Source organism: Cupriavidus sp. U2 (assembly GCF_009663685.2).
GTDB lineage: Bacteria > Pseudomonadota > Gammaproteobacteria > Burkholderiales > Burkholderiaceae > Cupriavidus > Cupriavidus necator_C.
Window position 1 is genome coordinate 1 of sequence record NZ_RCOG02000028.1, and the last position, 57,671, is coordinate 57,671.

Annotated in this window: 43 protein-coding genes and 6 pseudogenes (1 of these 49 running past the window's edge); 30 read left to right on the top strand and 19 right to left on the bottom strand. The window is 58.8% G+C overall.

Annotated elements, in window-relative coordinates; all coding sequences use genetic code 11:
* The first annotated feature begins 64 nt into the window (after positions 1-64).
* The 8 genes and pseudogenes from D9X30_RS22560 to D9X30_RS22595 all read left to right on the top strand — a co-directional run bounded on the left by D9X30_RS22560 (position 65) and on the right by D9X30_RS22595 (position 8,312).
* Positions 65-1,152, top strand: a protein-coding gene (locus D9X30_RS22560; RefSeq protein ID WP_153950439.1) for an IS3 family transposase whose coding sequence is annotated in 2 segments (ribosomal slippage) — positions 65-317 and positions 317-1,152 — 1,089 coding nt in all. Because the reading frame shifts where the segments join, the coding sequence is not laid out codon by codon here.
* A gap of 39 nt (positions 1,153-1,191) precedes the next feature.
* Positions 1,192-1,461, top strand: a pseudogene (locus D9X30_RS22565) (transposase); the annotation flags it as partial.
* 50 nt (positions 1,462-1,511) lie between these two features.
* Positions 1,512-1,946: a zinc-binding dehydrogenase gene (locus D9X30_RS22570; RefSeq protein ID WP_194946587.1), complete on the top strand. Its 435-nt coding sequence runs from the start codon at positions 1,512-1,514 to the stop codon at positions 1,944-1,946.
* Between the two features lie 609 nt (positions 1,947-2,555).
* Positions 2,556-2,810, top strand: a complete 255-nt coding sequence (locus tag D9X30_RS22575) for a hypothetical protein (protein ID WP_153949609.1) — start codon at positions 2,556-2,558, stop codon at positions 2,808-2,810.
* Positions 2,811-3,642: 832 nt separating this feature from the next.
* Positions 3,643-4,455, top strand: a complete 813-nt coding sequence (locus D9X30_RS22580; RefSeq protein ID WP_153949608.1) for an SDR family oxidoreductase — start codon at positions 3,643-3,645, stop codon at positions 4,453-4,455.
* Positions 4,456-4,465: 10 nt separating this feature from the next.
* Positions 4,466-5,254, top strand: a complete 789-nt coding sequence (locus tag D9X30_RS22585) for an enoyl-CoA hydratase/isomerase family protein (protein WP_153949607.1) — start codon at positions 4,466-4,468, stop codon at positions 5,252-5,254.
* Positions 5,255-5,357: 103 nt separating this feature from the next.
* Positions 5,358-7,091, top strand: a pseudogene (locus D9X30_RS22590) (AMP-binding protein).
* Between the two features lie 39 nt (positions 7,092-7,130).
* Complete coding sequence (locus D9X30_RS22595; protein ID WP_153949606.1) at positions 7,131-8,312, top strand: isovaleryl-CoA dehydrogenase; 1,182 nt, start codon at positions 7,131-7,133, stop codon at positions 8,310-8,312.
* A 965-nt stretch (positions 8,313-9,277) separates the two neighbouring features.
* Here the strand turns inward: D9X30_RS22595 and D9X30_RS22600 are convergent.
* From D9X30_RS22600 to D9X30_RS22620, 5 genes and pseudogenes are all read right to left on the bottom strand, one after another.
* Positions 9,278-10,219: pseudogene (locus D9X30_RS22600) on the bottom strand (porin); the annotation flags it as partial.
* 347 nt (positions 10,220-10,566) lie between these two features.
* Positions 10,567-11,361, bottom strand: coding sequence for an enoyl-CoA hydratase/isomerase family protein (locus D9X30_RS22605; protein WP_153949605.1), 795 nt, complete (start codon positions 11,359-11,361; stop codon positions 10,567-10,569).
* A 6-nt stretch (positions 11,362-11,367) separates the two neighbouring features.
* A complete protein-coding gene (locus D9X30_RS22610) occupies positions 11,368-12,330 on the bottom strand; it encodes a Bug family tripartite tricarboxylate transporter substrate binding protein (protein WP_153949604.1) in 963 nt (320 codons plus the stop codon).
* A 35-nt stretch (positions 12,331-12,365) separates the two neighbouring features.
* On the bottom strand, positions 12,366-12,869 hold the full coding sequence (locus D9X30_RS22615; protein ID WP_153949603.1) for an FAS1-like dehydratase domain-containing protein: 504 nt from the start codon (positions 12,867-12,869) through the stop codon (positions 12,366-12,368).
* Positions 12,870-12,911: 42 nt separating this feature from the next.
* Positions 12,912-14,132 (bottom strand): CaiB/BaiF CoA transferase family protein, encoded by a 1,221-nt coding sequence (locus D9X30_RS22620; RefSeq protein WP_153949602.1) that lies wholly within the window; start codon positions 14,130-14,132, stop codon positions 12,912-12,914.
* A gap of 326 nt (positions 14,133-14,458) precedes the next feature.
* Between D9X30_RS22620 and D9X30_RS22625 the strand changes: the two genes are divergently transcribed.
* The 6 genes from D9X30_RS22625 to D9X30_RS22650 all read left to right on the top strand — a co-directional run bounded on the left by D9X30_RS22625 (position 14,459) and on the right by D9X30_RS22650 (position 21,638).
* The gene (locus D9X30_RS22625) at positions 14,459-15,835 is read left to right on the top strand and encodes an acyclic terpene utilization AtuA family protein (protein WP_153949601.1); all 1,377 of its coding nucleotides are present in this window, start codon (positions 14,459-14,461) and stop codon (positions 15,833-15,835) included.
* 27 nt (positions 15,836-15,862) lie between these two features.
* On the top strand, positions 15,863-16,174 hold the full coding sequence (locus D9X30_RS22630) for an AtuA-related protein (RefSeq protein WP_153949600.1): 312 nt from the start codon (positions 15,863-15,865) through the stop codon (positions 16,172-16,174).
* A 4-nt stretch (positions 16,175-16,178) separates the two neighbouring features.
* Complete coding sequence (locus D9X30_RS22635; protein ID WP_153949599.1) at positions 16,179-17,783, top strand: carboxyl transferase domain-containing protein; 1,605 nt, start codon at positions 16,179-16,181, stop codon at positions 17,781-17,783.
* A gap of 1 nt (position 17,784) precedes the next feature.
* The gene (locus D9X30_RS22640; RefSeq protein WP_153949598.1) at positions 17,785-19,803 is read left to right on the top strand and encodes an acetyl/propionyl/methylcrotonyl-CoA carboxylase subunit alpha; all 2,019 of its coding nucleotides are present in this window, start codon (positions 17,785-17,787) and stop codon (positions 19,801-19,803) included.
* Positions 19,804-20,014: 211 nt separating this feature from the next.
* Positions 20,015-20,830, top strand: a complete 816-nt coding sequence (locus tag D9X30_RS22645; RefSeq protein ID WP_153949597.1) for an IclR family transcriptional regulator — start codon at positions 20,015-20,017, stop codon at positions 20,828-20,830.
* Between the two features lie 4 nt (positions 20,831-20,834).
* A complete protein-coding gene (locus D9X30_RS22650) occupies positions 20,835-21,638 on the top strand; it encodes an IclR family transcriptional regulator (protein WP_153949622.1) in 804 nt (267 codons plus the stop codon).
* 295 nt (positions 21,639-21,933) lie between these two features.
* Here D9X30_RS22650 and D9X30_RS22655 read toward each other — a convergent pair.
* From D9X30_RS22655 to D9X30_RS22675, 5 genes and pseudogenes are all read right to left on the bottom strand, one after another.
* Positions 21,934-22,080, bottom strand: a pseudogene (locus D9X30_RS22655) (transposase domain-containing protein); the annotation flags it as partial.
* Between the two features lie 159 nt (positions 22,081-22,239).
* Positions 22,240-22,443 carry a hypothetical protein gene (locus D9X30_RS22660; protein WP_153949621.1) on the bottom strand — a complete coding sequence of 68 codons (204 nt, stop codon included), beginning with the start codon at positions 22,441-22,443 and terminating at the stop codon, positions 22,240-22,242.
* 137 nt (positions 22,444-22,580) lie between these two features.
* Complete coding sequence (gene ocd / locus D9X30_RS22665) at positions 22,581-23,645, bottom strand: ornithine cyclodeaminase (protein ID WP_153949596.1); 1,065 nt, start codon at positions 23,643-23,645, stop codon at positions 22,581-22,583.
* 67 nt (positions 23,646-23,712) lie between these two features.
* Positions 23,713-25,116 carry an amino acid permease gene (locus D9X30_RS22670; protein ID WP_153949595.1) on the bottom strand — a complete coding sequence of 468 codons (1,404 nt, stop codon included), beginning with the start codon at positions 25,114-25,116 and terminating at the stop codon, positions 23,713-23,715.
* An 85-nt stretch (positions 25,117-25,201) separates the two neighbouring features.
* On the bottom strand, positions 25,202-26,242 hold the full coding sequence (locus D9X30_RS22675; RefSeq protein WP_153949594.1) for a histone deacetylase family protein: 1,041 nt from the start codon (positions 26,240-26,242) through the stop codon (positions 25,202-25,204).
* A 129-nt stretch (positions 26,243-26,371) separates the two neighbouring features.
* Between D9X30_RS22675 and D9X30_RS22680 the strand changes: the two genes are divergently transcribed.
* A complete protein-coding gene (locus D9X30_RS22680; protein ID WP_153949593.1) occupies positions 26,372-26,851 on the top strand; it encodes an Lrp/AsnC family transcriptional regulator in 480 nt (159 codons plus the stop codon).
* Between the two features lie 60 nt (positions 26,852-26,911).
* Here the strand turns inward: D9X30_RS22680 and D9X30_RS22685 are convergent, their stop codons facing one another.
* Positions 26,912-27,097 (bottom strand): gamma-glutamylcyclotransferase, encoded by a 186-nt coding sequence (locus D9X30_RS22685; RefSeq protein WP_153949592.1) that lies wholly within the window; start codon positions 27,095-27,097, stop codon positions 26,912-26,914.
* A 368-nt stretch (positions 27,098-27,465) separates the two neighbouring features.
* Positions 27,466-28,620 (bottom strand): acyl-CoA dehydrogenase family protein, encoded by a 1,155-nt coding sequence (locus D9X30_RS22690; RefSeq protein WP_153949591.1) that lies wholly within the window; start codon positions 28,618-28,620, stop codon positions 27,466-27,468.
* 377 nt (positions 28,621-28,997) lie between these two features.
* On the opposite strand from D9X30_RS22690, the pseudogene D9X30_RS22695 reads away from it, so the two are divergent.
* The 6 genes and pseudogenes from D9X30_RS22695 to D9X30_RS22720 all read left to right on the top strand — a co-directional run.
* Positions 28,998-29,432: pseudogene (locus D9X30_RS22695) on the top strand (alpha/beta fold hydrolase); the annotation flags it as partial.
* Between the two features lie 10 nt (positions 29,433-29,442).
* A complete protein-coding gene (locus D9X30_RS22700) occupies positions 29,443-30,333 on the top strand; it encodes an NAD(P)-dependent oxidoreductase (protein WP_249641057.1) in 891 nt (296 codons plus the stop codon).
* Positions 30,334-30,359: 26 nt separating this feature from the next.
* Positions 30,360-30,670: pseudogene (locus D9X30_RS22705) on the top strand (N-acyl homoserine lactonase family protein); the annotation flags it as partial.
* Positions 30,671-30,753: 83 nt separating this feature from the next.
* On the top strand, positions 30,754-31,689 hold the full coding sequence (locus D9X30_RS22710) for a tripartite tricarboxylate transporter substrate binding protein (RefSeq protein WP_153949619.1): 936 nt from the start codon (positions 30,754-30,756) through the stop codon (positions 31,687-31,689).
* A gap of 1 nt (position 31,690) precedes the next feature.
* Entirely contained in the window at positions 31,691-33,121 is a 1,431-nt protein-coding gene (locus D9X30_RS22715; protein WP_153949590.1) for an NAD-dependent succinate-semialdehyde dehydrogenase, read from the top strand.
* Entirely contained in the window at positions 33,118-34,008 is an 891-nt protein-coding gene (locus tag D9X30_RS22720) for an NAD(P)-dependent oxidoreductase (protein ID WP_283780871.1), read from the top strand. The genes D9X30_RS22715 and D9X30_RS22720 overlap by 4 nt, the downstream gene beginning before the upstream one ends.
* Before the next feature lie 31 nt (positions 34,009-34,039).
* On the opposite strand, the gene D9X30_RS22725 is transcribed toward D9X30_RS22720, so the two are convergent.
* The 3 genes from D9X30_RS22725 to D9X30_RS22735 all read right to left on the bottom strand — a co-directional run bounded on the left by D9X30_RS22725 (position 34,040) and on the right by D9X30_RS22735 (position 37,351).
* Positions 34,040-34,951 carry a LysR substrate-binding domain-containing protein gene (locus D9X30_RS22725; RefSeq protein ID WP_153949589.1) on the bottom strand — a complete coding sequence of 304 codons (912 nt, stop codon included), beginning with the start codon at positions 34,949-34,951 and terminating at the stop codon, positions 34,040-34,042.
* Positions 34,952-35,285: 334 nt separating this feature from the next.
* Positions 35,286-36,254: a Bug family tripartite tricarboxylate transporter substrate binding protein gene (locus D9X30_RS22730; RefSeq protein WP_153949588.1), complete on the bottom strand. Its 969-nt coding sequence runs from the start codon at positions 36,252-36,254 to the stop codon at positions 35,286-35,288.
* A gap of 185 nt (positions 36,255-36,439) precedes the next feature.
* Complete coding sequence (locus D9X30_RS22735; RefSeq protein ID WP_153949587.1) at positions 36,440-37,351, bottom strand: LysR family transcriptional regulator; 912 nt, start codon at positions 37,349-37,351, stop codon at positions 36,440-36,442.
* 171 nt (positions 37,352-37,522) lie between these two features.
* On the opposite strand from D9X30_RS22735, the gene D9X30_RS22740 reads away from it, so the two are divergent.
* The 6 genes from D9X30_RS22740 to pcaF all read left to right on the top strand — a co-directional run bounded on the left by D9X30_RS22740 (position 37,523) and on the right by pcaF (position 46,640).
* Entirely contained in the window at positions 37,523-38,878 is a 1,356-nt protein-coding gene (locus D9X30_RS22740) for an MmgE/PrpD family protein (RefSeq protein ID WP_153949586.1), read from the top strand.
* 36 nt (positions 38,879-38,914) lie between these two features.
* Positions 38,915-41,050, top strand: a complete 2,136-nt coding sequence (locus D9X30_RS22745) for an acetate--CoA ligase family protein (protein ID WP_153949585.1) — start codon at positions 38,915-38,917, stop codon at positions 41,048-41,050.
* A gap of 571 nt (positions 41,051-41,621) precedes the next feature.
* Positions 41,622-42,371 (top strand): electron transfer flavoprotein subunit beta/FixA family protein, encoded by a 750-nt coding sequence (locus D9X30_RS22750; protein ID WP_249641059.1) that lies wholly within the window; start codon positions 41,622-41,624, stop codon positions 42,369-42,371.
* 19 nt (positions 42,372-42,390) lie between these two features.
* On the top strand, positions 42,391-43,335 hold the full coding sequence (locus D9X30_RS22755) for an electron transfer flavoprotein subunit alpha/FixB family protein (protein WP_153949584.1): 945 nt from the start codon (positions 42,391-42,393) through the stop codon (positions 43,333-43,335).
* Between the two features lie 2 nt (positions 43,336-43,337).
* Entirely contained in the window at positions 43,338-45,377 is a 2,040-nt protein-coding gene (locus D9X30_RS22760) for a 3-hydroxyacyl-CoA dehydrogenase NAD-binding domain-containing protein (protein ID WP_153949583.1), read from the top strand.
* A gap of 60 nt (positions 45,378-45,437) precedes the next feature.
* A complete protein-coding gene (pcaF, locus tag D9X30_RS22765) occupies positions 45,438-46,640 on the top strand; it encodes a 3-oxoadipyl-CoA thiolase (protein WP_153949582.1) in 1,203 nt (400 codons plus the stop codon).
* A gap of 431 nt (positions 46,641-47,071) precedes the next feature.
* On the opposite strand, the gene D9X30_RS22770 is transcribed toward pcaF, so the two are convergent.
* The 4 genes from D9X30_RS22770 to D9X30_RS22785 form a co-directional block, all read right to left on the bottom strand.
* Positions 47,072-48,307: an EAL domain-containing response regulator gene (locus D9X30_RS22770; protein WP_153949581.1), complete on the bottom strand. Its 1,236-nt coding sequence runs from the start codon at positions 48,305-48,307 to the stop codon at positions 47,072-47,074.
* Positions 48,304-52,299, bottom strand: coding sequence for a PAS domain S-box protein (locus D9X30_RS22775; RefSeq protein WP_194946585.1), 3,996 nt, complete (start codon positions 52,297-52,299; stop codon positions 48,304-48,306). The genes D9X30_RS22770 and D9X30_RS22775 overlap by 4 nt, the downstream gene beginning before the upstream one ends.
* 731 nt (positions 52,300-53,030) lie before the next feature.
* Positions 53,031-53,609, bottom strand: coding sequence for a hypothetical protein (locus D9X30_RS22780; RefSeq protein WP_124682084.1), 579 nt, complete (start codon positions 53,607-53,609; stop codon positions 53,031-53,033).
* Positions 53,610-54,163: 554 nt separating this feature from the next.
* Complete coding sequence (locus tag D9X30_RS22785; RefSeq protein ID WP_124682085.1) at positions 54,164-55,336, bottom strand: tyrosine-type recombinase/integrase; 1,173 nt, start codon at positions 55,334-55,336, stop codon at positions 54,164-54,166.
* Between the two features lie 145 nt (positions 55,337-55,481).
* Here D9X30_RS22785 and D9X30_RS22790 point away from each other — a divergent pair, with 145 nt between their 5' ends.
* The 3 genes from D9X30_RS22790 to D9X30_RS22800 form a co-directional block, all read left to right on the top strand.
* Positions 55,482-56,429 carry a DNA-binding protein gene (locus D9X30_RS22790; RefSeq protein WP_124682086.1) on the top strand — a complete coding sequence of 316 codons (948 nt, stop codon included), beginning with the start codon at positions 55,482-55,484 and terminating at the stop codon, positions 56,427-56,429.
* A 137-nt stretch (positions 56,430-56,566) separates the two neighbouring features.
* Positions 56,567-57,001: a hypothetical protein gene (locus D9X30_RS22795; protein WP_124682087.1), complete on the top strand. Its 435-nt coding sequence runs from the start codon at positions 56,567-56,569 to the stop codon at positions 56,999-57,001.
* A 51-nt stretch (positions 57,002-57,052) separates the two neighbouring features.
* Positions 57,053-57,671 carry the 5' end (the start) of a Tn3 family transposase gene (locus D9X30_RS22800; protein ID WP_124682088.1) on the top strand. Its footprint extends 2,363 nt past the window's final position, so 619 of the gene's 2,982 nt are visible here — the first part of the coding sequence; it begins with the start codon at positions 57,053-57,055; its stop codon lies off the right edge, out of view.

Genomic DNA, 57,671 nt, shown 5'->3' on the forward strand with positions numbered 1-57,671 from the left:
GGTAATCCCCCCGCAAAAGCGATGGGGTCAGAAGTAGAATTTTCTCGTTGAGGAGTTCTACCGCATGAAGAAGTCGAGATTTACGGATAGCCAGATCATTGAAGCCATCAAGCGCGTAGAGGCTGGTCTTGCCGTTCCTGAGCTGTGTCGAGAGCTGGGCATCAGCTCGGCGACGTTCTACAAGTGGCGATCGAAGTACGGCGGCATGGACGTATCGCTGATGGCGCGCATGAAGGAGCTGGAGGCCGAGAACGCCCGGCTGCGCAAGATGTACGTCGAAGAGAAGCTCAAGGCCGAGATCGTGGCGGAGGCGCTAGAAAAAAAGTGGTGAGGCCATCTCGCCGCCGCGAGATGGCCCGACATGCCGTGCAAGATCGCGGCGTATCGATCCGGATGGCTTGCGAGGCGTTCAGCATTAGCCAGACCTGCTATCGGTACGTCGCCAAGACCGACGCCGAGAACGAGGAGATCGCAAACTGGCTGCTTCGCCTGACGGACAACCACCGCACCTGGGGCTTTGGGCTGTGCTTTCTGTACCTGCGGAATGTCCGCGGCTTCCAGTGGAACCACAAGCGTGTGTACCGGATCTATCGCGAGCTCGAACTGAACCTGCGTATCAAACCGCGCAAACGGCTGGTTCGGCAGACGCCCGAGCCGTTGACGGTACCGACCCAGGTCAACCAGGTGTGGTCGATGGACTTCATGCATGACCAACTTGCCGATGGACGTAGCATCCGAGTGCTGAACGTGATCGACGACTTTAACCGCGAGGCGCTGGGCATCGAAGTCGACTTCTCGCTGCCTTCGGAGCGTGTGATTCGCACGCTCAAGCAGATCATTGGCTGGCGAGGAAAGCCCTTGGCCATTCGGTGCGATAACGGTCCCGAATACCTGAGCGCGGCAATTGTCGATTGGGCCGGGGCATGGGGCATAAAGCTCGAATACATCCAGCCGGGCAAGCCCCAACAGAATGCCTACGTCGAACGGTTCAACAGGACCGTGCGCTACGAATGGCTGTCCCAATATCATTGGGACGATCTGGACCATGTACAACGCGTCGCCACGCAGTGGATGTGGTCCTACAATCACGAGCGCCCAAATATGGCTCTGGGCGGATTTACCCCAAAACAGCGGCTCGCCATGGCCGCGTAGCCTTCCTACTTCTGGCAATTGCTATAAATGGGGGGATTACCCGAATACCTGAGCGCGGCAATTGTCGATTGGGCCGGGGCATGGGGCATAAAGCTCGAATACATCCAGCCGGGCAAGCCCCAACAGAATGCCTACGTCGAACGGTTCAACAGGACCGTGCGCTACGAATGGCTGTCCCAATATCATTGGGACGATCTGGACCATGTACAACGCGTCGCCACGCAGTGGATGTGGTCCTACAATCACGAGCGCCCAAATATGGCTCTGGGCGGATTTACCCCAAAACAGCGGCTCGCCATGGCCGCGTAGCCTTCCTACTTCTGGCAATTGCTATAAATGGGGGGATTACCGAGAAGCTCGTGGCGGCGAAGGCCGCAGGTGCGACGGGCGTCGTCGACGCGCGCTCGCCCGACCTTGCCGCTGCAATATCGAAAGTTGCAGACCTACCCGTCTTTGGGGTCGTCGACTTCGTAGGCTCGTCGGAGACTGCGAACGCGTCGATGTCGGTGCTGTCCCGCGGGGGTATCTATGTACCGGTCGGCCTATATGGCGGCGAGATTACGCTGCAGCTTCCGCTATTCATTCTTCGCGCTATCACCATCCTGGGGAGTTATACCGGGAGCCAGAGTGAGTTGAAGGAGTTGATCGAACTGGCGAAATCCGGCGCGCTGCAGCCGATTCCGATCGAGCATGTACCACACGCCGACCCCAACACCGCCTTGGATCGCGTGCGAGCGGGCGCAGTTACGGGGCGTCTTGTGCTGGATGCTGGCATGGCGGTGCCTGCACACTGATTCCCCGCATCGGCACACGTCGGCGGCCGGCCAAGCATGCCGCAATTGTCATCCCCAAGGTCGGCATTGGGCGCCGGCCTGCCCCTTTGCGACGGGGCGGGATGACGGCCATTTGCGCCGGAAGGCCTTCGGATGCCGACAAACGACGCATACCGGCGTTGACTGATTGGCCGGCCGCTAGGTTACAACTGGCCTCGAAGATGGGGCGGCTCGGAATTCCTGACTTGCGTCGGGTGGAGGGCGACAGACGCCACCGACGAATGATCGGGCTCGGTTTTGTTGAGCCGAGTAAGAGCGGGTGCGAAATTGGCGGCAATCACGCGGCCTGTTGATACTTCTACTGTCATAACGGTGACAGATTCAATACGGTCTACGCCAGGCTCTCCGAGAAAATTCTTCACGCCAGTGGATAGGTCTAAGCGTGCGCAGCAGCATGGAGCGGAGTAGGGATCACGGAGAAAGGCGTCGTCGACCAGGCGATCACCGGTGATCAACGCTCCGGCCTCCATCCTTGATTGCGCGTCAGAAGACTGAAGGACCAGTAGGTGAGGGACGTGGTTTGGTTGGTCGTAGTTGTGCTGTCAGCGATGCTCGTTGTGGGATATCGCAATGAACCGCCAGCCACTTTCGGCATTTGGCCTAGAACGGCTCGGAAACGACGCTTATGAAAATGAGCGGCTTTTCATGCATCCCCTGAAGGCGGGATATACCGGTGGGTACAATCGGCCTGCGGTAACGCGGATGCCATCATTCTCCAGCGATTGCGACAGTGACAGCAAGGCCTCGTTGTCGCACGACGAGGGGGATTGGTGTACTTCTGTCGATGAGATGCCAACTGACCTGCGGATTGCCGGAGCAGCATAATTTGAACGCGCATTGCACTACTGCCTGATCATGCATGAGGTGTGGTAGCGGCGCGCGCGTTCCTCCTGTCCGACCATCAAGAGCGCATGGACAATCGCCGGGTCTCGTCAGGCAACTCATCTAAATCGTCTCGTGTGCAGTGACACCGGCTCCCTCCACGCCCACAGATAGCCTAACGCGCCGATATGGGCTAGGTAGGCCGCTCGAAGGGCAATCCCCTGCAGCATCGATCCCCAGCACGCCAATCCGTAGGCATCACCCACAACAACCCATGCGTCTCGCTGCTCTGCCAGTACGAGCATTTCAGCGTGGTGCCATGTCGCCATTCACGCTTAACACGTTGTTGGTCACAAGTGTTGCGATCGATCTGGGTAGCACTTGAAGTTCGCGCGGAATTTAGTGCTTGTGCGGGGCCTCGAGTCTAGACCAAGTTGGGGCCGCACCGCATGCCTCGACTATGCACCGTGCGTTAGCTGCGTGTAACCGCTGTTTGAACCGCGTATGACGTGAGCCCTTTGAGTGCGCCGGTGCACCAACCAGCTTTTTCTTCTCCAGTCATAAATTCCATTTTAATTCCGCTAATTCCGTTTTAAATTGCATCGAACGAATGCGCTTAATAAGCCTCTTTGCATATGAATGTGGCTATACTAGCGCGCAATCAGCTCTTGACTTACCAGTCAACTGTCAGTAACGTTCATTGCATAAGTCGATGTTCCATTTTAGTTTGATACGTGAAATCTTGGGGCATCTCTTGTGGTGGCGGCAAGTTGCCGCTGTTTATCGGCCAGTTCCGTTGCAGAACTGGCGGCTTCACATTTGGGTTTAGGAACGTATGCTTGCAAAAGGAACTTTCTCAAATAAAGTCTTCTTCATCACAGGCGCTGGGACCGGGATCGGACGTGGCTTCGCTTTGCGCGCCGCCGAACTTGGAGCGACAGTTGTCGCCGCCGGTCGCCGAGGAACGTTGCTGGATGATGTAGTGGCCTCCATCCACGCTGCAGGCGGTAGGGCAATCCCCTGCGTGGTTGACATCAGGGACCCAAACAGCGTCCAGCAGTCAATTGATGGGGTCGTCGAACAGTTGGGCACTATCGACGTGCTTATAAACAATGCGGCTGGGAACTTCGTTGCGCGTGCCGAGGACATCTCTCCAAATGGATGGAACGCAGTAATTGGAACCGTTCTCAACGGCTCGGCCTACTGCGCACTAGCTGCAGGCAAACACATGCTGGGCCAACGGAGTGGGAAGATCCTGAGCATCTCCGCCGCGTATGCCTGGTATGGTGGCCCGGGCACGGCTCACTCAGCGGCAGCCAAGGCAGGTGTTATCGCGTTGTCGCAATCGCTAGCTGTCGAATGGGGCGACCGCAACGTTCAGGTTAATTGCTTGTGCCCTGGCTTCGTCGACACTGAGCAATCGCGCGCTGCCCTCTGGCCGACGCCTGAGGGACGCGAGCGCATCCTGTCCACCATCCCCGCTGGAAGGTTCGAGACGCTGGAGGAAACAGTGGAATGCGGGCTTTTCCTTTGCTCCCCGGCTGCAAACTACATCACTGGGGAAGTCCTGGTAGCCGACGGTGGTCAATGGCTCAACAAGGGGGTTTTTGTGCTTCCTGCTCCCAACACCCGCTATCAAAAGGTTTAGGAGACAAGAAATGCAAGCACGTGAATTCAAAGTCGAAATCGACAATGGTATCGCTACGGTTACCTTCAATTGGCCGAACGCGGCCAACGCAATGGGGACCACATATTCCTCTGACTTTTCCAAGATTCTGGACCGCATTGAACAGGATGAGAACATTAGATGCGTCGTACTGACTGGCGCGGGGAAAGTCTTCAATGGTGGCGGCGATTTAAAAGAGCTCATGAGTCCAGATCCAACTGAAATGGAGTCGGAATTCAAGCTATTGAGAGATTACAATAAGATTACAAAGCGTCTTTACTACTTTGACATTCCTGTTATTGCTGCGCTAAACGGTCCCGCCATTGGTGGAGGCGTCGGGATCGCATTAGCCTGCGATTTCGCCATCGCGAGCGAAACCGCGCGCTATGATCTCGCATTTCACAAACTGGGATTGTCGGCTGCTGATGTCGGCGTTCCTTGGCTGTTGACACGAGCAATTGGTGCACCGCTGGCGAACTACCACATCCTAACAACCGGATCTATCGACTCGATCCTCGGCAAAAAACTTGGATTATTCGCAGAAGTCGTTCCGCAAGACGATCTTCTAAATGCAGCAATGGTCGCGGCCCGCCGAATCGCCAGTGCACCGGGACCCACCGTGCGCATTTCAAAACTTTCTCTAAGGCGAGGAGTGGACATGGATTTTGCAGCCAATCTGGAGGTTGAAGCTTATATGCAAAGCTATGCATTTCGCTCTGAAGGGCACAAAAAGATCATTGGTGAGTACCGTAGGAAAATTAGCAAATCATCTGGAAACTGAAGTGCCTGGGTAAAAAGTAAAACAGAAATGAGCATCCCCAGCCCGCCCGTGCCTAGGGGATGCCAACAGAAAGTCATTACTGAAGGCGAGTTAGGAGACACGTATGCTCTTGCAGTCCGGTACCACGGCTGTGGGCGGCTTTGGTCGTCCACTGAATGGGATGTCTTACGTAGAAGGAGCCACCGACGTACCGCTATCACAAAAAACAATTCCACAACTTCTAAAGGATACCGTATCGTCATACGGACATCATGAGGCAGTAATATTTCCAGAGCTAAATATTAGATGGACTTGGCAACAATTCTCGGATCAAATTGATTTACTTGCAGTCGGTTTGAAATCACTTGGGCTAACTAAAGGCGATAGAGTTGGAATTTGGTCGCCAAATCGCCCGGAATGGCTGCTCACTCAATTCGCCACTGCTCGGCTGGGAGTAATTCTCGTTAGCATAAACCCAGCATATCGAACGTCTGAACTGGAGTATGCGCTTAATCTGGTCGGGTGCAAGGCTTTGGTCGTTGCCGAGCGATTCAAAAAAAACAGATTATTTGTCAATTATTCTAGATCTGGCGCCTGAATTGCATACTCATACTCATGCTCAGGAGCAGCTACATGCCGCGCGATTACCGAGCCTGCGTTGGGTAATTAGACTGGGTGAAGAAAATCATCAGGAATGATGAATTTTAGCGATGTAATTGCTAATAGTTCAGCATCAATTGCGCCGGATCTCGACGAAGTATCTGAGAATTTAAGTTGCAATGATCAAATAAATATACAATTTACGAGCGGTACAACAGGATCTCCGAAAGGAGCAACGTTAAGTCACCGCAATGTCGTCAACAATGCTAGATATGTTGGCGCCGCAATGCGTCTGTCACCATCGGACAAAGTCTGCATTCCTGTTCCGCTATATCACTGCTTCGGAATGGTTCTATCCGTTCTGGCATGCGCATCTGTTGGGGCGTGCATGGTCTTTCCTGGTGAGGGATTTGAAGCCGCTACAACGTTGGTTGCCGCGTCGACTGAGCGTTGTACCGTGCTCCACGGCGTACCAACTATGTTCATCGCACAGTTGGAGCATCCAGACTTTCGCAGCTTTGACCTTTCTAGGCTACGTACTGGGATCATGGGCGGCGCCCCATGTCCAGTGGAAATAATGAAAAGGGTCATGGAAGAAATGCATATGCAAGAAATCACATGTGCTTTCGGAATGACGGAGACAAGTCCTGTTTCATTTCAATCTGCGGTTGATGATCCTTTCGAAAGACGCGTTTCCACGGTTGGAAGAATTCAAGCCCAGCTTCAGTGCAAGATTGTTGACCATTCTGGGGAGATCGTTCCAATAGGAGCTACGGGTGAACTATGGATTCGCGGATATTCCGTAATGAATGGATATTGGAATGATGAAGAGCGGACAAAAGAATCCATCGTCGACGGATGGATGCGGACAGGAGATCTTGCAATAATAGATAGTGAAGGTTATTGCAGTATTGTCGGAAGAATAAAAGACATGCTTATCCGTGGGGGTGAAAATATCTACCCTCGTGAAATAGAAGAATTTCTTTTCACGAACCCAAAAATACAGTCGGTTCAAGTATTTGGGGTGCCTGATAAAAAGTATGGCGAGGAGATATGTGCGTGGATCATTCTAAAGCCAGGATTCGGTGCCTCTGAGGAAGATATTAGGTCTTTTTGCAGGGATAAAATTTCGCATTATAAAATTCCAAAATATATAAGATTTGTATCTGAAATGCCTATGACAGTTACTGGAAAAATTCAGAAACATGTAATGCGAGAAATTATGTGTGGAATTTTAGGAAATAGGACGAATACCTAATTTTATATTTTTGAAGAAACTCCATTTTATTGAACGACCATGACATTCCTTCAAAGTCTTGATTTTTCGTTGGGCGAAGACATCGATATGCTCCGCGAAAGTGTGCGTAGTTGGGCCGAGGCAGAGCTTGCTCCACGAGCTGCTGAGATTGATCGCACCGACCAGTTCCCCATGGACGCCTGGAGAAAGATGGGTGAATTGGGTGTACTTGGAATCACCGTATCCGAAGAATATGGTGGTGCGAACATGGGATATTTGGCCCACATGATTGCCGTTGAGGAGATTAGTCGAGCGTCCGCATCTGTTGGTGCGTCATATGGTGCGCATTCGAATCTCTGCATAAATCAAATCTATCGAAACGGAACTTCCGACCAAAAGGGTAAATATCTTCCAAAGCTAGTTTCCGGAGAATGGATTGGTGCCTTGGCAATGAGTGAACCCGGCGCAGGATCTGATGTCGTCAGTATGAGGCTTAGCGCAGTACGCAAGGGCGATGCATTTGTGCTCAATGGGACAAAGATGTGGATCACGAATGGCCCAGACTGCGATGTCCTAGTTGTCTATGCGAAGACGAACCCTGCCCTGGGTGCGCGCGGCATGACAGCTTTCATTGTCGAGAAAGGCATGAAGGGCTTCTCAGTCGCGCAAAAGCTCGACAAATTGGGGATGCGCGGATCTCATACCGGCGAGCTGGTCTTTGAAGATGTGGAGGTGCCGATCGAGAATATTCTCGGTGGCGAGAATTGCGGGGCGAAGGTTTTGATGAGCGGGTTGGACTACGAGCGCGCGGTGTTGGGTGCAGCGCCAGTCGGCATCATGCAAGCGTGCATGGATGTGGTCATTCCTTATGTGCATGATCGAAAGCAGTTCGGCAAGAGCATCGGTGAATTTCAACTGATTCAGTCGAAGATTGCCGATATGTACACGACGCTACAGGCTTCACGAAGCTACCTTTACTCTTTGGGGAAAAATCTTGATCGCCTCGGGTCTGAGCATGTGCGACGCGTTCGAAAGGACTGTGCTGCAATTATTCTGTTTACAGCAGAAAAGGCAACCTGGATGGCGGGAGAATCCGTACAGATTTTTGGTGGCAATGGATACATTAACGATTACCCTGTAGGTCGTTTCTGGCGGGACGCAAAGCTACACGAAATTGGAGCAGGAACTTCGGAAATTCGCCGAGTGCTCATCGGCCGAGAATTGTATGATGAGACGGCATAGCAGTTATCTAGCTACTGTGATGCTATAAGGAACTGTGAATTTTATGTTCTCGAAAAGGATGAGGGTCGAAATTAAAGAGTCTCATCCTTTGTTTTGGTGATATTCCTGGCTTTCGGGTCGGGCCCGCCAGAAGAAGCGCCGCAGTTTGTAAAGCTATATGCCTGATCCTTAATCAGGCCGAAGGGTGCGCCAGCAAACGTGGCCACATCCAGTTTCAGGAGAGCTCGAGTGGCCGCGCGACGCGTGCGGGTATGTGGATGGCGGAATGTGAAAAAGGTGGGTACGGGGCGCTCGGAAACTTAGCGGACCTGGCTAAGTCCCCTGCCGCGGAGCGGACCACGCGCGATCGCCGTCGGACCCCCGGCAGCATGGGGGTGCGCGGGAACAATTGCTATGGCGTCATCAAAGTGCGCCCGCCGTTGACGCGATCCTGTCCATTCGAGTCAAGCGCGGTCGACCACGGGCCCACCATTAGCCACTGCGATCGTGGATATGGTTACGATGAGTGCCTACGAGAATTTCACTTCACGCCACGCGCATTGCCACAGAGTTAGTCCGTCGCGGTGCACATCTCGGGTGGATCTCAGCAAGACACGTTCGACTTATAGAGCGCACCGTGCGTGGGTGAAAAACCTTGCGATTGCACGTGTGCTTCGAACGCCGTGTGACCTTCCAGATGGCCAACCTAACAATTTCCGGCTACCGGCACCTCCGGAAGTCACTCTGCTCGTACTTCTAAAGGTTGCGAAGACTGCATCAGCCACCCGTGCATCCTGGATCTGATCGGCACAAACTGCGTCCCAGGTCGCTGGGTGAGCTCTGAGATCGTTATGCTATGAAGGGTGCCTGATGAAATGGTTACTCTAACTATTTTGTATGTGCTCTTTCACGACACCCGCCGGCGAATTTCGGAGCGGGTATCGGTATTTCCATCAACCTTTCACCCAGGTCTACGCGAGACGCATTCAGAACTTGTGTCGAATCCCAACAGCCGCGCCGAATATGGAGTTCTGGCCATTGGCCAGCGCGTAGCTGTTGCCAAGGGAAAGGCTAGTGGCGTACGTGGTCACCAGAGATTCCATTGTGAGGCCCGCATTCTTGGCGTAGGCCGTGGTCAGGTAGACATCGGTTGCTTCGAGAAGGCGCAACGAAGGCAATCTGCCACGGGTTGGCAACGTGCGTGTCGCCAAACAGACTTTTTATGTTGTCGTAGTTATACTCGAGCGTTAGGCCGATGGCCGGGGTGACCTGGTAGTTGGCACCGATCTAGTAGTAGTCGTCACGCTGGATCGGCACGTCTGCCGCGTTCTTTTGCTGGCCCCAACGGTAGCCGCCCATGATCTTTGCCGGGCGATACGCGTAGATTGCGGCAACCGACGCCTTCTTAACGGTGCCGTTGCGGGTACGGATGGTCGGATTCCACTAATCGTAGCCTACGGTTGCGCCAAACGGGCCTGCACCGTACGCCACTGCCGCACCGTAGCCCGTGTCACGTCGGAACTGGCCCGGGACTTCGCCGTTGCCGCCGATAGGCGTTGCTACGCCAACCGTCGCAGGCAACGCCACGCCAGTTCCGAACGACTAGTGAGCCGCTGCCGTGATCGGGCCAAACGTGCCCGTGTACTTGATGGTGTTGTCTTCGCGGTAGTTGGGGGCCTTGCTGCAGTACGACAGGCTCATACTGGGTTGATTAGGCGGTCGGCGAGAAGTTGGCCAAGGCGTCGAACATCGAGACGTACTGGCGGCCGAGGGTGAACCGCCCAATGCTGTCGCTTTCCAGACCCACGAACGACTGGCGACCAAACAGGCGGTCGCTTTGCTGGAGGTTGCCGCTGTCGCTGCAGAAGCCCGCTCTCAAGCACGAACACGGCCCTTACGCCGCCGCCGAGATCCTCCGTGCCACGCAACTACCTGCATCGCCAGTGGCTACGACGTCAGTGCTGCGATGGCCACTTTCCTCAGCAGGTCGCGACAACAGAGCGCGCATGTGGAAGAAGTGAACGCAGTCTGGCGAAGACTGGAGACTCAATCGCGCCAGGTCGCCAAATACGCAGAACACGTGTCCCGATTCTGTGAGAATCAGGACACGCGCGGCAGGATCTTTGCCTACCCGGGGATTAGCGCGGCGAACTTAGTAAGCTGATATACGTGGAAAAAGCAGATTCGGGATGGAAATGTCGTCAGGCTTGAGCGTGACAATCAGGCCATCCGGGTCCATACGTGTATAGTTTCACATCCGAACGACGCTCCTCTGCTAGGCCCCTATCCATTTGGGGGCCCGCTTTTCTGCGAAGGCAAGGGGGCCTTCGATCGCATCGCGACTACTGTAGACGCGTTCGTGGTAGCGTTTGGCCTCTTCGAAGCCGCGTTCGCAACCTAGATCCATGGCGGAAAGGACGCTCTTTTTGGCAGCCCAGACGGTCAGCGGGGCATTGTCTCGAATCGTGGAAGCAAGGACTTTTGCTCGCGTCCTTACCGCATCCGCAGATTCCTCGACATAGTTCACAAAGCCGAGTTGGTGGAAGCGATCGATCGGGTGTAGGTCGCCGGAAAGCGTCAACTCGAGCAGGAATGGTTGCGGCAACATCCAAAGAATCGGAACTGCCCAGGGGGACCCTCGTCCGACTTTCGCCTCCGAGATGCCGCCCATCGTGCCTGCCATCCCGACTCGCAGGTCACTATTTGCCGCGAGTACCATGCCACCAGCCGTGAAGTGACCTGTCATTGCTGCAATGATGGGCTTTTCCACGCGCCGCATCCTCTGATGGAATGGATCGCTCAGCATTTCAAGCATGTCCTTCCCTTCTTCGGCCCGTACCTTTGCCGCCTCCTTCAAGTCCATGCCGGCAGAAAAAGTGCCGCAGTCGGAGGAGGTCAAGATTGCGACGCGGATGTCGTCATTGCGGTCCACTTCATCCCATAGTTCGCGGAGACGATTGCAAACGAAAATAGACAAGGCGTTGCGCTGTGAGGGACGATTGATGGTAATTGTTGCTATGCCATCCTCAACGCTGAAAAGAACGGATAAATCAGAATTATGATCGATCATTTTAAATCATTCCGGTTGAATGCCAGCTTTCCTCACGATTTCCGCGTAGTGCTGCCGTTCTGAAATGGTGAAATCTTGGAACGCAGCTGGCGACATCGGCTTCATCAGTTCATAGCCGATTCCATCGATTTGTTTCTGCACCTCGGCGTCGGCCATGATGGCCGTCACCTCGCGATTGAGGCGTGCAATGATGTCGTTTGGGGTTCCAGCAGGAGCAAATAAACCGGCCCAGTTTCCGATCTGAAAGCCAGGGAGACTATCGCTGACGGAGGGAACGTCGGGGAGTTTAGAAGACCGGTTCGGGGTCACAGCTAGCGGCCTAAGCTTGCCGGATCGGATGTGCGGAAGTCCTGTCGCAAAGTCAATAAACATCATTTGCGTTTGCCCCGCAAGCAATTCGGAAACCGCTTGTGGGTACGTTTTATAGGGAACGGCCGTAATGGCGGTCCCTGTCATGACGCGAAAGGTGCTTCCGGTAATCCGAGTAGTGCTGTTTGCATAAGGGAAAGCGATTTGATCGGGATGCGACTTGGCATACTGAATCAGCTCACTAACGGATTTCACAGGCAAAGACGGGTTAACAACCAGAACGTGAGGAACTCCGCCGACCACTGCGATTGCAGAAAAATCCTTGCTTGGATTATATGGAATTCGTTTAAACAAAAACTGATTAGCAATCTGTGTCGTATTTGTCGAAAATAAGAGAGTGTATCCGTCCGCGGTAGACTTAGCCACGGTATCCGTGCCAATGATGCCGGAAGCACCGGGCTTGTTGTCAACAATGAAAGCCTGCTTTAGACGCGTGCTGAGCGCCGTAGTAATAATGCGCGCCAGAGCGTCTGTGGGGCTGCCAGCAGCAAAGGGCATGACTACCCTTACCGGCTTTGATGGATAGCTTTCGGCTAGTGAAGAGGAGGCAGCAGTGAAGGAAATAATGATTCCAAATACGATTGTAAGTATCGATCGCATTTTAGTCTCCAATATAAGTTTTAATTTATAAATTTTCACGAGATCGAAATTGGACGGCTCTTGACCATCCGCAATGGTGAATATGTTGCCACCAACTCGCCACGTTGGTTCATTACCTTATTGGCGGTGCGCATGAGACCACGCCCTGGCTTGCTGGTGCTGCGCGTTTCAATAACTTCGCATTCGACGTGAATCGTGTCACCAGCCGTAGTCGGGCGACAAATTTTTAGATCTGCTTCTAAGAATGCCATTCCTGTGCGCTGCATTGTGCTTTGCATTAGTAGTCCTTCGGCGAGGCAAAACACAAGCGATCCCGGTGCGGGGCGTGACCCAATCACTGAAACCTCGCGAACGTACTCGAGATTTGTAAACATTTCTTCGACCATGCCGGTGATCCCAGCAAATAGAGTGATGTCAGTGTCGGTAATAGTTCGGCCTAGTGTGCGAAACTTGTAACCAACTTCGACATCGTCCCAATGAAATCCGGTTCCGACAATGTCGATTCCATTCTTGTCTTTTTGAGTGGTGGCTTTGTTCATGAGATCTCCAATTTGTACGGATGAAAGAAAAATATATTGAGACTAGATAATTCCATTCTGTGCAAGGGAATGAATATGGAGTTCTTCTACGCCGATCGAACGCAAAACCTCTTGAGTGTGCTGACCCAGTACGGGAGGACTACTCGTCGGCGGCAGCGATTGACCATCCATCACAATAGGATTTCTTATCGAAGGCACGGGCCCATATTTGGGATGTGGAAACTCGAGCTGCATCCCTCTGGCAATGACGTGAGGGTCTTCGAATACTCTATCTATTGAATTGATCGGACCGCATGGAACTCCTGCTTGCTCTAGCAGAGTGACCCATTCTGAAACCGTCCGCATTACAGTAATCGCGGTAAGCCATTCATTTAGCGCGACTCGATTTTCGACTCGTGCGCGAATCGTGGAAAACTGAGACTCAAATGCCCGGTGCGGCTCTCCAATTGCTTCGCATAGCCGTCGGAATTGAACATCGTTTCCGACGGCCAGAATGATGTGTCCATCTAGGGCGGGATAAACTTGATATGGCGCAATATTAGGGTGCCCGGAACCCATACGTACTGGAGCGGTGCCAGTGGCGAGGTAGTTCAGGCCTTGGTTTGCAAGTGTGCCAACTTGACAATCGAGCAAACTAATGTCGATGTGCTGGCCAACGCCTTCTGAGTCACGTTTTCTTAGTGCCGCAAGAATTGCGACAGTCGCATACATTCCAGTAAGAAGGTCCGCCACCGCTACGCCGACTCTTTGAGGGCCTCCGCCAGGTAGCTCATCCTTTTCGCCGGTTACGCTCATGAGCCCGCCCATCCCTTGAATAAGATAGTCGTATCCGGCTCGATCCTTATAGGGGCCAAACTGACCAAATCCCGTGACGGAACAATATACAAGTCGAGGGTTAATCTTGCGCAGCGACTCAAAGTCCAAACCATATTTCGCGAGTGTCCCAACCTTGTAGTTTTCTACCAGGACATCGGCCCGCGCCACCAGTAGGCGCATCAGTTCTTGACCTTCTGCGGTCGTGAAATCAATCGTAACGGATCGCTTTCCGCGATTGCAGCACATGAAGTACGCGGCATCTCCCGATTCTCCCGTGCGTTGATCATGGAAGAACGGGGGGCCCATGTGCCGCGTGTCATCTCCAGAACCCGGCTTCTCTACCTTAATGACGTCTGCGCCGAGGTCAGCCAGATTCTGTGTGGCCCATGGACCGGCCAAGATCCTAGAGAGGTCGAGAACCGTGAGGTTTGAGAGAGCATTTGACATGAGACTTCCTAAGCAACTTCTCAGGGCGCACTCCAGCTGCGGCTGCTGGTTGTATGGCCTGCCGTTAATTAAAATGGAACACAAGCTATTGAAGCGAAATGTAAGATGAAAGCAGGCTCGCGTCAAGTCTTCGTTTGACAGATAGATCCCTAATTTTCATAGTGCAATGCAACAAATCTAGCCTTTTTGTAGGCATAAAGTGATCATAAAGTTACATTGTGGTCTTTGCCATTGAATTGGCTTGACACGGCTACATGTACAATCAAAAATGAAACCATAGTTGTTGAAATGGAATTGATGCGGCGTAACGCTTTGTGGAGGCTGATATGAAAGATGTGGTGAGGTTGGGTTCCGGATCTGGGTTCTGGGGCGACGCTTTGGACCCTGCTAGGGAACTCCTCGAGCGAGGTGAGTTGGATTACCTGTGCTTTGACTTCCTGGCTGAATTGACTATGTCGTTGCTTCAGCGCCAGAAGATTAAGGACCCTCAGGCCGGCTACATTCCGGATGCCGTTCAATGCATGACCGAAATGCTGCCCATGGCGAGGGAGCGCGGCACGCGTCTGATCTCTAACGGAGGAGGCGTGAATCCCAAGGCTGCAGCGCAGCGGATCGTGGAAAGCGCTCGCGCCGGTGGGCTGCAAGGTGCACGTATCGCACTCGTGGAAGGTGACGATCTTCTCGGGCAACTCGATGACCTGGTGGCGAAGGGTATTCCCTTGACGAATATGGACACAGGGGATGACAACTTCGCTGCCATTCGAGATCGCGTTGTTTCGGCAAACGTGTACACCGATAGCACGGGCATAGTCCAGGGCTTGGAAGGCGGTGCAGACGTTGTGATTGCCGGACGTGTCTCAGACAACGCAGTCTATGTGGGGCCGATCGCATACGAGTTCGGCTGGACCCGAGATGCTGCTCATGCCGACCGCTTTGCGTCGGCTGTCACGCTTGGTCACATTGTCGAATGTGCGAGCGCCTGCAGCGGGGGTATGTCATCGCGATTCGCAGAGATGCCGAACATGGGGGGTGTCGGATTTCCGATCATGGAGTTTCACCGGGACGGAAGTGCGGTCGTGACCAAGCTTCCGGGCAGTGGTGGCAAGGTGGACACCTTTACGGTGAAGGAGCATCTGGTCTACGAAATTGCAGATCCGGCCAACTATCTAATGCCTGACGCAGTCGCAGACTTTACTTCTTTGCGTCTAAGCCAGATCGAAGCCGATCGGGTGCGCGTGGATTCCGTGAGAGGGAAGGGCGCGCCCGATTCTCTAAAGCTGGTCATCGGTTACCAAGATGGTTGGATTGGAGAATGCATGGCGTTCTTCCCCTGGCCGAACGCTTATGACCGAGCTCAGAAGGCACGACAGACGATGCTGGAGCGGTTTGAGCGGATGGGCCTGAAGGCTGATCAGATTCAGTTTGACTTCGTTGGTCTCAATATGCTCCACGGGCCTGCTGCTCCACTACCTTCCGCAAATGACGCCAACCACCTCAATGAGGTCGGTCTTCGTTGCTCTGTCAGGACTCGCAGCAAAGAAGAGGCGGACAAAGTCCGACGTGCTGGGACCCATCTGTGGATCATGGGGCCTGGGGGAACATCCTTCGGTACGCCAATGAAGCCCCGGCCGGTGGTAGCGCTGTGGCCCACATTGATTCCGCCGGAGTTCGTGCGTCAACGCACCGAAATCCTTGTGGCCTGATCAACAGTACTTTTGGAGCACACAGCAATGACACTTCAGATCAAAGATATCGCTTATGTACGGTCGGGTGACAAAGGCGACGTATGTACAGCCGGTCTTATTGCGAAGACGCCTGAAAACTACCCTCGCCTGCTTGCGAGTGTAACGCCCGAAAAAGTTCGTGCGCTGTATAAAGAGTGGGTCACCGGCGACATCCATTGCTATCCAATGGACAACATTGAAGCAGTAGTCGTCGTGATGAGGGGCGCGCTAGGAGGGGGGGCCACCCGAACTCTGCGCCTTGACCAAACGGGCAAGTCTCTGGGTCACGCGCTTCTGCGCCTTCCCGTCGAAGGCTGAAACTATGACTATTTTCCATACGGAAATGCGCCATGGCGATTCAGGCTTCGAGCGAAACCACGCGTCCTATCAGAAGTTGCGTGAAGCTGTCGAAGCAGCCCAGCAGAAAGCAGTGTTGGGCGGCGGAGAGAAAGCTGCAGCTGCACACGCAGCCCGCGAGAAGCTGATGCCTCGCGATCGGATTAATGCGCTTTTAGATCCGGGAACTCCCTTCGTAGAGGTGGGGCAGCTCGCTGGAGATGGTATGTACGATGGCGCAGCTCCATCTGCGGGAATAATCACTGGTATTGGTAGCGTCTCTGGCCGCCCCTGCATGGTCATGGCGAATGACGCAACTGTTAAAGGGGGCACGTACTATCCGATAACAATTAAGAAACAGATCCGAGCACAAGCAATAGCTCGTGAAAATGGATTGCCGTCGATTTATCTAGTCGATTCCGGAGGTGCATTTCTTCCACTTCAAGAAGAAATATTCCCAGATGAGCATCATTTTGGAAAAATTTTTCGAAATATTGCCGAGATGTCTTCATTGGGGCTGAAGCAGATTGCGGCCGTGATGGGGTCCTGCACGGCTGGCGGCGCATATATTCCAGCAATGTGCGATGAGACAGTCATCGTAAACGGAAATGGCACTATCTTTCTCGGCGGCCCCCAGCTTGTTCAGGCTGCCACAGGTGAGATTGTCGATGCGCAGACCCTAGGAGGGGCAGATGTGCATACACGCCTTTCAGGCGTTGCCGACCACTTTGCACAGAATGACCTCCACGCTCTTGAGATTGTTCGTGAGATTGTCGGACGCCCGGGACCGGGCACCATCTCACCGCCGCCAATTACGCCTCGGGGCCCGCTATATGAGGCGGAAGACCTGTACGGCTTGATTCCCGACAATCCGAAGCAGCCTATCCCCGCTAGGGAGATCCTTGCAAGGTTGATGGATGGGAGTGAGCTGAACATGTATCGTGAACGCTATGGTTCCACGCTCATTTGTGGCACCGGAGCGATTGGTGGGTATCCCGTCGGGGTTCTGATCAATGATGGGGTGTTGTTTAGCGAGAGCGCTCAGAAAGCCGCTAATTTCATTGAACTCTGCAGTCAAAGTGACATACCCCTTGTCTTCTTGCACAACATTAGTGGGTTCATGGTTGGTGCGGAGTACGAGCAGGGGGGAATCGCCAAGGATGGAGCCAAGATGGTCAACGCCGTGTCGACCTCGCGGGTGCCGAAGTTTAGCGTTATCGTTGGCGGCAGCTATGGTGCTGGTGCTTTTGCGATGTGTGGCCGTGCGTTTGGCCCGCGCATGATGGCAATGTGGCCCAACGCTAGGACATCTGTAATGGGTGGAGAGCAGGCTGCAACTGTACTGGCGCTAGTCCGTGAAGAGCAGCTCGCTCGGAAGGGGCAGAGTTTCTCGGGCGAAGACGTGGAGGTCTTCAAGAAGCCAATTCGCGATCACTATGCAGCGCATAGCACGGCCCTTCATTCGGCCAGTCGACTGTGGTGTGACGCGGTTATCGACCCTGTCGATACGCGCCAATGGCTTACTCTTGGACTTTCTCTCGCCCACGGCTCGTCGAAAGAGCAAACGCGTTTCGGCGTATTCAGGATGTAACATGTTCAAACGCATACTAATTGCCAATCGAGGCGAGATTGCTTGCCGAATCGCGCGTACGTGCACGCGTCTGGGCGTGGAGTTCGTTGCAGTACATTCCACGGCAGACATTGATGCGTTGCACCTGCGTGGAGCTGTCGCTACCGTATGTCTCGGCAACGGCCCCGCCGCCGAGAGCTACCTGAGAGGGAGTAAGATAATTGCTGCTGCTTTGGAGAATGGTTGCGATGCTATTCACCCAGGGTACGGATTCTTGTCCGAGAATGCAGAATTCGCAGCGGCCGTTCGTGAGGCGGGGCTGGAGTTCATTGGACCGCGCGCGGACACGATCGCTGAGCTAGGGGACAAGGCGAGAGCTAAATCGCTCATGGCGGCCGCTGGTGTGCCGACTGTGCCGGGCTTCGACGAAGCCAGTGATGACCCGGATCGAGTTGCATCAATGATTCAGGCAACGGGATTGCCCGTACTGCTTAAGCCGAGCGCCGGTGGCGGGGGCAAAGGAATGCAAGTGATTTCGTCATTTGACGGAATGCATCAAGCCGCTGCCGCTGCCATTCGCGTCGCTCGGAACAATTTTGGGGATGGTCGGCTTATCGTCGAACGCTACATCGAACGGCCCCGCCATATCGAAGTGCAAGTGTTCGGGGACTCCAACGGGAATGTGGTCCACTTGTACGAGCGAGAATGCTCGCTCCAACGCAGGCATCAAAAGGTAGTTGAGGAGGCGCCGGCAGCTACACTTCCACAAGCCGTGCGAGAGCGATTACTGGATGCAGCGGTGCGCGGAGCTCGTAGCATCGGTTATTTGAATGCGGGTACCTTTGAATTTATCCTCGGCCCGGATCAAGAATTTTATTTTCTTGAAGTAAATACACGCCTGCAAGTCGAGCATCCTGTTACTGAAGCGATTACGTCACTAGATCTCGTTGAATGGCAATTGCTGGTGGCGTCTGGCGAATCGCTGCCTTTGAAGCAGCAGCAGATCCATGCCGTTGGTCACGCAATAGAATGCCGCGTGTATGCGGAGGACCCCGCTGATGGGTTTAAGCCCATGCCAGGTACGGTTTCCTACGTTAGCTGGCCACGTAGCATTCGCGTAGAGGCAGGTATCGCATCTGGTGGGGAAGTGCCTCCCTACTACGACCCAATGATCGCCAAGCTTGTTGTTCACGCTGAGAACCGGGGCAGCGCTATGGTGGAGATGCGCTCAGCCCTTCGAGAGACCTGCCTTCTCGGGCTGACGACAAACCTTGGTTTCTTGGACCGTATTCTCGGCGACTCGGGTGTTAGAGAGAACAAAGACGTGCATACTCGTTACCTCGACGAGCACGCCGACACATTAAATCGGCCGCAAGACTATCGTTTAGCTGCGGCTAGTGCGGCAGCAGCGGTACTTCCAGATCGAGCAAGACGGGCGGCATGGCCTTGGAGCGGCGGGCATTTCGCCGGTATGCTTGACCGGAAGTGGCTCGGTGCCAATTGTTCGCTTGGGGCTGTTCGGTTTTGGCTGAACGATCGTGTGGTGTCCGCAAATCTATCCAGCGTCCGCTACGCCGAGGCCATGTACGACAGTCGAGAGCCGACGTTCATGCATTTGAGCGTCAACGTCGACGGTTCGGATCATCTTGTCGACGCCATTATGATTGCTCGAGGGGTCAAGCATGGCGAAGTCTCCGGGCAGCGGTGGTTCGCTGCGGAACTCCAGTCGGGGGTGGAGGTTCAAGTCGCAGGCGATCGCATAAGCTTTGAGGCACTTCGCAGTCGCGTGGCGGATGAGGGCGGGGGTGGCGGCAAGGCGGTTGCTCCAATGCCAGGAATGGTGGCGGCAGTGTTGGTTACACCTGGCGACCGCGTTGAAGTTGGAGCTGTTCTTGCCATTGTCGAAGCCATGAAAATGGAGAATAGCGTCTTGGCTCAAGTGGAGGGATTAGTCAAAGCTGTCCGGTTCTCAGCGGGCGACACCGTAAAGGCCGGGGACTTGCTTGTAGAGATCGAGCCGAGCACTCAAGTGTGCCCCTGATTAGCGTTCCAACTGTAGCAAGGAGTAATGCGTTGTTATTGTTGACAATGCTACGCATTACTCGATCTCTGAGCGCATGCCAGCCATCGAGCACTTCGATCGTATTTTACTCCAATGATGATGATGGAGATCTTACAAGTCGTTGTTATCAAAGGAAATAAAGGCAGCGGACATGATAGAATGGCGCCAAATTCCATTCCGAGCTACGTAGATGCAATCCCAAGATGAAGTTGATGCTGCAGCCGGCGTTCGGGTGTTGGCGCGCGGACTTGCTGTTCTACAAGCGTTCGAACCTGATAACCGCTGGCGTTCCAATGCTGAACTAGCGGCTGCTACGCGCCTCCCCAAAGCGACGGTCTCGCGACTTACTGCTAATCTGACTTCGGCCGGCTACTTGAACTATTCGGCCGAGAAAGCTCAATATCGTCTAGCTTCCTCAATTTTGGCCCTCGGCTATTTCGCAGCGGGAAACCGAGAGCTTCGCATCGTGGCTCAGCCTTTAATGCAAGAACTCGCCGATCGCCACTCGGCGTCAATTGTGCTGGCCTCTCGTGATGGGCTCAGTATGGTTTGTCAGGAAGTCTGCCACAGTCGAACGATGCTCTTCACGTTGCGTGTTCGGGCGGGATCTCGACTGGGACTGAGGCAGTCGGCTCTTGGACGAGCACAGCTAGGTGTCATGCCGCCTGACGAGCGCGAGCAAGTGATAGCAGCTTTGGCTGCTGCAGATCCAGACGCCTGTCTAGCAGAGCGCGATGATATTGGAAATGCCATTTTTCAAATGCAGTCGAGAGGTTTTTGTACGGTACTCGGTACGCTTGAGGCGGGCATCTTGGGTGCCGCGGTAACGATCGATTTGCCCGGACAGCCGTACGCCTATTCCCTGGGATGTGCGGTTCCTGCTGCTAGCTACAGTACGAAGAGGCTGGAAGATGAAGTGGCGACGGATTTGTTAGCCGCGAAGATGAGGTTGGAGCACGAGTTGAGCCTGCAATCGACCCATGAGGATTTGCGGTATGCGTCGTAGGAAGATGGATGCTGACGTTAAGGGGCTTGCCGTTGTAGGTCCACAGGATCAAGGGCAAGTTGATTCACTCCAGCGGGGTCTGGAAGTACTGCGTCTTTTCGATAGCCGTCACAAGCATCTAAGCGCATCCGAAATTGCGGCCAAGTTAGGGCTGACGCGGGCAACTACACTGAAGTTACTTTCGACGCTAACATCAGCCAATTTTCTTCGCTTCGACAGTCAGCGGGACGCTTTTGAGCCGCACGTCGCGTGTCTCGCTCTTGGCCGGGCGGCGCGAAGAGGGCTCGAGGTTGTGAGGGTAGCGGCCCCATTAATGCGGCAACTTACTGAGGTGGCGGGGGTCCAGCTATACTTGTCGACCCGTGATCGGCTCCACATGCTCGTTCTGGAGCATTGCACCCCACCTGGCCAAGAGGAATCAACATTAGGTACTGGTGCCCGTTTGCCTATCGCGCCATCGGCTTCTGGTCGCGCCTATTTGTGGGCACAGAAGCCGGCTCAGCAAGCCGAGCTAATCGAATTGTTAAAGGCAGCGAACCAGGAAAGCGTTTACCGATTCATGCCTGGTGTCTACGCGGCATTTCAGGAGCTTGAAGAGCAGGGATGGTGTTTCGTTCCGTCACCGATCACTCATGAATCAAATTCTATTGCAGCCCCAGTTCACCTCCGCGGCTCCTCGGAGTTCGTAGTTGCTGCGATGTCAGTGGGCACCGCCGACTCTGAGCAGAATCTGCGCGAAGTAGTGGGGCCACAACTCTTGAGGGTGTGCGCCCAGATCGGCAGAAGTCTGGACGGAACTCTAGGATGACATCCTGATTACTCGGAAGACCAAACTAGCTGGTGTCAGAAGCTGGAGTCGGCTTTACGGTTTTGATGACTTGACCGGCGTCGCTAGCTTTGCCGTGACACGCTTTGTGGCAGGCTGTTTGGCGGCAGTCTTTTTCTGCGGCGCGCGATGCCTCCTTCAGCTTCTTGAGTTCGGCGCGGGACTTGAGAACTGCTGAACTGCCTTCTTGCCAGCAGCGATCTGTTTGACGAGGTCGGCACGCAGCTTGTCCAGGGTAAGCGATGCGCCAGGGCCGTCTTGACGTTGGCCGGTGAGGTTATGTGTGCGCAGGAAGCTGATCAGCAACGACCCATGGCATGAGCTCGTCAACTCTGTTGATCGCATGGTCGGCAATGCGTTCCAGGACGAAGCGTAGATAGGCTTCGGGATCGACGTTATTGAGTTTGGCCGTTCCGACCAAGCTTTAGCCCATGTTCCTTGGCCACTTCCGAGATTGAGCGCTCTGGATGGTTTGCCCTCGGAGGCAACCATCTCCCGAAACTCCCTGGAGTAGTTCTTCGAACCTGGTAGCCGCCCGCGTCCATGTGTTTCCATTTTTGATTCCCACTAGATCTAGTGGGAATCAGAATGCCTGCGCAATCTCCATGTGACCAGACGGCCTTCTGGACACGCTTACCTGCGGATGGAGGCGCTGGCTGCTGACGCTTGTCTGCGTACCATCAAAGATGGCCGATTGTGAGTCATGATTTAAGTCAATCGATGCGTGCGGGTCGTCGGAGTAGGCGAGCAGACCAGCATACGGGCCGGTCGTCGCCTCCTGAGGCAGTCGATTGCGGAACCATTTTGATGGTGGGGCGACTGCTAGGCGATAGCTTGGTAAGAACCGTACCGAAGCGAGGGCATCTCCCTTCGGTACGGCACTTCAATCCCTTAGGGATATAGCTCTTTCAGAGGCTGCGCTATTCATGCAGCACGGCGGATCGAACGCTTGGCTTTAGACTGCCTCGTGTAGCGGAACAAGTCCTTCGGGTCGTTGTCATCATCTTGCTCGCCCCAGGGGACCAACTCTACGCCGGCGCCCAGATTCCGCTTCTCTGCTTGGTCGTTGATGTACCTTAGGGTCGAATAGTCTTCCAGAGCGAAGCCAACGGAGTCGAATATGGTTACTTGCTGGTCATGTTCCCGTCCTGGCAGGGTATCTGCCAATACTCGCCACAGGTCGACTACCGGGAAGCCTGCAGGCATCTGTTGGATGTCGCCTTCGATGCGGGTTTGCGGCTCATACTCCACGAACACTCGACCCGTACGAAGGACATCTGCGTGTAGTTCAGTTTTGCCGGGGCAGTCGCCGCCTACGGCGTTGAGATGCATGCCCGGCTCAATCATGTCCGGTGTAATGATTGTGGCGTATGCCTTGTCAGCGGTCACAGTAGTAACGATATCGGAGCCACGGACGGCGTCGGCTGTGCTCTTGGCTCGCACAATGCGAATCGACGGAAAAGCGGATAGATTGGCAATCAGCTTATCCGTCGCGGCAGGATCGACGTCGAACACGGCGATTTCTTCAATGCCAAGGTGATGGTGGAATGCCAGCGCTTGGAACTCACTCTGTGCGCCATTGCCAATGAGGGCCATACGTTTAGAGTTTGGACGAGCAAGCGCCCGTGCGGCCATCAGCGACGTCGCGCTTGTGCGAAGCGCGGTTGCAATTGTGAGTTCAGACAGCAGGACGGGATAGCCGGTATCAACTTCGGCTAGTACGCCGAACGCCATGACGGTGTACATCCCGCGCTGCGTATTCTTCGGGTGTCCATTGACATATTTGAATGCGTAGCGTCTTGCGTTCGAAACGGGCATTAGTTCGATGACACCGATTTCAGAGTGGTTCGCCACACGTGCCGACATCTCGAACTCGGACCAGTTGACGAAGTCGTCCCTGATTGTATTGGCAAGTTCGCCAATGAACTGAGGAACTCCAATCTCTTGGACGAGATTGGACATTGTTGGGACATCAACAAAACGAGTCATATTTATCTCCTGTCGTTAGATTTAATTACGGTCGATGCGTTTGCTCAAAGGAATTGTCTCGCTTGCTTTACATCAATCGCTTTCGCCGATACATCATCAGCAGGAAGATGAACCAGAAGGGCATTACGAACAGTGCAATGCGTGTGTCGGGTTTTAGCGCGAGAAGCCCTAGAACGAAGAGCAAGAAAAGCAGCGTGATTCCTGCCATGAGGGATCCCCCCGGCATCCTGAACCTGGACGTTGCATGTGCTATGGGGTTCTTCAGTGTGTAGGAAATGTAGGCAGCAAGAATCATCGACCACGTGAAGATCACTAGAATCGCGGAGACCGTGGAAATCATGGTGAACACAGTCATGATTTCCGGGATGACAAAGAGCAGGGTCAATCCGACCAGCATGCATATCCCTGAGAACGCCAGGCTAACGAGCGGAACCCCTTTGTCTGAAAGGCGTCGAAATGCCTTTGGAGCGTGTTTGCGTACGGCCAAGCCGAATAGCATTCGACTACCGGAATACACGCCGCTGTTCGCAGATGAGGCGGCGGACGTGAGGACCACAAAATTGATAATGCTTGCCGCAGCGGGCAGCCCAGCCAAAGTGAAGAGCTCTACGAACGGACTGCGATTCGAAGGAACGTGACCCCAGGAGGACACGCTGATGATGCAAACGAGCGCCAGGATGTAGAACAGCAGGATACGGAACGGTATGGTATTGATCGCTCTTGGTAGAGTCTTTTGAGGTTCCTTTGCCTCTGCTGCAGTTGTCCCAATAAGCTCCGTACCGGCAAATGAGAACACCGCAATCTGAAATCCGGCGAAGAACCCACTGATACCGTGTGGAAGGATTGCCTCGCGCTCGGCCATGTGGCTGAACGAGGCAACTACCCCGTTGGGCGAGGTGTATGCCGTACCGATCATGAAGAGTGCGACGGCAATTAGGACAAGAATGGCAACGATCTTGATGATGGCAAACCAGAATTCCACTTCGCCGAAAATCCGGACAGCCAACGTGTTCAGCGCTAGGAGGAAGGCCATCGCGGCAAAGGCAGGCATCCACGCGGGAACGTCTGGATACCAGAACTGAAAGAAGCCCGCGACGACGACGACATCACCAATAACGGCAACGCTCCAGCTAAGCCAGTACGACCAGCTCAAGACAAAGCCCGCACGGGGGCCCAGGTACGCCGAAACGATATCGGCGAATGTTCGGAACCGAAGGTCGGATAGCAGGAGTTCGCCCATCGCCCGCATCACGAAAAACAGAAAGAAACCGATGATTCCGTAGACCAGAACGATAGACGTACCCGACAACGAGATGATCTTTCCTGACCCCATGAATAAGCCGGTCCCAATTGCACCGCCAATTGAGATGAGCTGAATGTGGCGATTGTCTAGGGAACGCCTGAGGTTCCCGTCCGTTTCATCGTCCAAGGCGACGTCTGATCCGACACGGGTGGTTGTTGTTGTCTCCATGAGTTTTCCTCTAGTTATGTGTGCGACAGGCGACCGTCCGCCTCTCTGCGGGAGAGAGGTTGGGATAGGCGCCTTTTGGGGACTGCTAGCGGGGTTGGGCGGCGTTCTCGAAGCCGATCAAGGTGTTGACAGCGTTCACTCCGATGTCGTCAACCATGTAGCCGCCTTCCATCACGAAGAGGGTCGGGATACCTGCTTTGGCAATGAGGGCGCCCATACTCAGAAAGTCATCGCTGGTCAGCAGAAAATGACTGATGGGATCGTCCTTGAAGGTATCCACGCCTAGGGACACGATCAGTTGGTCCGGCTTGTGTTCCACGATGCGAGCGAGGGCAGTCTTGAGCGCATCGCGGTAGGTTTCCCATGCAGTGCCTTTGGCGAGTGGGTAGTTTGCGGTGAAGCCAAGGCCGGCGCCCTTACCAGTTTCGTCCTGATTGCCCGAAAAATACGGATAGCACATTCGCGGGTCGCCATGGATTGACGCGAAGAAGACATCCGCCTGGTCGTAGAAGATGTCCTGCGTGCCATTTCCGTGATGGAAGTCGACATCGAGAATCGCTACACGAGAGGCGCCTTGGTTAATGCAATGTTGGGCTGCGATGGCAGCATTGTTCAGGTAACAGTAGCCGCCCATATATTCCCGAGCAGCGTGGTGACCGGGAGGTCGGCACAGGGCAAAGGCGCCATGTGCCCCTGCGAGAATGACCTCAATTGCGGTGAGTGCCACATTGGCGCTACTGCGTACAGCTTCCCACGTACCGGCAGTGATGGGAGCGCCAGCGTCCATTGAGTAATAGCCGAGCTTGCCGTCGATAAAGCCTGGCTCCTGAGACTTCGCCAAATCACCGACGGGCCAGACTAACGGAAGCGCGTCGTGCTGGCGGCCAGTGACTTCCCATTCACTCCAGGCATTTTCGAGGAAGCGCACATATCTCTCGCTATGTGCTGCTACGTAGCACCCCCGGTCGAATTCCCTTTCCGACACGATCTCACCGAGTTGGGTCGCCCGCACCCGAGATAGAACCATCTCAGCGCGCTGCGGATTTTCGAAGGAAGGTGTGACGGCGCCATCCTTAAGCTCAGTCCCATGGTGAAGGCTGTGGTTTGGGCTGAAAACGGTCAACATACGGGCGCTCCTCGGTTTTACTTGTTGATGTACTGGCGAGTAATCTTCGCGTAGGAGCCCTGAAAAAGCTTTGCTATTTCGCGCTGAAGGTGGCAGTCTTCAGAAAATAAAGCATGAAATCGCTATATCATGAGCAAAATTCCAGAGGGAAGTGAACTCGATGAGATGGACCGAGCACTCCTGCGGCTACTTCAAGCGGACGGCACACTTTCCAGCTCGGCATTGGCTGAGCGGCTGTCGCTGACGGTTACGCCATGCTGGCGTCGCAGGAAGCGGCTCGAAGATCTGGGCGTAATCCGGGACTACCAAGCAAACCTCGATAGAAGGAAACTCGGCTTCGGGGTGCTTGCATTTGCCCAGATTGGCTTTGGGGTTCACGCTGGCGACGACCCGGACAATTTCGAGAAGACGATACTTGCTCTTCCTGAAGTCCTTTCCTGCCACAAGGTCACAGGATCGGCAGACTATGTTCTGACGATATTGGCCGCCGACTTGGAGAGCTACGGTAGGTTCGTGGAGAACGTGCTACGAAGGCAACCAGGACTGGCGACCATCCAGTCCAGCCTCGCATTGCGCGAGATTAAGGCTGAGACGAGGGTTCCGGTTTAGGGAGGTAAGGTAACGGGCCAGACAGGCCGAAGCCTGCCCTGATGGCTACGATTCTGCAGATCACATTCGTGACTCAGAATATTCGGCTAGATGCTGGACAACCTGTGCTAAGTACTCGTCAGCCATGTTTCGTTCCTGCAAGGCAGTGAACAGGTTGTCGATGTATTCCGCATTGGTGCCGAATACCCCTGCGGCCTTTGCCGCAAGGCGGGCAACCGTCGTCACTGACGTATCCGATTCATACAACCGCTGACTAGTTGCCCCTCAAAGAACGGTGCGAAGTGCCGCGCATTGTTGCGGTCGCGTGCTAGATTCCCCAACGAGGACGCAAGAGACCGCCGACCCGGCAGTACAGGCTGGTCTTCTCCGAACAAGTGCGAGTTTGGGTCCATGTTTCGATGCTTGACGGCTGTGGCGGGGCAGTCCGTTCGCGACCGGCAGCCGGTGAGGTTGCTGCGAACCGAGTCCTTTGGCGACAGACTTGTCGTCGAGCCCGCCGGCATAGGTCCATTCCCAAGGCCACTGGAAGGTTTCTTCGACGCGGGGCTTTCTAGCCAAGGTGGTGGGCCCGACGGAGGCCGCATGTGCGTGCCCCCGCATGTCCCACGCAAAGGTTAACCGTTGTTAGCGCGCTGTGAGAACGTCCGACCGAAAACGCCCTCGGCGATGCGGTTCTTCAGGATTTCGATCGAGCCGCCGGCAATCATCCAGCCGCGCGTCCGGCGCACGCAGTACTCCACCAGCGATTCCTGGCTGAAGCCCATGCCGCCCATGACCTGCAGGGCTTCATTGGAGACTTCCCAGCCGGCCATGTTGCAGGCGAGCTTGGCCATGGCGGTACTCTGCGCGCTCGGCAGTCCGTGCTCGCCCTCGAGCGCGGCGCGATACAGCATCATCTGCGCTTGCTCCAGCTTCATGGCCATGTCCGCGAACTTCCACTGAATGCCCTGGAACTCGCAGAGTTCGCGGCCAAACTGCTTGCGCGTCATGGCATGGTCCCGGGCCACGTTGAATGCATGGCGTCCCAACGCCAGCGCGCGCGAGGAATTGCCGAGCCGCTCCACGTTGAAGCCCGAGATCTGCTTCTTGAAGCCGCCCGGTCCGAGCAGCACGTTTTCCACCGGGATGCGGCAATCGTCGAAGTAGAGCTGCGACCACTGCTCGCCGTTCATGAACGACGACGGCTCGCCAACCTGGAAGCCGGGCGTGCCACGCTCGACCAGCACCGAGCCGATGCCACCGACACCCGGACCGAAGCGCACATAGATCAGGAACAGTTCCGCATCCGGGCTGTGCGTCGAGAAGACCTTGCTGCCATTGATGACGTAGCTGCCGCCATCGAGCCGCGCGCTGGTTTTCAGCTCGGTCACGGCGGACCCGGCATCGGGCTCGCTCATGCCCAGCGACACCACCTTGCGGCCGGCGAGCAGGTCCGGCAGGAAGCGTGCCTTCTGCTCAGGCGATGCGTACTCCACGAACGTGCGGATCGGGCCGAAGTTGCCGGCCTGGACGATGTCGGCGCTCCGGGGGCAAATCAGTGCAATCTGCTCGATCGCCAGCACCGCATGCATCAGCGTGCCGCCCTGGCCGCCGTCTTCTTCGGAGAAGGCAATGCCCAGAAGGCCCTGCTCGGCGAGCAGCGCGGCTGTTTCCCACGGGTAGTGGGGCGAATGCGCGCGGGCCAGCGCGCCGTCCTTGAGCTTGTCCTGCGCAAAGCGGGCAACCGAGTCCGCAAATGCCTGATGTTCCTCGCTGAGTTTGAAATCCATGTGTGTTCCTGACGTCTGTACGGGATGTGTGACATCGGAATGGTGCCCGCTGGCCTGGCGCCTGAGAACTTCCCGTTCCGTCGGCAACCCGAACAAATACTCATACCAGCGTCTCATCTGAGGAGTTCCCTGCAAGGCGGGCATGACGCACGCCACCACTCAACGTCTTCCGCCCGGTCGATGACTGCGACCGACACGCTGCTTTCATCGCGCCGGAGCCTGCCAGGCTTGGATTTTGTGCGTTGCAGATATGAGCAAAGGTCATCCCTTCAGGACAAATTGTTGGTTGTTTCATTTTTGCGGCCTGCGGAGAATACAAGACAGGAGGCAACACTAATGAACGATACCAATCCGCAATCCATGTGCGCCAGCGGCTGGCTGGCGCACACGTCGATCCCTACTACGAGCAGGACTGGCTGCATCGCCCCGACGTGCATGGTGGCGAGGTCTGCGCCGGCATCGTCTCCGGGCTGATTGGCCCCGGCGCAGACAGCCGCGACCGTTGGGAGACCCTGCGGCGCTACATGCAAGACGGACCGGGCATCTTCAAAGGCGACCTGTGCTTCTACAAGGTCGAAGGCGACCTGCGCGGCAAGGTCCAGAAGATCGACACCGCCAAGTCCCCGCTGTATCTGCTCACCGGCGAGTACGACTACTCCTGCACCCCCGAGGATAGCCAGGAACTGGCGCGGCTGATTCCAGGCGCCGAGCTGGCGATCATGCTCGGGCTTGGGCACCTCCCGATGAGCGAAGAGCCACAGTCCTTCATGAATCATCTGCTCCCCGTGCTGCAACGCATTCAAACTCTTTGAGGACAACAACGTGAAAGTCGGATTTATCGGACTTGGCCGCATGGGCTTTGCCCTGGCTTCCCATTTGCTGCGCAATGGCGTGGACCTGACCGTGCTGGATATCCAGGCAGCGCCCATGGAAAAACTGGTGGCGCAAGGTGCATCGCGGGCAACCGACGCGCGGGCATTGTCGGCCGGCGTCGACATCGTGTTCACGATGCTGCCCGGGCCAAAGCAGGCGCGCGAGGTGATCCTCGGGGAAATCGGTGTGCTCGCGGGGCTGCGCAAGGGCGCTTTCCTCGTCGAACTCAGCACCATCGATACCGATACGGTCGACGCGCTGCGCGTTGCCGCGAGTGAGAAGGGCGTGCGCTTTGCCGATGCGCCGGTCGGCCGCCTAGCCTCGCATGCGGACCGTGGCGAGTCGTTGTTCATGCTCGGTGCCGAGGATGCCGATCGGGCCGAGCTCGAGCCGGTGCTGCTCAAGATGGGCACGACGGTGCTGCACTGCGGTGCGCCGGGTGCCGGCACGCGCATGAAGCTGATCAACAACCTCATGGTGCTGTGCTACTGCCAGCTCAACTCCGAAGCCCTGGTACTGGCCAGTGCGTTGGGCCTGGACACGCGCAAGACCTTTGACGTGCTGACCGGCACCACGGCCTCGAATGGTCAGCTCAAGGAGAAATGGCCGGTCAAGGTGCTGGGCGACGACCTGACGCCGGGTTTCGATATCGCTCTCGGCTTCAAGGACCTGACGCTCGCATGCCAGGCGGCCCAGTCCGCCGGCATCTCGTTGCCCATGGGCAATCTCGCCCGCAGCATGTTCCAGCTTGCGCGGCACGCCGGCAAGGACGGGCAGGATACCTCCAGCATGACCGACTACTGGGCCGAGTCGAACGGTCTCGACCCGATCCGTCTGTAACACCATCCAGATCATGCTTCCATGCATTGCACGATGGCATCGAGCTGCACCGGGTTGTTGGAATACCGACGGCCTCCAGGTGGTACGGGTGCGTACCGCCGACGGCTGGGTGGTGCTGGCATCGGATGCCTTGCACTACTACGAGAACCTGGCCCTCCGTAACTCGATTCCTGCGATCCACAGCCTGAAGGACATGCTCGAAGGCTATGAGCGAATCCTCGCGCTGGTGGACAGCGCGCAACACATCGTCCCAGGCCATGACCCGGAAGTCTGCGTCCGCTACCCGTCCGCCCAAGGTGATGAAGGCGGCGAGGGCTTGGCCTTCCGCATCGCCTGACATTCCATTTCATACTGAGGAGACAGCACGTGATTTCCAGCAAGAGACGCACGTTCCTTTCGCGGACCCTGGCGCTGGGGGCGATGATCGCCGCCGGCTGGGCCGCACCGGCCATGGCATCGGAAGACTGGCCGTCGAAGCCGGTCACCATCGTCGTCGGTTTCAGCGCGGGCGGGCCGACCGATGTCGTCGCCCGCATCTTGGCGGAGCGGCTCACCGAGAAGTTCAAGCAGAGCTTTCTGGTGGACAACCGCGTGGGCGCATCGGGTGGCGTCGCCGCGGCACTGGTCAAGCGCGCCGCGCCCGATGGCTATACGCTGATGTTCGGCAGCAGCAGCACGCTGTCGATCATTCCGCTCCTGCAGAAGACGCCCTACGACTCGCTCCGCGATTTCACCCCGATCAGCCTGGTGGCCAGCTACCCCTACTTCCTCGTGGTGCCGGCGACGTCGCAGATGGCCTCGCTGGACGCGCTGCTCGTGCAGGGACGCAAGCCGTCGTCCCAGTTGAGCTACGGATCGGCCGGCAGCGGTGCGGTCAATCATCTGGCCGGTGAGTGGTTCAAGCGCGATGCCGGCATCAACGCGGTACATGTGCCGTACAAGGGCGACTCCGCTGCCGTGACAGACCTCGTGGCCGGACGTATCGATTTCGCGTTCCTGGCGGGGGCGGTCGCCATGCCGCAGGTGAAGGCCGGGAAACTGCGCATTCTAGCCTCGGCCAGCGCAAGGCAGGGTCTGGGTGGCGAGGGTGTGCCAACGCTCGGTGATCGCTTCAAGGGCTTTGCCGCCGAGCCCTGGAATGGCATCATGGCCCCGGCAGGCCTGCCGCAACCTGTCGTCGCCAAGCTCAACGCCGCGGTCAACGAGATCATGGGGCGCAAGGATGTGGTCGAGCGTCTGGCGAGTCTCGATCAGTTCCCGATGACCGGCACACCGCAACAGTTCACGAACCACATCAAGTCGCAGACCGAGCGTTGGGCATCGGTCATCAAGGCTTCCAACATCAAGGTAGACTGATATGAAGTATTCCCAGTTCATCGCCGGCGAATTCCGCGACGGCACCGCGCAGGCGCGCCATTCCGTCATCAATCCCGCCAACGGGCAGTCGCTGGGCGACTATGCCCACGCTTCCCGGCAAGACGTGGAAGAGGCGATTACCACCGCCAACGAAGCCTTCCGGACGTGGCGCAAGACATCGGCCATGGAACGCTCAGCGTTGCTGCGCCGCGCGGCCATGCTCATGCGCGAGCGTGGCAATGCGATCGCCGAGCAGATCGCGCTGGAGCTCGGCAAGCCGTATGGCGAAGCGCAGAAGGAGGTGGTGACCGCCGCCGAGATGTTCGAATGGGCCAGCGAGGAGACGCGCCGCATCTACGGGCGCACGATTCCGGCGCGCTCGGAAGGTGTCACCCAGACGGTTGTGTGGGAACCGGCGGGCCCGGTAGCTGCCTTCGCAGGGTGGAACGCCCCGGCGATCACGCCGTCGCGCAAGATCAGCGGCGCGCTCGCGGCGGGCTGCACCATCGTCATCAAGCCGTCCGAGGAAACCGCCGGGGTGGCACTGCAGATTGCGCGCGTGGTACAGGATGCCGGCATTCCTGATGGCGTGGTCAACATGGTGTTCGGCGATCCGGCCGAGATCGCGGACATCCTCTGCACATCGCCCCGCATTGCCATGGTGACGTTCACCGGCGCCACCTCGGTGGGCAAGGTCATTGGCGCCAAGGCCGCTGAGACCATGAAGCGCGCCACGCTGGAGCTTGGCGGACATGCGCCGGTGGTGGTCTGCGATGACGTTGATGTCGACCGCGTGGTGCGCATGGCCGTTGCCACCAAGTATCGGAACAGTGGTCAGGTCTGCACCTCGCCCACGCGCTTCCTTGTGCAAGCCCCGATCTTCCAGGAGTTCTGCGAGAAGTTCGTGCGTGCGGCCGAGGCGCTGAAGGTGGGGGACCCGTTCGATGGCGCCACGCAGATGGGCCCGCTGAAGAACGCACGCCGCCTGGAATCGATCGATCGGCTGGTGCAGGATGCGCGCGGACGGGGTCTGGTGGTGGCGACGGGTGGCGAGCGCATCGGCACCGAGGGCTTTTTCTACAAGCCAACGGTCATCCTCCAGCCCTCGATCGACAGCGATGCGGCGACGATCGAGCCGTTCGGCCCGATTGCCCTGATCAGCGCCTTCGACCAACTGGACGACGCTATTGCGGAGGCAAACCGGCTGCCGTTCGGGCTGGCCGCGTACGCCTATACCAACAGCCTGCAGCGTTCCCACCGGCTGGCGCACGAGATCGACAGCGGCGTGGTCTGCATTAACGAGTGGCAGGCATCCCTGCCGGAAACGCCGTTTGGCGGGCACAAGGATAGCGGCCTCGGCTCCGAAGGCGGTATCGAGGGCATCCAGGAGTTTCTGCGGATCAAGTGCGTTAGGCAGGGGGTGGCATCGTGAGCGCGGGCACTACATCTGCCGTATTGGGATTCGTCGGGGTTGGCGTGATGGGCGAGGGCATGTGCCGGAACCTGGTGCAGAAGTCCGGCGCCACCGTGCACGTGGCCGACATCAACGCGGAGAACGTCGCGCGGCTCGCGGCGGCCGGTGCCGTGGCCTCGACCATTGCACGGCTGCGACAAGCCGCCGACACCGTGTTCCTGTCGCTGCCTTCGATCGATCAGGTTGAGGAGGTTTGCTTCGGTGCGGAACCGCTGATCGTGGAAGGCGGTTTGATCCGCACGGTCGTCGATATGAGCACCAGCGACGTCGCGCGCACGCGGGCGCTTGCCGAACGGCTGTCCCGCCACGGCGTGCGGTTCCTGGACGCGCCGGTGGCCCGCAGCCGCGAAGCCGCCAACAACGGCACGCTGCTGATCACCGTGGGCGGTCCGGCTGACCTGTTCGAGTTGGTGTTGCCGTGGCTGCGATGCATGGGCTCGGACGTCGTGCGCTGCGGCGAGGTGGGCGCGGGGCAGGTGGTCAAGATCATGAACAACATGGTCCTGCTCTCCACGGTCAATGCGTTGGCCGAAGCCATGGCCATTGCGGAAGCGGCGGACGTGGACAAGACCATGCTTGCCAACGTGCTGAAGCTCGGCTCGGCTGATTCCTTCGCCTTGCGGCTGACGGGCGAGAAATTCCTCGCGCGCGACGAGTTTCCCGAGAAGATGTTCCCGGCGGCCTATGCGCTGAAGGACATGCGCCTGGCGCTGAGCCTGGCGCATGCGTCCGAGATTCGGCCTGCCGTGGCTGAGGCGACCGCCGCGCTGCTGGACCGGGCCACTTCCAGTGGCTATGCCCAGAACCACTACCCGGTGGTCTATCGACTGATCCGGCGTGGGTGAGCAGAGGTAGCGGCGAAAAGCGGTGTCAGGCTCAGCCGGGTGTCATGGGCCGGGTCTCCCGGGCTTCATGCACCAGCCATTCTTTGAACGCCGCGATCTTGGCCGAATAGCGTTGCAAGGATGGTGTCACCATGTAGTGGCCCCGTCCGGTGTGCAGCGGTTTCGCAAATGGGCAGACCAGCCGACCCGCTTTCAGGTCGGCGTCCAGCATATGCTGCTGGCCGATGGCGATGCCCAGGTTGTCCGTGGCCGCCTGCCACGTGAGGATGGAACTGCTGAAGACCATCTTCTCGGCCCTGTCGAACACTTGAGGCATGCCGACCTGCGCGAGCCATGACGGCCAGTCATTCTTGCGGTACTTGGAAACCAGCAAGCGCTTGCTTTGCAGGGCTTCCAGCAACTGGTCGCTGCTGCCGTGAAAAGCCTCCAGGAACGCGGGTGAACATACCGGCTCGATCACGTCGTCGAGCAGCAACGTCGCCTCCGCATCCGGCCAGTTGCCATCGCCGAGCACGATCGCCAGGTCGCACTGCTCGGTGCTGAAATCCAGCGGCGCGTTGCTGTTGGTGATCAGCACTTCCACATCCGGGTACTGCACCTTGAAGTGCGGCAGCCTGGGGATCAACCATCGCGCCGTCAGCGTGGTGTACGTGCGCAGGCGAATGATGTTGTCGGAGTACTTCTGCGTGACGAACTTCGTGGCCTCCGAGATCTCCTCGAAGGCGGGACCGATGCGCCGCGCGTAGGCTTCACCCACCTCGGTAAGCTTCACGCCGATACGCTCGCGCGTGAAGAGTTGCACGCCCAGGTATTCCTCGAGGACCGCGATCTGACGGCTCACCGCCGACTGGCTGACCCGCAGTTCATTCGCGGCGGTAGAGAGATTCTTTGCCCTGGATACGACCTCGAAGACCTTCAATGGGTTGAGCGGAGGAATCTTCATCACGTCACTGGTAGACCCAGTCTCTCGTATGCTTGCAGGACGACGCGCGGTCCTGCTGTGGGTGCGTATGGGCATTTCCGGGCCGTCTTGCCCGCCCTGCGGAATGCGCCACGCAGAGTAACGGCAGGAAGCTTAGCATAATGATCGAGCGGACATTGACGGTCCGTGCGGCGATGGAAAACCTCAGCGCACCTAACCACTATCATGCATAGCGTGACGGGTAAGCCGAGATAAGCGCGGCAAACGCGTCGAAATAGTCTCCGGCGCGAACAGCAAGCTTCGGGCCGCTGCCTATTCCAAGCATTGCCAGCGTTTCGTGCTCAAATTTGCGATGTCAGTCGATCCGCGCCCCAGAACTGATCACCACAGGCTTCCATGCCTGGTACTCGGCCACTACGAACTTGCCGAACGCATCGGAAGACAGGTTCATCGGTTCCGCACCCTGTTGCGCGAACTTGCCGCGCATGTCGGGCTGCGCCAGCGACTCGGAGACGACCTTGTTCAATCGGGCAACGATCTCCGGCGGCGTGCCCTTGGGCGCAAACAGGCCGAACCATGCACCGGTGACGAGGTTCTGCACGCCGGCCTCCGCCATGGTCGGCACGTCGGGCAGTGCCGACGACCGCTTGCGGGACGTGACGGCGATGGCGCGAAGCTGTCCGCCACGGATATGGGAAATCACCGAAGGCAGCGTGGCGAACATGTACTGGACGCGCCCCGCCAGCAGGTCATTCAGCGCGTCGGCGCCCTTGTACGGCACGTGCATGGTCTTCACGCCGGTACGCTCGTTGAACAGCACACCCGACAGATGCGCGGCGGTGCCCACGCCGGTGGAGCCGAAGTTGAGGCCGTTCGGGTGTGCCTTCGCGTAAGCCAACAGGTCTTGCACGGACTTCACCGGCAGGTCCGGATACACCACGAGCACGCTCGGCACATCGGCGATCGGTGCCACGGCCTGCAGGTCGGTTTGCGGATTGACCTTGAGCTTGCGGTACAGCGTCGGGTTGATGGCCACCGGTCCCACCGAAGTGGCCAGCAGCGTGTAGCCATCGGCGTCGCTGCGGCCGACGAAGTCCGTGCCGATGTTGCCGCCGGCGCCTGGGCGGTTTTCCACCACCACGCTCTGGCCAAGGGCCTTGCTCATCTGCTGCGCCACCTCACGCGCGAGGATGTCGGTGGTGCCGCCGGCGGTGAATGCCACCACGACGCGGATCGGTTTGGAGGGGTACCGCTGCTGGGCGTGGCCTGTTGCGGCGCAAGCGAGCATCAGACCGGCGGCAGCGTGCCGCAGGAAATTCTTCATGACAGTCTCCGATGAATCTTGTAGTCAGCACCCCTTCCCGTTGAGGGGTGGGCGCCTGTTTTTCATCTTAGAGAGCTGACATGCCCGAGCTTTGACGATATGGAAACGCAGACTTCACTGCTGCCGCTGCGCATGAGGAGGCTGCGCGATAACAAATGTGATTGCGGCGTGGCCTGAGCGTGGTTTCAGCGTGGCTTTAGGAAGTGCTGCTCCATGGCCTCGCAGCGGCTCAGGTACTCGAGCAGGCGAGCCACGCCGGACGGCAGGCTTTCCTTGTCGCGCACGCAGACGTAGAACTCGCGCTCGGCCCACGCATCGCGCAGCGTCAGCAGCGACAACCCCATCATCTGCAGATAGTTCCGGGCGATGCCTTCCGGTACCACGGCCAGGCCCAGGCCTTCGCGCACCATCCGGCAGCGGGCTTCGAAGTTCGAGACCTGCGTCTTCACGGTCAGCGGGCGGGAGATCGTGCCCGACACCAGCGCCAGGAACGCGTCGAACGTATGGCGCGGAAAGTAGCCGAGGAAGTCGTAGTCCAGGGCTTCCTCGAGCCGCAGCGAGCCCTTCGCCTCAAGCGGATGGCCGCGCGGCACCACCAGTCCGACGCGGTCCTTGCGGTACGGCAGCGAGTACACGCCCGGGCTCGGGCTGCGTGCGTGATAGACACCAATATCGGCGTCCCCACCGGCCACCATGCGTGGGATATCAAAGCTGAACGCCTCGATCAGGTCGATACGGGCGTCGGGGTCGTGCTTGAGAAAGCCGCTGATATCGGTGGGCAGAAACTGCAGAATCGTCGACCGGTTCGAGGCCAGCCGGATCTTGGCGATGCCATCCATCGAGTAGGTGGCCAGCGCATCCTGGGCCAGCTGCACGCTGCGCACGATGGCCTTGGCGCGCTGATACAACATGGCGCCTGCCGGTGTCGGCTCCACGCCTCGCCCGTGGCGTCGCAGCAGCGCCGTGCCCGCGCGTCGCTCCAGTTCGGCGATGCGTTTGCTGGCGGCCGACGTGACGAGGTTCTCGCGCTCGGCCGCGCGTGACAGGCTCTTCTCCTCGATGGCGGCAATCAGGATGGCAAGCGAGGCGATGTCCATGGGCGTGCGTGCTCGAATTGGAAAGCTGGCGCGGGCTGCGTCAGGCAGAGTATGTACCAGCGGCCCTCGCACTGCATGCACCTTTTGGTGCGGGAGCTTTCTCGAATCGTCAAAGCAGGGGCAGATGCAGTTTGTACTATTGGAAGCATTCCTGCTCAGGAGACAGATGGAATGCTGATCGACGATTTTGCCCAGTACGTTGGATATCAAGCCGGCGCTGTGCCGCCAGACGATGTGTCGCACCATGCACGGCGCGCGGTGATCGACTGGTTTGCCGCCCTGCTGGCCGGCGTGCCGATGGCCCCGGGCCGCCAGCTTGTTGCAGCGCACCGTGCGGAGATGGGCGTCGGGCGCAGCGCCATCATCGGGCATGCCACCACCGCATTCCCGGCGTTGGCAGCCTGGATCAACGGCAGCGCCTCGCACGCGGCCGAATTCGACGACATCTTTCGCGACGCGATCTATCACCCCGGGTGCCCGACCATCGCGGCGGCGCTTGCCCTGGCCGAGCATCAGGACGCCAGCGGCACCGACTTTCTGCGTGCCGTAATCGCCGGCTACGAAGTCAGCACGCGCATCGGCGCCGCAATTCAGCCAGCGCACTACCGCTATTTCCACACCACCGGCACCGTCGGCTGTATCGGCGCGGCGGCGGCTGGCAGCGTACTGGCCGCGCCGGGCAATGCGCGGGCGGCCGCCGATGCCATGGCCACCGCCACGACGTTCGCCTCCGGGCTGCAGCAGGCCTTCCGGTCTGACGCCATGACCAAGGCGCTGCATGCCGGTCATGCAGCGCAAATCGGCGTGCAAGCGGCACAGGGTAGCGCACATGGTGTCACCGGCGTGCATGACATTCTCGAAGGCGATGCCGGGTTCGGCGCGGCCATGTGCGGCGGCCCTGACTGGCGCGGCGTCACCGATGGCCTGGGCACCGACTACAACATCACGCGCGTCACGCAGAAGAACCACGGTTGCTGCGGCCATACGTTCGCGTCGATCGATGCGGCAATGCGCATCATGCGCGACCACGCGCTGGTGCCGGGTCGCATTGCCGCAGTTCGCGTCCACACCTATCAGGTCGCCCTGGAGGTGACGGGCAACTTCGATCCGAAAACGCCGTTCGAGGCCCGCTTCAGCCTGCCCTACGTGGTGGCGCACGGCATCCTGCACGGCGCGGTGCGGCTCGACGCATTCGAGCCGGCCAGGCTGGCCGATGCATCGATCCGCGCGCTGATGACTCGGATCACGCTGACCGCCGACCCTGAACTGACGGCTGCGTTTCCTAAGCAGCGCGCGGCGCGGGTGGAAATCGAGCTGACCGATGGCACCCGTCACGAGTACTTCGCGCCCTATCGCCTGGGCGACCCCGAGGCCCCGCTCGATGACGCGACGCTCAGCGACAAGTTCATGGAGCTGAGCGCCCCCGCGCTCGGCACCGTGCACGCCGCCAGGCTGCTCGACGCGCTCTGGCGCCTCGACGGTCGCCCGTTGCGCGCGCTGGCCCTGGACAAGCTCCGCGTCGGCTGAACGATCCCCGAATCCAATTCTTTCTGACAAAACACCATGAAGACAGTCGATAACGACAAGGAACGCCCCACCGGCGAGACGCTGGCCCGGGCACTGTTCACGCCAAATGCCGTCGCGTTGGTTGGCGCCTCCGCCGATGAAAAGAAGAACACCGCCCGCCCGCTGCGTTTCATGCGCAAACACGGCTTCCAGGGACGCGTGTTCCCGGTAAACGCGGGGCGCAGCGAGGTGATGGGCCTTCAGGCGTATCCCAGCGTCTCCGCGTTGCCGGAGTCGATCGACCATGCGTTCGTCATGGTCCCGGGCCCGCAGGTGGCCGAGGCGCTGGAGCAGTCCGCAGCGCGTGGTGCGCGCGTGGTGACGGTGTTCTCAGATGGCTTCGCAGAGGTGGGCGAGGCGGGCATGGCCGCCCAGCAGGCGCTAGCGGAGCGCGCACGCGAGCTTGGGGTGCGGCTGCTGGGGCCGAACAGTATCGGCGTTGTGGACGTGCATAGCGGCGCCGTGCTGTCGGTCAACGCGGTGCTGGAGATGGATACGCTGCAACGCGGCCCGGTGAGCGTGATCTCGCAAAGCGGCTCCATGCTCGGCGCGTTGCTGTCGCGCGGCGCGGCGCGCGGGCTCGGCTTTGCCAAGCTGGTCTCGGTCGGCAATGAAAGCGATATCGGTGTGGGCGAACTGGTGGACCTGATGGTCGACGATGCCGCCACCGAAGTCATCCTGCTGTTCCTGGAGACGATTCGCGATGCGGCGGTGCTTGGCCCGGCACTGCGGCGTGCACGCGCTGCGGGCAAGCCGGTGCTGGTCTACAAGCTGGGCCGGTCCGAGCAGGGCGAGGCGCTGGCGCAATCGCATACGGGGGCGCTGGCCGGCAACGACGCGGCGGTCGATGCGTTCCTGCGCAAACATGGCGCGATGCGTGTGGAAATGCTCGAGACCCTGTTCGAGGCCGCACCACTGGCGCTGCGCTATGCGCGTCATGTGCCGGCCCTGACGCGCGCGCCGCGCGTTGCCGTGGTGACCACGACGGGCGGTGGCGCCGCCACCGTGGTGGACCGCCTGGGCCTGGCGAACGTGGAGGCGGTGCCGCCGCCGGAGTCGTTCGTCGCGCACATGGCCGAACGCAGCGTGAAGATTCGCCAGACGCCGATCATCGACCTGACGCTGGCGGCAACGAGCGCGCAGTACCGCGACCTGGTCGAGCAGATGCGGCTGAGCGATTGGTGCGATGCCGTGCTGTGCGTGGTCGGTTCGTCGGCGCAGTTTCATCCACAGCTTGCGGTCAAGCCGATCGTCGAGGCATCCGGTGTCGGCAGCAAGCCGTTGCTGTCGTTCCTGGCGCCGGAAGCTCCGCAGTCGCTGCAACTGCTGCAGGCGGCGGGCGTGCCGGCCTTCCGCACGCCGGAAAGCTGCGCCGATGCGTTGGCCTGCCTGTTCCGTGGGGCGCATGTCGGCGCGGACGCAGCCGAGTCCTGCAAGCCCGTTGCCTGGCCGGCGAATCTGCCGAAGCAGGGCGATCTTTCAGAGCTGGAAGCCGCGACGGTCTTCGGCGCGCTTGGCGTGCCGATCGCGACGGCGGAGCTGGTGACCGAGGGGGCGCTTCAGCACGCCGTGCCCTACCCCGTGGTGGCCAAGATCTGCTCGCGCGACATCCTGCACAAGACCGAGATTGGTGGTGTGCAGGTCGGGGTGCGCGACAACGCCGAGCTGGCGGCCGCCGCGGATCGCCTAATGTCCAATGCCCGCCGTGGTGCGCCCGAGGCGCGTATCGACGGCATTCTGGTCCAGCGCATGGAAGACCGGTTGCTGGAACTGCTGCTCGGCTTCCGTAACGACCCGCTGGTAGGGCCGATGGTCATGCTCAGCGCCGGTGGCATCACCGCCGAGCTGCATCGCGATGTTAGCCTGCGCCCGGCTCCGGTGACGCCGGATGAAGCGCGGCAGATGATCGACGAGGTGCGCACGACCCGCCTGATTCGCGGCTTCCGTGGCTTGCCGCACGGCGACGTCGATGCGCTTGCCGATGCCATCGTCCGCTTCTCGCATCTTGCGGCGGTTCAGGGTGTCGCCGTTGCGGAAGCGGAGATCAACCCGTTGTTCGTGCGCGCCGATGGCGTGGTCGGAGTCGACTGCGTGCTGCGGCTTGCGCCCGGCACGGACACGGCGGCCGCATGACCCAACGCACGGTGCACCTGCTTCCGTCCATGCCACGCCCGCGTTATGCCTTCGCGGCATGACCGGCGCGCTCTGGCACGGTCGAACCACACGAGCAGCATGCACATTGTGACGCCCCACGCCACCGGCAACCTAGCTGGGCCGGTGGTCGGTGACGTCGGTAAGGACCGCATTGTCCTGATTGCCCCAACATTGACTCGACAACGGGAGTTTTGGCCCTTGCCCTGCGCTTTCTTTTGCGCTGAGCAGCCGGGAACCGGGCACTTCTGGCGCGGCTGATTGGCTCAATACCAGGTCGCGCTCCCACCGGCTGACGCCGTTGGTCACAAAGCAACGTCGTGAGTTTCGGGGTAGGCCGACCAGCAAATCCGTCTGACGGGACTCCAGTCGACCAGTGGATCAAAAGACTGGATGGGTACTCTGCGTGCTTGCCGCCGAAATGGTCGAGGTCCGTTGTGAGGCCTGACCTTTTGTCGTTACGGAAATGAACTAGAAATTTCGCATGCTGGCCAGAACATGGCCATCATCTAACCCCCGTCAAAGCCGGGTAGGATAACTTAGGAGCGAAGCAGTGAAAGTACTCGTCGCAGTCAAGCGGGTGGTGGACTACAACGTCAAGGTCCGTGTGAAATCGGATGGCACGGGCGTCGACCTGGCCAACGTCAAGATGAGCATGAACCCGTTCGACGAAATTGCCGTCGAAGAGGCCGTGCGCCTGAAGGAAGCCGGCGTCGTCACCGAAGTGATCGCCGTGTCCTGCGGCGTGACCCAGTGCCAGGAAACCCTGCGCACCGCGATGGCCATTGGCGCCGACCGCGGCATCCTTGTGGAGTCGGCCGAAGAACTGCAGCCCCTGGCCGTGGCCAAGCTGCTGAAGGCGCTGATCGACAAGGAACAGCCGAGCCTGGTGATCCTGGGCAAGCAGGCCATCGACGACGACTCGAACCAGACTGGCCAGATGGTGGCCGCGCTGGCGAACCTGCCGCAAGCCACGTTTGCCTCGAAGGTGGTTGTTGCTGACGGCAAGGCTTCGGTGACGCGCGAAGTGGATGGCGGTCTGGAAACCGTGTCGGTCAAGCTGCCGGCCGTGGTGACCACCGACCTGCGCCTGAACGAGCCGCGCTACGTGACGCTGCCGAACATCATGAAGGCGAAGAAGAAGCAGCTGGACATCGTGAAGCCGGAAGACCTCGGCGTCGACGTCAAGCCGCGCCTGCAGACCGCCAAGGTTGTCGAGCCTGCCAAGCGCAGCGCTGGCGTGATGGTGCCGGACGTTGCCACGCTGGTGCAAAAGCTGAAGTCGGAAGCCAAGGTTATCTGAGCGCGGGGGAGAAAAGAACATGACTGCACTTGTCATTGCTGAACACGACAATCAATCGATCAAGGCCGCCACGCTGAACGCGGTGACGGCTGCCGCCCAGTGCGGCGGCGACGTCCACGTGCTGGTGGCCGGTTCCAACGCCCGCGCTGCGGCCGACGCAGCCGCGAAGATCGCCGGCGTGGCGAAGGTTCTGCTGGCCGACGCACCGTACTTCGGTGACGGCCTGGCCGAAAACGTGGGCGAACAGATCCTGGCCATCGCCAGCGACTACTCGCACATCGTTGCTCCGGCAACCGCGTCGGGCAAGAACATCCTGCCGCGCGTGGCTGCCAAGCTGGACGTGGCGCAACTGTCGGACATCACCAAAGTCGACGCGGCCGATACGTTCGAACGTCCGATCTACGCCGGCAACGCCATCGCCACGGTCAAGTCGGAAGACAAGATCAAGGTGATCACGGTGCGTGGCACGGCGTTCGACCCGGCAGCCGCCGAAGGTGGTTCGGCAGCAGTGGAAACGCTGCCGGCCGTGGCCGACGCTGGTATTTCGCAATTCGTGTCGCGTGAAGTGACCAAGAGCGATCGTCCGGAGCTGACCGCCGCCAAGATCATCGTTTCCGGTGGCCGTGGCGTGGGTTCGGGCGAGAACTACACCAAGGTGCTGATCCCGCTGGCCGACAAGATGAACGCGGCGCTGGGCGCATCGCGTGCCGCAGTCGACGCCGGCTTCGTGCCGAACGACTACCAGGTGGGCCAGACCGGCAAGATCGTGGCCCCGCAGCTTTACATCGCCGTCGGTATCTCGGGCGCGATCCAGCATCTGGCGGGCATGAAGGACTCCAAGGTGATCGTCGCGATCAACAAGGACGCCGAAGCCCCGATCTTCTCGGTGGCCGACTACGGCCTGGTGGGCGACCTGAACACCGTGGTGCCGGAACTGGTGGCCGCACTTTCGGTGGGGGCGTAACAATGAGCACTGTTGTACGGACCGAGCGGAGAGGCGGCGTCCTCGTTGTCTTTATCGAAAATCCGCCAGTCAACGCGGGCTCGCTCGAAGTGCGTCGGGGAATTCTCGATGCCATCAACGAGCTGTCCGCTAAGCCCGCGCTCACTGCAGGCGTGCTGATTGGAGCAGGAAACACGTTCATCGCGGGATCGGACCTCCGAGAGTTCGGCCAACCTCTCGAAGCACCGGAACTGCCGGGAGTCATTGCAGCAATTGAGGCTTGCGAGAAGCCAGTTGTGGCAGCCCTGCATGGGGCCGCACTGGGCGGTGGCTTTGAACTCGCCTTGGGTTGCGACGCGCGGGTTGGCGCGCGCCGGTTGGTGGTCGGATTGCCTGAAGTCACGCTAGGAATGATTCCCGGGGCAGGCGGCACTCAGAGACTACCGCGTCTGATTGGGGTCCCCAGGGCGATTGACTGGGTCTGCAGCGGCAAACGGGTGCCGGCCGAGCTTGCTCTGGAGCTTGGCGTCCTCGATGCAATTGCTGATGAGGACTTGCTTGATGCCGCGATCAAATTCTCGGGACGCACAAAGAAGCGCAAGCTTAAAGACCTGAGCGTGCCGACCTCCGCAGAAGGAGAGCTGTTAGCAGCCGAACAGGCCGCTCTTCGCCAAGGGAAGGGGCGCCCGCACGTCCGTGCGGCGATCGAATCGGTGAAGTTAAGTAGGCTGGCACCAATCGACGAGGCGCTGCGCTGCGAACGGGCTGTCTTTACTGAGCTGCGGATGTCGACCGACGCCTTCGCACTTCGCCATCAGTTCTTCGCGGAGCGCGACGCGCAGAAGGTTTCCGAACTCCGAGGTGTTGATCCGTTGCCGGTCACGACAATCGCAGTTATTGGCGCGGGAACAATGGGCACTGGCATTGCAATCGCGGCATTGGATGGTGGTCACCAAGTCACATTGCTCGAGCGTGATCCTCAATCGCTTCAGCGTGGTCGTGAGCGAGTCGCGAAACACTACGAGACGCAATCCGCCAAAGGAAAGATTTCGGCACAGGATGCCGAGAGGATGCTCTCTGCGCTTGCCACATCTCTGGACTGGGCAGCTCTTGCAAAGGCGGACCTTGTCATTGAGGCAGTCTTTGAGGATTTGCGCGTCAAGCACGAAGTGTTCTCGCAGATCGATCAGCATGCCCGAAAGGGTGCCGTCCTAGCTTCCAATACGTCCTACCTGGACCTGGATGCCATTGCCGCCGCTACGGGCAGGCCGGAGGATGTTATCGGGCTTCACTTTTTCAGCCCGGCCAACGTCATGAAACTGGTCGAAGTCGTCAGGGGAAAAGCGAGTTCCGCGACCGCACTTGCGACCGGCGTTGCTATTGCGAAGGCGCTTCGCAAGATGCCTGTGTTGTCTGGCAATGCATTTGGCTTTATCGGCAATCGAATCTACGCGGCATACCGCTATCAGTGCGAACTGATGCTGGAGGATGGTGCCTATCCTGAGCAGATCGATGCCGCACTGGAAGAGTTTGGTTTCGCAATGGGGCCCTTTGCCGTCGCCGACATGTCTGGTCTGGACATCGCTTGGCGCATGCGCCAAGCGCGGGCAGAATTGCGCAATCCCGCAGCCAGGTATGTATCCATTCCTGATCGCCTGTGCGAAATGGGGCGACTCGGTCGGAAGACGGGCGCCGGGTACTACGCGTATGCGGAGGCGAGCCGTGGTACCCCAGATCCGATAGTGCGCCAGTTGATCGAAGCGGCGAGAATCGGCAAGGGCATCCAGGGGCGAGTGCTGGCGCCACATGAGATTGTCGACCGGGCATTGCTCGCCATGGCAAACGAGGCAGCGCAATTGCTTGCGGAGGGTGTTTGCAGTCGCGCGAGCGATATTGATGTCGTATTGGCCAACGGCTATGGGTTCCCTCGCTGGCAAGGCGGCGTCGTCTTCTGGGCAAGGAGGCATGGTCGCGAAGCACTCAACCAGAAGATGAAATGGCTGAACGAGATCGCAGGCGAAGGACTAGTCATTGCAGATCTCGAAGGACTGTTCGAAGACTGAAATCTTCCTTGGATGTTGGGGCGTAGCTTGGCTCCCCAGATAGAATATGAGGCATTAGAAATGAGCGACGCATTCATCGTTGACGCGATCCGTACCCCCGTCGGCCGTTACGGCGGCAGCCTGTCGGGCGTGCGCGCCGACGACCTGGGCGCGGTGCCGCTGAAAGCACTGATGGCACGCAATGCCGGCCTGGACTGGTCGGCCATCGACGACGTGATCTACGGTAACGCCAACCAGGCGGGCGAAGACAACCGCAACGTGGCGCGCATGTCGTCGCTGCTGGCCGGCCTGCCGGAAGCCGTGCCGGGTTCGACGATCAACCGCCTGTGCGGTTCGGGCATGGATGCCACGGGCACGGCAGCGCGCGCGCTCAAGTCGGGCGAGACCAACCTGATGATCTCGGGCGGCGTGGAAAGCATGAGCCGCGCTCCGTTCGTGATGGGCAAGGCCGCCTCGGCGTTCTCGCGCCAGGCTGAAATCTTCGACACCACCATCGGCTGGCGCTTCATCAACCCGGCGATGCGTGCGGCCTACGGCGTGGACTCGATGCCCGAGACCGCCGAGAACGTGGCCACCGACTACAAGATCAGCCGCGAAGACCAGGACCTGATGGCGCTGCGCAGCCAGGAAAAGGCATCGCGCGCCCAGGCCGACGGCACGCTGGCCCAGGAAATCACCGCCGTCACGATTCCGCAAAAGAAGGGCGACGCGATCGTGGTCGACCGTGACGAGCACCCGCGCGCCACCAGCATGGAAGCGCTGGCCAAGCTGCGCGGCGTGGTGCGCCCGGACGGCACCGTGACCGCCGGCAATGCATCGGGCGTGAACGACGGCGCCTGCGCCATCCTGCTGGCGAGCGAAGCCGGCCTGAAGCAGCACAACCTGAAGCCGCGCGCTCGCATCGTGGGCATGGCCACGGCCGGCGTGGCACCGCGCGTGATGGGCATCGGCCCGGCACCGGCCACGCAGAAGCTGATGAAGCAACTGGGCATGTCGCTGGACCAGATCGACGTGATCGAACTGAACGAAGCGTTCGCCGCGCAAGGCCTGGCCGTGCTGCGCCAGCTGGGCATTGCAGACGACGACAAGCGCGTGAACCCGAACGGCGGCGCGATTGCACTGGGCCACCCGCTGGGCATGAGCGGCGCGCGTCTGGTGACGACGGCGCTGTACCAGCTAGAGCGCACCAATGGCCGCTTCGCGCTGTGCACGATGTGCATCGGCGTGGGTCAGGGCATAGCGATGGTCATTGAACGAATGTAACGCGTCTCCAAGCGCAGCGACGGAGCTGCGTCACGGGCTCTTGCTGAGTGTACTTAGAGGGTCGGCCGGAATTCGTGAAATTTTCGCCAAAGTGATCTTAAGTATTTGATCCGAAATGAGAAAGCCATTCTCCACCTCGGGCCAAGGTGCCGTTCCCTAGTCTTACTTCGCCTAATCTGACGGTGTGGGTATCGTGAAAATCCGCCACACCTCCACATCTCAGCTAACCCGATAATTGGAAAGGAAACTTCGGTTCCGATGCGCGCTAGCGGGGCAGACGCCGGTGGCTGTCAAGGCAGGGCGGCGTAGCAACTTTGCCGCCGACACCAAGAGCCGAGCAGTGCAGCGCTAGAGTGGCCGTAGTAGCAGCAGCGCGTTCTTGGTAATCCCATCAAGCTCTGTACATTGTGGGGATTCGACATCAAAATATTTCAAGATCCACTCTCATCCGGACGAAGGTGAGCATGCTGTTTAGTGCTCCATAATTCGGCCCAAGATTGGACTTGCTCTGCTGGCATGGGCTTGGCGACAAAATACCCTTGTGCAACGTCACACCCTATAGCTCCCACGTAGTCCCAGTCTGCCTGATCCTCTACACCTTCGGCAACGATGCGCAGGCCGAGTCGGTGAGCCAGAGATACTGTAGCCTCTATGATTGATTGGGAAATCGCTTTGCCTTCATGGCCGGCATTACGCACGAAACTTCGATCTAATTTAAGTTCAGTGAAAGGGATATCTCTTAATTTGGTCAAAGTCGAATGACCAGTGCCGAAATCGTCAATTGACAGGGTTACCCCCATGAGCTTAAGTCGGGCCAGCACTTCAAGCGATACAATCGGGTTAGCCATTATCTGCGATTCGGTAAGCTCGATCGTCAAACATGAGATATCAGCTCCTGCCGCGGCGGCATCCTCCAAGTCATCAAGAAATCCGAATGTGCTAAGGCTTTCCATCTGCACGTTCAGTGCAATCGGCAAGTCGAAATCCAAGTCCTGCCAGCTTTTCGCCTGAAGGAGCACTTGGGCAAGCATCGACTTGTCCAGTAATCTGGCATGGCCATGAGCCTCAACAGCATTCATAAATTGCGAGGCTGGCAAAACGCCACCGTGTGAGTGCTTCCATCGTGCCAGCGCCTCAACGCCAACCAGCGTCGCATTCGCCAAGTCGACCTTTGGCTGGTAATACGCGACAATTTCAGACTCTTCAATCGCGGCCTCCAGATCTGCACTTGTAAAGCGGGGTGCTGGTATCTTGGGCGGACGCCAGGCAGGCCCAAGCCTTCTATCGCGCAGGACCCTCTCCAACGACGCCTTAGTAACCGGCTTTGGCAAGCTGGCGATAACCTGTAGTCCGTGCAATTTGGCAAGCTGCTCCGCAGTCTGGAGAATTCCCGCGCCTTCACCGCTGACCAGTAACAGGGCACCGGTATAACCGGCGGCGGAAAGGTGGCGGAGGAATTCGATGCCGTCCATTTCGGGCATCTGCAGATCTGCGATCACTAACCGAAATGCACGTGGCTCTTTTTGGATCAGCGCGAGGGCACCATTGGCCCGTTCAAATGTAGTAACCTTGTCGTAACCAATCTGCTCAAGCTGCCGGCTCAGCAGTCTGAGGCTGAATACATCATCGTCAATAAGAGCAACTTCCGCGGCAAGCGTGGTTTTCATTGTAAGTTCCTTCCTTCGGCTATCGCTATGCTAGCCTGAATCTCGTGCTGCAATGTTGAAAGTGCATGCGTAACTCGTAATGCCTCGTCCTCGAACGATGCAAGAAGCTCGCCCAAGTCCAAATCCTCCTTGCAGGCGCGCTCTATTTGCGTGCAAAGCTCGCCCAAGGACAAAGCGCCAACCGATCGCGAGGAGGACTTCAACCGGTGAGAGAGGTAGCTGGCCTCGTTGCGGTTATCGTTTCTCAGTGCCTGATGCAGTCTGGGCTGCATCTCTCGCAGTTGTTCAGCATAGGCAGATAGCAATTCAGAAACGACCTGGGGATCGTCGCCGATCATCTCATGAAGAACAGACACATTCATGGAGCGGTCGTACCCTCTTTGCTCTTCCTGAGTCAGTACAGCGCCCCGTGACGCAGGCTTAAGCCATCGTTCGAGAGCGGCTTTCAAGCTATTGAGATGCAGTGGTTTGGTCAGGTAGTCGTCCATGCCTGCCGCTAAGGCACGTTGTTTCTCGCCAAGCATGGCATTGGCTGTCAGTGCCACAATTGGCGTCTCCCCGCCATTGCCCTCGGCATCCCGGATCGCCCCAACTAGCGCGTAGCCGTCCATGATTGGCATGTGTATATCGGTCAGGATCAGTCCATAGTGGGACCGTCGCCACTCCTCAATCGCTTCGGCACCGTTGTTCACCAATTTGGCTTGGTAACCGAGAAGCTCCAATTGAGCACATATCACTTTCTGGTTGATAGGATCGTCTTCAACAACCAGGATCTTGCTAGATTCGGCGGCCGATGTCCGATGGTGTTTGGCGGTCATTTCATCGCGCTTGGCAGCAGCGGGTGCTATCGGGAACGAAAGCATCGCTGAAAAGGCCGAACCGATCCCGACCTCACTTGTCACCGAGATCTGTCCGCCCATGGCTCTGACTAAACGCTGACAGATCGCCAAGCCCAGGCCTGTACCGCCGTAGCGCCGCGTGGTCGACGCTTCGGCCTGCGTAAACGGCTCGAACAGATGAGGAATCGCATCGCCTGCGATGCCGATGCCGTTGTCCGTCACAGAGAAAGTGATGGTTTGCGCGGCAGGTTCTCCTTCGCTGGCTCCAATAACATCGACGCTGATCTCTACAGATCCCGCTACCGTCGGTCGGCCGGTCGAAAACTTGATGGCGTTGCCGACCAGGTTATACAGCACCTGACGCAAGCGCGTTTCGTCTGCAAGTACCCATTCAGCCACGTTGTCTGAGACACCACAATGCAGACTGACATCTGCTGCATTGGCCACAGGAAGCAGGGCAAGATACACTCCCTCCACGACTTGACGCGGTGACACGGGGTTGCTTTCAATTTCCATTCGCCCCGCTTCAATCTTGGAGAAATCGAGGATGTCATCAATGAGACGAAGCAGCGTTGCAGCAGACTGGCGGATCGTCGAAGCGATATCGGATTGATTCTCGCTTAGCCCACTGCGACTTAACACCTCGATCATGCCGACCACTCCATTCATTGGTGTCCGAATTTCATGGCTCATGGTCGCTAGGAAGGCGCTCTTCGCTCGCGACGCGGACTCTGCCTCGGCTTTGGCGAGCAACATCTGGTCACGCGCGGCGCGGATGTCGGTGACGTCACGCGCAATCGCATAAATATACCCATCCGGTTCTCGTACTGCATTCCAGGCCAGCCAACGATATGTGCCATCCTTGCAGACGTAGCGGTTCTCAAAATGCTCAGCTAGCACTCCGACATTGCTCGAGGCCACAATCTCAAAGGTTCGCGGGCGGTCTTCCGGATGGACGAAATTAATATAGGGCTGGCGGGCAATTTCGTCAGATGTCCACCCCAGAACTTGGGTAAAGGCACGGTTCACACGTTTTAGATAACCGTCTTCGCTCGCGATGCACTGCAAGTCTATCGATAGTTCGAAAAACCGATCCCGCTGGGTTTCGGCCATTCGGCGGGCACTTATATCCTGCAGGAGCACCAGTGCTGAAGATTCACCGTCCCAGTCATAAGGCACCGCTGTTACCTCACATTCCAGTAAGGAGCCGTCAAGGCGTATCCAACGCTCCGCGGTGGTTGGCACACTGATGCGCTGCTTGCGTAGCAAACTAATGCGTGATTTGACCAGGTCACGGTCCGTGCAATGGACTAGTTCGAGGATGTTTCGATCCAGCAGTGCATCAACGGAAGACGCCCTGAGCATACTGACGGCCATTGGGTTGGCGTAGCAGATCTTGTCGTTGCGTTGCACGATGACGGCATAGGGCAAAAACTCGATGAGTCTGCGATAACGATCCTCGCTTGCTTGAAGGGCCTTCTCCGCAGCACGTTCGACGCTGACATCGCGCATCACCAGCACGGTGCCCTGGAAAACCCCGGCATCATTGCGCAGAGGCGCCGCGCCAAGAATGATGTCAACTGGTGTCCCTCTTGCTGCGCCATGCAGCGTCAAGTCTGAGCGGTTAAGCGGTAGCCCGGTGCGCGAGACCTCGCTGACGGGATCCACGAAGGTCCCACCATCGTCTGCGCATGTCAAACGCAGTACTTCGGTCACCTGTCTGCCTACCGCCTCGCCCCATCCCAGACCGATGAGTTGGCTGGCCATGCCGTTTATACGCTTCACGTTTCCCACTGCGTCCGTGGAAATGACCGCATCGCTGATGGCATGCAATGTGATGTGAAGATCCCGCTCGCTTTCCTGTAAATCGGCGTGGCTGGTGATATCGCGGATGAGCAGCAACGTTCCGCCATCACGGCGCGAATCGACCTGGATTTCATACACAACAGTCGTTTGATCGGCGATAGGGAAAATCAGTGTTTGTTTTTCTTCTCCTTGCAGAGCCTCGCAAAGCGACTGTACCTTGGATGTTCGATCGAGGCTGCCGTCATGCCGAAAGAGCGTTTTGGCAACGCTCTCAATTCGAGTCCCTATCAGTTCTGCCCGGCTAGCCTCTAGAAGCAGCAGCGCATGGCTATTGAGGCCGTCGACGCACCCGCCCCTGTCAAATCCCATTGCCGGATAGGGAATCGCCTGGAAAAGTGCATCAATGCGCTCAGCCTTTCCCATTTCACGGTCTCTGGCGGCGTTTGCGGCGAGCGTGGCGCCGAGCATGCTATCCATCAGGGCGGTCTGCTTTGCACGGGCATATAAAATCAGCGCCGTCATCAAGATTCCTACGATGAGCAGAAAGGTGCGTCGCGCACGATACCCGGCAAGGTACTCTGGTTCGGAGAGGCCAACTGCTACAGCGAGCGGGTAATCTTTGATCGATCGGAAGGCGATGGCCTGGGTCGTACCGTCCACGAAACTGGGACCCCGAAAATTTCCAGCGGTGGAAGACGCCGCAAATGCCCGTCCTAAAGCGCTAGTTAATGGGATTTTCGCGCCGAAGTGCGAGTCCGGGTACGAGCGTTCTGCCCGTATGATGAAATCCCTTGCACCAAACACCAGTACCTGGCCATGTTCTCCCACTCTCAACTGATCGAACAACTGTATCAGGTAGGCCGGGTCCAGGGAAACCACTACCACGCCGAGGAAATCGCCCTCACTGTCTTCAATTCGCTTGGATAACTGAATGGATGGTTTGCCGCTCGCGCGGCCAATGAGAGGCTCACTGATATACAAGCCGGATGCCGGAGCATTAACGTGCGCGCGAAAATGCGGCCTGTCACTAAGATCAACTGGCTTGAATCCTGGGACGGTGGAGGCTCGCAAAATGCCACGCTGATCGATTACTGCAACTTGCAGAAATAGGCCTAACTGGACCGCTTTTGCCTGGACATAAGGGACCAAGGCTATATTAGGCCCAGATTTCAGCACTTCCTGCGTGACCATCCAGGCCAGTTGATCCGCTTGTCGCAGCACACGGGTTGTGTGTGCTGCTAAGAGATCGCTTAGTGCAGCAGCCCGTTCTTCAGCAGCATCCCGCTCCGAGTCCTGATCCCACATCATGGCCGACGCAAGGGCGACCCACAATGCCAGTACGAGCATCCCTCCCCGTCCTAGGGCTCTAAAGTGTTTCTTGTTTAACAATTGATCGTGTGGTCCGCTGGCGGACGGTCGGTGGTGCCAGACTGTTGGCAGTACTTTGAACTTTAGAGTGATTTTACTAACAATGCGTGGTGGTGACCAAAACGGTGCGGAGGGCAAAGCAGGACGGGGAGGAAGGGCATAAATCCACTCCAATAGCCGCAAATGATGCAACCAAAAGCGTGCCATGAGCGGTGCCGCCCGCGGCCAGAGCAGTATCGCCAGCACCGTGGTGACGTTGAATGTGGCGTCGTTGTCACTGTGCAGCACGGCTTAGCCGCCATGGCGTCAATACTCTCGGCCTGCGCTGTGTGCGTTTGACCGGATGCGTGGCATAGTCCGCGTCGTCGCGATGAATACCCACCGCGCTTCCGCGCCGACGTTCCAATTGGTCACAATACCCGCCGGCGAAAACATGAAAATCGCGTCGTCAGTGACGCCCTGAACCAGAATCCGGAACTGCCCCTCTGTTTCGCGGGTGCCGACCTGGCTAGTGTCTTCTCTACATGTTTGCGCCTACAAGTCCCCCGAAGACTCAGTTCCGGTTTGACGCTTCGGAGAGTTGAACTGTCCCACTAAACTGCCTGTGTGGTGCAATGTGCATCTACGAGCGCCAGGTTACCGGTAGCGGAACTGTTTCTTGGTAAGTCTTCGAACTACAGCTTCATTCTTAAGCCCATCGACCGATGTCCCTATGCATCGTCGCCTGCCGTTGCGTGGCCCATTTGCACGGTGTGGAACCGCGACTCCGCTTCGCGGAACAGCAACTTAACCTTGTCGACGTCCCAGGGCCGTTCGGCCAAGGTCTCATGATCCCACTGACTGCGGGGCTCGGTCGGATGGAAGAAGTCACCACCATAGACGTGGATGGCGCACGTCATCTTGCCGATCGGATTCAGCACAGAATGGATCGCCTCCCGGTCGAGCACAGCGACGTCGCCCACTCCAAGAGATCTAGCTGTCGTTGCCTCGATACCCGATGCCGTCCGCCGCCAGAAGACATTATCCTCGCGTCCCGCATAGATGCCCACTGCCGAGAACATCCGGTGATTGTGGGGCATGAGGCTCATGCACGGTGCCCAGACGAAATTGATGACCGTGACCTCGGGCGAGGTGTAGAGCGGTAAGAGGCCGGCGTGTTCCGGCTCGCCGAGCCCGGCGAAGATACCGGCGCCGTCGGCAACAGCTTCTGCCACCACCTCGCGCACGGCCTGCGAGCCTTCGGCGACGGCCTTGACGCAATCCTCGATGAAGCGGTCCTTATCGAACACGATCCTAACCTCCTGCGCTGAGTTTTTGGTCCGAGATCGTCCCGCATTCGAACCGCGCGCTCGGAGCGGAATGATGGCATTCCCGCGTTCGTCGATCGGGTACGCATATTTGAAAAAGGCGGCCGGGAGCCGTTCCTGTCCTCCAGGAGGGCGACAGCCAAGGCCGAGTTGCAAGAGCAGGCCGGCGGACAGGTTTCGGAGCCCTGCCTTTGCTCGAACGACTGGGATGCCAGGCCAGCGAACGACAACTCTTGGCTGGGAAGCGGCCTTCGAGGTTCGAAGTGGCCATCGATCTGCGACGACACAAGTCCCGGGTCATGCTCGCAGTATAGATGTGCGGGGAGACCAATGGGTTCCGACATGAGCTTTGGCGCGCCGTGATCGATGAGCGCCGCATTGGGGCAACGGCGGTGCGTACGCCTGTAGGTAGTCGCGCAAGCGCGGCGCTTTGGGCAGTGCGCATGGCGGCGGCGCCCTCCAGCGCAAACCGGCGAGGCCGATCCATTCGAGGCCGATGGTCCGAGCGATTCACGAACGCCAGGGCCAATACGCGCCTACTGTGGCGGGGCGGGCGCGGTGGGTGGTTGAGCTTGTTGCTCGCCCACGGTGTGCGCATGCCGCCGGTCGTCCTCGGCGTGCAGGTAGATGCCGGTCGTCTCGATCGAGGCGTGCCGCAGGTTCTTCTGAATAAAGCGGATATCGGTACCCGCGTCGGCCTGGTGCGAAGCCGCGGAATGGCGCAGCCAGTGCGTCGAGGCACGCGCCAGCGTCGCCGCGCCGGCCGGATCGCTCGCCTCCAACACGGCGGCCGCCCGCCGGAACACTTCCTTCGCGATCAGATAGACCGCCGTCGGCGTGAGGTGCCGCTGCGCGTCCCCGGCGACGCTCAGGATGGCCGGGCTCAGGTCACCGGGCCCCGGCATCGGCGGCAGGCCGTGGAACGCGCGATAGCGAGCAAACTCGGCCATCAACGCGTCGCTCACTGGTACCTCGCCCTCGGCGCCGCCCTTGCCGACAACGTACAGCCACCAGCGCCCGCGCCGCTGGACAAAGTCGGCTGCCTTCGCGTGGGCGGCTTCGCTCGCGCGCAGCGCCGTATGGTAGAGGAAGCGCATCACCCAGCGGCTGCGCTCGTAATGCTGGCACTCGCGCGGCGTGCCCTGCGGCCAGCCCTCCATCGACGCGAGCACCACCTGCCACAGCGCATGATCGAGATAGCGCTCGACGCGTCGCGCGCGCGAGCCACGCGTTGAACGGCTGCGGCGCAGGGCAAGCGGATTGCCTGCGAGGTAGCCGGCCGTGACAAGGTAGTCCAACAGACCCGAGAGGATGCCGAGCGCTTGACGGCGGCTGCCCTCGGCGAGCGGCCCCCCGAACAGGCGCCGAGCGCCGCCGCGGCGCGGCAGCGCCGGGTCGATCCAGTCCGCCGTTGGCGCGGCAAGGAAACGTTCGTACAGGAGGAAATCCTCGCGCGTGAGGCTAGAGAGCGGCTTGCCCAACGTGCGCGTTGCCCAGATGAGCAGCCGTACTACTTCCTTTCGGTAGCTGCGCAGCGTGTGCGGCGAGCTGGCGTACTCGGCAAGCCACAGGCGTACGGCCTCGATATCGGTGTCGGCGGCGATCTGGCGGTGGCCGCCGCGCGCGCGGTTGGTACCGTCATGGCCGTCGAGTGCGGCGGGCAGCGCGACGAGCAGAAGCGATTCGGGGGCTGGGGCAGGCAGGTTCATGGGGTTCCGCATCGTACACCTAGTAACCTTACGATTATGCGCGTTATCGTAAATTTCTACGGCTTGTGATTACAGATATAACGTAATACGATCATATACATCAGTCAGATTCACGAAATTCCACCCTCTCAGCCCGCTTCCGCCCATGAGCCGTATCAGCGATACCCGTCTACGCACCCGCGACGCCGCCGCGCGCTTGGTTTCCGCGGGCCGGCACCCGCATGAACTCACCGTCGACCTGATCTACGCCGAGATCCGCCAGGGCAGCCGCACCACCATCAACGACGAGCTGAAGCTGTGGAAGGACGAGCAGGCGCGCAACGACGCGCTCTCCGCCGCACTGCCGCCAGCAGTCGCCAACGCCATGCTGTCGGTCTGGGCGTTGGCCGTCGAACAGGGGGAACAGGTCTTCGCGCAGCGCAGCGGGGAGTTTGAGGCCGAAGCGACCGCCGCCATCACGCGCGCCGAATCGCTGCAGGCCGCCAACACAGGGTTGCAGGCGGAAGTGCAAACGCTTCGCGCCCAGGTTGACGACCTGCAGGCGCGGCTCGCTACCGCGCTGGCCGCTCACGCCCGGGGCCAAGCCGAACTGGAGGCTGCCATCCGACGGGCCGAAGCCGCCGCGGCTGAGGGCGATGCCGTGCGCGCGCAAGCAGAGCAGGCCTTGCGCGAAGCGCAGTCCGCCCATGCCCGCGAACTGGAAGCACTGCGGACCGCCCGCGCCGAACACGAGGCCGCCCTGCGGGTGGAGGTCGACCAGGCTACCGCCCGGCTCGAAGGCGTGCAGAAGCTCGTCATGCTGCAGACCGAGGAAGCGCGCGAAGCCCAGCGTCGCGCGGAAGCTGCCCTTGCGAAGACCCGCCAGCGCAACGAGCAACTTGTGGCTGACGGGCAGCGGCTCAGCGCCGACGCTGCTGAACACCGCCGGCTGGCCGAACGGCATGAAAAACAGCTCGCCAGTGTCATGGAAGAGACGCGCGAACTGCGGCGTGAGCGCGATTCCCTGACCCAACAGGTCGCCCTGCTGCAGGGCCAGCTCAAGGGTCGCGACGAGTCTGCGCCAGCGCGTACAGCCAGGCGTCGCGCCGGCTGAGCCAACAGCGAGCAACGGTTTTCGGACTACCGCGGAGCGCGTCAGCGCCCGCGCTACAATCGGGCCTTCGGTCATCGCCTGCGGGCGCTGGACCGATGCAGTGCCATGAGCAACCGCCCGACAGGAAACCGAGCCTCATGAACACGAACGAACCACAGCCACCAGCCTGGCAGCCGATCGCTGCGCTGCCGGTCATTCTGGATCTCGCCGGCGCGCAGATTGATGAGGTACAGGCCACCTTCGACGCCCTGACCCGGTGCCGGTCGCGACCCCATGTGCTTGACGACGCCACCCTGGCCCGGACGCGCCAGGTCTACGGCGAACAACGGGATTTTCTGCCGATCCAGCGCGAGCAGGTGGCACGGTGGCGATCCGGGCCGCTCACACCGCAGGAGCGCGAAGCCCTTGCTCATCTGAGCGCGCGGATCGACCGGCTGGCGGCGCTGCTCGACGATCTGCTCGCGCTGGCAGACGAGCTGTCGCACGGCACGATCGACCGGATCATGGGCATGAGCGATGCGGACCTTGCCACTGCGGTGTTATCGGGCGCGCTCAGATTGCCGCAACGCTGACAGGCGGAAAATGCAGCAACGGTACCGGCTGGCTCGATTCGCGCGGCACCTATGAACCAGATTTCCGAAACCGCGTACCCGTTACTGCCAGCGGAGATCACCGCAGACGAGTTGCGGGCAGTCTACACGCCCAGCGCCGCCGAAATCCGCTTCGTGTATGGCCAGTTCCGGCAAGCGCCAACACGCGTGCTGATTCTGACGCAGCTCAAACTGCTTCAGCGTCTGGGATACATGCCGCCAATGTCAGACGTGCCACCCGAAATCGTCGCCCATATTTGCTCGGTGCTCAAGGTCCGATCGCCGCCCCGCACGACAATCAAGCGCTATGACAGGTCGGGCAGCAAGTCTCGGCACCAGAAGGTGCTGCGCGAATTTGTCGGCATCCGCGTCGTTGATGCGCTTACCCATGAATGGCTTGCTGTCGTCGCGGCCATCGCGGCGCGCACGAAGGCAGAGTTGCCGGACATCATCAACGTTCTGCTCGAAGAGCTCATCAGGCAGCGCTACGAACTGCCGCCGCTGGCAACCCTCTCGCGCATTGCGGCTTCCGCCCGCAGCCGGCTTCACGAGACCATCTACCAGGCCTTCTCCGACGCGTTGGACGAACCGCTCAGAGCCCGCCTCGACGCTCTCTTCAGCAACCGGGCGGGACGCACGCCCTGGGACGAAC

Bases quoted from the DNA above. Each gene is read 5' to 3' on its own strand.
- D9X30_RS22575 (WP_153949609.1), top strand. From the start codon at position 2,556: ATGAACCGCCAGCCACTTTCGGCATTTGGCCTAGAACGGCTCGGAAAC.
- D9X30_RS22580 (WP_153949608.1), top strand. From the start codon at position 3,643: ATGCTTGCAAAAGGAACTTTCTCAAATAAAGTCTTCTTCATCACAGGC.
- D9X30_RS22585 (WP_153949607.1), top strand. From the start codon at position 4,466: ATGCAAGCACGTGAATTCAAAGTCGAAATCGACAATGGTATCGCTACG.
- D9X30_RS22595 (WP_153949606.1), top strand. From the start codon at position 7,131: ATGACATTCCTTCAAAGTCTTGATTTTTCGTTGGGCGAAGACATCGAT.
- D9X30_RS22605 (WP_153949605.1), bottom strand. From the start codon at position 11,361: ATGATCGATCATAATTCTGATTTATCCGTTCTTTTCAGCGTTGAGGAT.
- D9X30_RS22610 (WP_153949604.1), bottom strand. From the start codon at position 12,330: ATGCGATCGATACTTACAATCGTATTTGGAATCATTATTTCCTTCACT.
- D9X30_RS22615 (WP_153949603.1), bottom strand. From the start codon at position 12,869: ATGAACAAAGCCACCACTCAAAAAGACAAGAATGGAATCGACATTGTC.
- D9X30_RS22620 (WP_153949602.1), bottom strand. From the start codon at position 14,132: ATGTCAAATGCTCTCTCAAACCTCACGGTTCTCGACCTCTCTAGGATC.
- D9X30_RS22625 (WP_153949601.1), top strand. From the start codon at position 14,459: ATGAAAGATGTGGTGAGGTTGGGTTCCGGATCTGGGTTCTGGGGCGAC.
- D9X30_RS22630 (WP_153949600.1), top strand. From the start codon at position 15,863: ATGACACTTCAGATCAAAGATATCGCTTATGTACGGTCGGGTGACAAA.
- D9X30_RS22635 (WP_153949599.1), top strand. From the start codon at position 16,179: ATGACTATTTTCCATACGGAAATGCGCCATGGCGATTCAGGCTTCGAG.
- D9X30_RS22640 (WP_153949598.1), top strand. From the start codon at position 17,785: ATGTTCAAACGCATACTAATTGCCAATCGAGGCGAGATTGCTTGCCGA.
- D9X30_RS22645 (WP_153949597.1), top strand. From the start codon at position 20,015: ATGCAATCCCAAGATGAAGTTGATGCTGCAGCCGGCGTTCGGGTGTTG.
- D9X30_RS22650 (WP_153949622.1), top strand. From the start codon at position 20,835: ATGGATGCTGACGTTAAGGGGCTTGCCGTTGTAGGTCCACAGGATCAA.
- ocd (WP_153949596.1), bottom strand. From the start codon at position 23,645: ATGACTCGTTTTGTTGATGTCCCAACAATGTCCAATCTCGTCCAAGAG.
- D9X30_RS22670 (WP_153949595.1), bottom strand. From the start codon at position 25,116: ATGGAGACAACAACAACCACCCGTGTCGGATCAGACGTCGCCTTGGAC.
- D9X30_RS22675 (WP_153949594.1), bottom strand. From the start codon at position 26,242: ATGTTGACCGTTTTCAGCCCAAACCACAGCCTTCACCATGGGACTGAG.
- D9X30_RS22680 (WP_153949593.1), top strand. From the start codon at position 26,372: ATGAGCAAAATTCCAGAGGGAAGTGAACTCGATGAGATGGACCGAGCA.
- D9X30_RS22690 (WP_153949591.1), bottom strand. From the start codon at position 28,620: ATGGATTTCAAACTCAGCGAGGAACATCAGGCATTTGCGGACTCGGTT.
- D9X30_RS22710 (WP_153949619.1), top strand. From the start codon at position 30,754: ATGATCGCCGCCGGCTGGGCCGCACCGGCCATGGCATCGGAAGACTGG.
- D9X30_RS22715 (WP_153949590.1), top strand. From the start codon at position 31,691: ATGAAGTATTCCCAGTTCATCGCCGGCGAATTCCGCGACGGCACCGCG.
- D9X30_RS22725 (WP_153949589.1), bottom strand. From the start codon at position 34,951: ATGAAGATTCCTCCGCTCAACCCATTGAAGGTCTTCGAGGTCGTATCC.
- D9X30_RS22730 (WP_153949588.1), bottom strand. From the start codon at position 36,254: ATGAAGAATTTCCTGCGGCACGCTGCCGCCGGTCTGATGCTCGCTTGC.
- D9X30_RS22735 (WP_153949587.1), bottom strand. From the start codon at position 37,351: ATGGACATCGCCTCGCTTGCCATCCTGATTGCCGCCATCGAGGAGAAG.
- D9X30_RS22740 (WP_153949586.1), top strand. From the start codon at position 37,523: ATGCTGATCGACGATTTTGCCCAGTACGTTGGATATCAAGCCGGCGCT.
- D9X30_RS22745 (WP_153949585.1), top strand. From the start codon at position 38,915: ATGAAGACAGTCGATAACGACAAGGAACGCCCCACCGGCGAGACGCTG.
- D9X30_RS22755 (WP_153949584.1), top strand. From the start codon at position 42,391: ATGACTGCACTTGTCATTGCTGAACACGACAATCAATCGATCAAGGCC.
- D9X30_RS22760 (WP_153949583.1), top strand. From the start codon at position 43,338: ATGAGCACTGTTGTACGGACCGAGCGGAGAGGCGGCGTCCTCGTTGTC.
- pcaF (WP_153949582.1), top strand. From the start codon at position 45,438: ATGAGCGACGCATTCATCGTTGACGCGATCCGTACCCCCGTCGGCCGT.
- D9X30_RS22770 (WP_153949581.1), bottom strand. From the start codon at position 48,307: ATGAAAACCACGCTTGCCGCGGAAGTTGCTCTTATTGACGATGATGTA.
- D9X30_RS22775 (WP_194946585.1), bottom strand. From the start codon at position 52,299: ATGCTCGTACTGGCATTGTGGGTCGCCCTTGCGTCGGCCATGATGTGG.
- D9X30_RS22785 (WP_124682085.1), bottom strand. From the start codon at position 55,336: ATGAACCTGCCTGCCCCAGCCCCCGAATCGCTTCTGCTCGTCGCGCTG.
- D9X30_RS22790 (WP_124682086.1), top strand. From the start codon at position 55,482: ATGAGCCGTATCAGCGATACCCGTCTACGCACCCGCGACGCCGCCGCG.
- D9X30_RS22795 (WP_124682087.1), top strand. From the start codon at position 56,567: ATGAACACGAACGAACCACAGCCACCAGCCTGGCAGCCGATCGCTGCG.